The organism is Colwellia sp. F1 (assembly GCF_056238625.1).
The window spans coordinates 1-57671 of sequence record NZ_JBWDLI010000017.1 but is presented as its reverse complement, the minus strand read 5'-3'; the positions used below and the strand labels follow the sequence as shown (position 1 = coordinate 57671).

The window sequence follows — 57671 nt, the reverse complement described above, 5'->3', positions numbered from 1 at the left end:
CCAGTATCAAGCACTGACACTTTAGTTTTTGCCAAGCTATGACGACAAATGACGTCAAAGCTAAAGCTAGCCATGGTAACTTCATGGCTACGAGTTAAGTGTAAAAAATCACCATTGCGCAATAATTGCTGCTGTAATTCTTCTGCTGATAATTGCTCTTGTGGATAAGACATTATAACCTTTATTTTATTCGTGCGTTATTTGCATTGAGTGATTATTAGCATTCCCTCTTATCCTTGAGCGCGTCACCCTACTTTTTATGCTTTAATCTTTACGCTTTAAAGGGACAAATATTACAAGCCCGCTGCTTTAAAGGCAGCACTGACAATATGTTGTGCTTCTTTAATAATTGTTGTTAAGTGGTTTTTGTCTATAAAGCTTTCGGCGTAAATTTTGTAAATTTCTTCTGTGCCAGATGGACGGGCCGCGAACCACCCATTTTCTGTTACGACTTTAATGCCTCCGATGGCAGCATTATTACCTGGCGCATGAGACAAAACTTCGGTTATTTTTTCTCCGGCTAAACTATCTGCCGTGATATCCTTGCTTGATAATGCAGTTAATATTTTTTTCTGCTCAAAAGTAGCAGCCGCTTCAACCCGACCATAACAAGGCTCGCCTAATTCTTTAGCTAATTCAAGGTAGTGTTGGTAAGGATCTTGCCCCGTTACGGCTAGTATTTCTGCCGCTAACAATGCCATAATGAAACCATCTTTGTCGGTCGTCCAAGTACTGCCGTCACGGGCAAGGAATGCCGCGCCTGCACTTTCTTCTCCACCAAAAGCGTAGCTAGCATCATGTAAACCTTCAACAAACCATTTAAAACCAACAGGTACTTCTGATAATGGACGTGCTATTTTGTCGGCAACACGGTTAATTAGTGAACTTGAAACTAAGGTTTTTCCTATTTTACAGTGTGCGGGCCAATGTCGATGAGTCATTAAGTAGTAAATAGCAACTGCTAAATAATGGTTTGGGTTCATTAAACCACCAGATTTAGTCACTATACCGTGGCGATCAAAGTCAGGGTCGTTACCAACACTGATATCAAAATCATCTTTCATAGCAATTAAGCCGGCCATCGCATAAGGCGAAGAGCAATCCATACGAATTTTTCCGTCTTTATCTAAAGGCATAAAGGCAAAGCTTGCATCGACAACAGGGTTTACAATGTTAATGTTAATACCATACTTTTTAGCAATGGCGGGCCAGTACGCAATACCTGAGCCGCCTAGTGGGTCTACCCCTAGGGTAACACCTGCTTTTGCAATGGCTTGCATATCAATAACTTGGTCAAGTTGGCTAACGTATTGCTCAATAAAGTCTTGCTGAGTAAGTAAGCGAGATTTAATCGCTTGTGGGTAAGGGATTTGTTTAACCTCAACTAAATTGGCTTTAATTAGGGCATTCGCTCTTTCTTCTATTTGCTTAGTAATATCCGCTTCTGCAGGACCACCATGAGGAGGGTTGTATTTTATTCCCCCATCGCTTGGCGGGTTGTGTGAAGGTGTAATAATTAAGCCGTCAGCTAAATTAGTTGGTGAAGTACTGTTGTCTTGTGCATTATTATGACTAATAATTAAACGAGAAATCACTGGTGTTGGGGTAAAACCAGCGCCGGTTAACGCATCATGTTGAATAACAACATTAACACCATTGGCAATCAGTACTGAAATTGCACTAGCAAATGCGGGCTCTGATAAAGCATGGGTATCTTTACCTAAAAATAAGGGCCCTGTTATTTTTTGTTCGTTACGGTATTCAACAACCGCTTGGCAAATTGCCATAATATGGTGCTCATTAAAGCTAATTTTAGCTGACGAGCCACGGTGGCCAGAAGTACCAAAACTCACCTGCTGCGCTGCAATAGCGACATCGGGCACTTGTAAAAAGTAATCACTCACTAACTGCCCAATATTAATTCTATCTTCAGGACGAGTTGGTTTACCTGCGTATGGATGTACTGACATATTCTTCCTTCTTTTTATACAAGTATGATTAACTTATTGTACAAGTCTTAGTAAATTTATTATTTAGAGTAATTCTCTGATTTTTTCTACATCAAATTCGTTATACCCCAGTGAGGCAGCTGCTTTTGTTAACATCATTTTTTTGCGGGTAGTATTGGAATTAGTTAATACCCAAAATGGGCTACCTGGAATTTGCTTTGGCTTAGTGCTACTGCCACTTGCTTCTAATTCCGCTTCTGAATTTGCAAAATATAACCGCTCACGCCCACAAATTTCTGTCACCACTTTAAATTGTTGCGGGTGTGCTCGATAAAGTGCCGCTAAAATAAGTAAAAAGCGCCCCACAGCGCCACGTTGCATAGCCAGCTCTTCTTTATTGATAAAGTTAAACACAGTTTCAGAGTTGTTACATAAAATTTCAGGCTCGGTTGGCTCAACGTCGCCTGCTTCATTGTCTGCATCGTCGTCTACTACCATAGCTTCTGTTGCTATTTCTACTGGATTTTCATCTAATGAACTTGTCTCTTCAAGCTTAAGCAAACGACGTAAAATACTTGAAGCATTCTCACCAATAGATTGTGTATTGGCAACAATATGAAGATATAAATCATCGTCTATTTCAATATTTTTCATTTATCTCTAACTTCTATAATGTTTAATTGCGGCAAGATTATACCAATTAAATTAATTAAGGGTACTCTATTCAACGATAAAAAAACCTAATACGAAAAAGCCCAACTTTGCCACTAAAAATAAAATATGACAAAGCGGGTGCAAGGATTAATAACCTAGTGAAAAAAGATTAAGTTAAAACTATTGTGATATTCCATGATAAAATTACTGTAAATTATAAAGTTAATGGTGTAAAAAATAAAATGACTTCACAAAACTTGTCACCTGTACAGGTAAACTCTCCTCAAGCAAAACAGCAACTATTAAATTACCAACAACTTGGACAAGGCGAACACTTAGTATTAATTCATGGCTTATTTGGCAGTTTAGAAAACTTAAATATGGTCGCGAGAAGTTTAAGCCATCACTATTGCGTGACCAGTGTTGATGTAAGAAACCATGGTAATTCATTTCACCAAGCGGGTATGGAGTACCAAGACTTAGCACAAGACGTTATTGCTTTGCTAGATCACTTATCAATTAAATCGTGCCATGTTTTAGGACACTCAATGGGGGGGAAAATTGCCATGCAAATAGCACTGTCACACCCTAACAGAATAAAAAAACTTGTTGTGGCCGATATTGCCCCTGTTAAATACCCAGCACACCACTTAACCATTATTAAAGGTTTACAAGCAATAGACTTATCAAGCGTAAAACAACGCAAAGATGCGGATATTCAATTAGCGAAATATGTCGATAACGCTGGCGTAAGACAATTTTTATTACGTAATATTGTGATGAACGAACAAGGACAATTTCGCTTTAAATGCCATTTAACTAATATTGAGCAAGGTTACCAACATATAATGCAAGGGATTGAAATTACAAAAAATAATCATAAAGCTTTTACTGGAGACACCTTGTTTATTAAAGGCGGTAACTCTGATTATATTTTACCTGAGCATCAAAACAGTATCACCACACTTTTCCCTAAAGCCCAAGCCAAGGTAATTCAAGGTACTGGGCATTGGTTGCATGCTGAAAAAACAACCGCCTTTAATAAAATAGTGACTGACTTTTTAACTGTACAAAACCCGAGTAAGACATTTTGATCAAGATCAACCATTTAATTAACTAAATACGCTAACATTTTGCCGATAATTTGGATGAAAATAAATGAGTTTATGCTGACACTGTGCTATAGTGCCGCCAATTTTTATTTAGGCTAAAACACTAACTCAAATGCTAGCTGAACATTTAGAACTGATAGAAGCTATCGGGCTTAATTTATTTTTTCTTTTCATTTTTGGTTTTATCGGCTTATCTATCCACGATGTGATGAACAAAAATGACGTACCCAAAATGGGCAAACTGGTTGTTTACTTTGTGCTGTTTTTAGGTTGTGCTGGGTTTATTGCTAAAGGCATTATTCAATTTATCTGGGAAAGTCAGGGAGTTGGCTAGTGGCAAAGGAGTTAACCGACTTAACCACCATCGATTTATTTAGTGATGAAAAGCGCCCTGGGCGGCCAAAAACAAGCCCGCACCCACGCCATGTTCAAATACGAATAAATAAACGCAATCAGGTTAAACGAGACAAGAATAACGGTTTAAAACGAGTAGAATTTAAAATTCATCAGACTTTGTTTGAACAACTAGAAGCGTTAGCTAAAAAGAAAGAAATTAGTCGCAGTGAGTTAATAGAAACTCTTTTAATTGAGTCATTGGCTGATAAAGCGCTTAGCGAATAAAAGTAATTAATTAATACTAAATTGAAGTAATAAGGTAATTCTCATGGCAATCGTAGGTTTATTTTTTGGTAGTGATACCGGTAATACCGAAGCAATCGGTAAAATGATCCAGAAGAAACTAGGTAAAAAAATGGTCGATGTAAAAGACATCGCTCAAAGTACAAAAGAAGAAATCGCTGAATTTGATTTACTTATCTTAGGCATTCCAACATGGTATTACGGTGAAAACCAGTGTGACTGGGACGACTTTTTGCCTGACCTAGAAGAAATTGATTTTACCGACAAACTTGTCGCCATTTTTGGTTTAGGTGATCAAGAGGACTATGCTGAATACTTTTGTGATGCAATGGAACCGTTACGTGATATTGTTGAGAGTAAAGGTGCTATTGTTGTGGGTAACTGGCCAACAGAAGGTTACGAGTTTGAAGCATCGAAAGCATTAATTGATGAAAATACCTTTATTGGCTTATGTATTGACGAAGATAGACAGTCTGAACTAACAGAGGAACGCGTTAGCCAATGGGTTGACCAATTGAATGAAGAAATGTGTTTAGCCGAGCTCGCCTAAGCAATAAATAGATTTATCGCAAAGTTTTCCTTTTAAAAGCTCATTTATTGAGCTTTTATCGTTTAAAAGCGATAAAAGCACTAATTAATCAAACTATACCTTTCACCAAACTTGATAACGGCCTATACTTTTACTTTTATCTTTAATTATCTTAATAGAGGAGATAGTAATTTCTATGGCAGAACAAAATGAAGAATTAAAAAGAGCGGGGTTGAAAATTACCTTACCACGTATAAAAATTCTTGCCATTTTACAAAACCCAAACAATCAGCACATTAGTGCTGAAGATGTCTATAAGATTTTACTAGAGCAGCAGGAAGAAATTGGCTTAGCAACGGTATATCGTGTTCTTAATCAGTTTGATGATGCGGGCATTGTCACACGTCATCACTTTGAGGGCGGGAAGTCTGTATTTGAATTAGCTCAAAAAAATCATCATGACCATTTGGTGTGTTTAAAATGTGGTAAAGTTGTTGAGTTTGAAGATGAGGTAATAGAGCAACGACAAGTAGATATTGCTAACACTCACAAAATGATTTTAACAAATCATAGTTTATACCTGTATGGTGAGTGCGAAGATAAAGTTGCCTGTGAAGAATACAGAAAAGCGCTGCTTTAATCATGAAGCTTTAATCACTGTTGCTATGTCTAGCAAACATTATCTCGTTGATTAAGTAATCATATTGAGATTAACACTGAAGAGCTGATGAGTAATATTCATTGGCTCTTTTTTATAAAAATACGCTAATTATTTATTGTGAGTAAAGATATTTCGTAAAGGATAAAACATAGCAAAGGAATAGCGTGATCTTTTAAGTAACGGCTTATGCAAGCAACCGAAAAGTGTGTCAGATTAAGTCGGAACTAATACAAATTATACCGACAGTTTCCCTTGGTAATCACACTAATACAAATAAAGGACAAAAAAAATGCAACTAAAATAGTTGCATTTTTAACTAGCTTATTATGCATCCTGCATCTTTCAGTTTTCTCAATTTGTCCTTAAAAAACCGTCCTTAGTATATCCTTTGAGTTATATCCCACTCATTGTCCTTTGCTTTAAATCCTTTTACATCCATGCAAACAGTAGCCGAAATACTTTCAGCTTAATCCGTAGAACTCAGTTCTATTGGATTAAGTTGCCGCTCGGCGACATACTACTAATATCCATAATCCCTTATTGATCACATTCATGTTCTCTTAATCCTTTAGTGAAGTCCTTTTCACTTGACTTAATCCTTAAGTCTCCTTTACCTTAGAGTGCTCCCTACCATAACGTTATCACACAGGTAATCCTTACCTTAAGTAAATAACCAAAGCGCTCCTGCGCTTCATCTTCCTGACAGGGTTAATAATACGCTTAAAATATAATTAAGCAGCTTACTCATAAAAACTTTTTAACTGTAACTTTTATGTAACATAAGAAAACAATAAATAGTTATTTAAAATCAATGGCATATTGTAAAAATGATAAATTAAAGTAAATAATTACCAATATATCTCACAGCGTTGTAAGAGATCTCGCACAAAGGAATAGGCTAATAACTCTTGGAGTGTTTAAATGTGGATAATGAGGAACGGTTAAGTGTAACTAAGACTTACTGGGTATTACTCTTGGCAATGACAAAATCAAAGGCAGCGGTTATTGCTGCAACTTGGGCAAGTATACAGTTTTCATCGTCTGACTTGGGGCTGTCTGGATAGACCTCGGTTGTTGTAACATACTTGGCGTCTGTTAACCCCATGCAAAGCCCTAGCGCTTTTCCTGCGTAATTTATAACGCCAAATTGGGCTGTATCAACACCAATGAGCTGACCTTGTTCATCTGCTGGTGCGATATGAGTAACCTTTGCCACAGCGTTAATAATCGCTTGCTGGAAGTCTGCTTGTGGATTAAGTGTGTTGCCAACTAAATAAAAGCCGTCTGGAATATTCCAAACTTTCTGCTCGATGGCATCTCGCGCTGAGAGTGCTGGCCTGAAAACGCTATTATCAGTATCAGTTGTTTCATGGAGATCAATATGTACTAAAATATCAGCATCGAGCGACTGTATCAATGCCATTAATGCCGCCGATTCCTCTGCTGGGCTATTAGCATAAAAAGATCGGTTAGGATCAATCGCTTTAGGGTTCCATCGGTTAATCGTTTCATAAGCCCATGGGCTCACACAAGGTGCCACTAATAAATTAAAGTCGTGACTATAGTGAGAACTATTGCTTAAGGTTTGCTTGTCTATACCGGCCGCTTCATTTTCTAGAAAACGAAGCGCTCCTTGCACACCGCTGGTTTCATAACCATGAACACCACCGGTAACAAGGAGCGTTTTCTTATCATGTCGCCATTGTTTACTTTTTAATGCAAACAATGGGTAGCGCTGTTGGTCGATTGACAATGCACCATATTGAACAAGCTCAAAACACGAAGATAATGTTTTTACTTTACTAACAACCTCGTCTTGATAAGAACGCTTAATTATTTGCAATTCAAGCCATTTTTGCTTGTCTGCCGCATCCCATTTTTGTCCTAAGGTACCAATAGGATACTCAAGGCTTTTAGTCATATTTATTTACCTTCGTTTTGCGCTTAACTGATATTAATATTATTTAGCTTCTGAACGCCCCATAAACTTATGCTCACTGGTGTTAACCTTTACTCTATCACCGGTTGAGATATGCTCAGGCACTTGGATAATTAACCCTGTTGAAAGTGTTGCGGGTTTAGTACGGGCACTTGCCGAAGCGCCTTTTATTGAGGGATCAGTATCAGTAATAACCAGATCAACACTCGCGGGTAAATCAACCCCCACTGGTACATCATCAACAATAATTATTGATACGCCTTGAGTGTCTTCGTTAACAAATAATAGCTCTTCACTAATACTGTCTTTATTTAAGTTATAAGGTGTGTAGTCTTCATTATCCATAAAAACACATTCATCACCGTCTATATAAGAAAACATTGCTGGGCGTCGACTTAAGTCTGCAAGCGTTAGCATATCTTCTGCTTTAAAAGTTTCATCTACTTTTACACCGGTAACCACATCATATAAACGCATACGGTATAAACTACCACCAGCCCGACCTTGCGGGACTGAGCGTGTTATATCTCTAACAATTAATACCTTACCATTGTGCTCTATTGCAGCATTTTTCTTTATTTCACTTGCCTTTGGCATGAATAATTCCTTAAGTAATTATATGTAACAGCTAAATACCAAAGAAAATAGCATGAACCCACGGTAATGCAAGTGCTAGATACATAAATCGCTTTTTGGTAGCGATCCTTTCACAATAAAAAACCTATTAGTGAAAACTTTCATAGGGATGATCACCTTAATCTTGCGCAGACAAACAAATACTGGATCAACAACGCACTAACTTAGCAATAATGACAGAAAAACAAAAAGGCTAGTGCAATTACTGCCACTAGCCTTAGTTAATCTACTTGGTTTGTACTGTGGTTTTTTCAACTATATCTTCAAGTATCTCGAATGCCATCACTCAAATGGACGCTCTAACCATGCAAGCTGCAGCTTCAAATCTGCAATCTCATTATTAGCATCAGCTAGTTGCTGCTGGATATTTTTTTGCTCATTTTTAAGGTTTTCAACATTCAACTCAGTATTTGATGACATATTACTTCTATCCTCATGGGCCATATAACCCCCTAAAAACTTGTTGTTAGAGTTGTAATATTACATAGAAAACAACAAAATTAACAGTATCATCAAATTATTGTTAACATTCATACTAATAATGCTGTCAAGTTTTCTTACCATACGGTCTGCAGGCATTTACCACATCAAGTCATCTGGTATTTGATAATCGGCGTATGGATCATCTTCATCAAACTGCTCTTCAACGATCTTATCGTTTTGTACTAAGACGACACTTTTATCAAGCTCTGCAAGCTTTTCGGCAGTTTCACGGGTAACAATATAGGTTGTTTCATCAAAGCCACATAAAGATAAACGGCCATTAACTAATGCTTTATGAGTGATAGGCTCTAATGAAAGTTTTTTTATTGTACTACCAAAGGTATAATTATATTCATTATCGCCATCAACATTTTTAATTTGGTGGTGCGTTAATATTTGCTTAATACGCAGTGCTTGTTCTTTCTGGGCAAGCTGTTGTTTTTTCTTTTCATTTAACGCATTGTCTCTTTCTTTTTTTTCAGCCTTCGCTTGTGCTAAGTCTGCTTTAACTTGCTCTTGTAGTGTTGCATCGTGCTGTACACCACTGCGTTGTTGTTTGTTTTTTTTGCGTTTATCTGCATTAGCTTGACGTGTTTTTTGTTTTGTTGTTAAGCCAGCGTTAAGAAGTTGTTCCTGAAGTGATGCCATGATAACTCTTTACTTTTTACTAAGGTGTATGGGGGCTTTATTCTAACAATAAAAGCCAATGAGACAAGCTTTTGATGCCTGTTAAACCCGTTCAATTTAATTTAGGACCCTGCTAATAGCTAGATAATAATTGCGTTAGTATTCATGGTATAACATGAGCAATCAAAAGGTGTATTGGCAACATGCTCCTTGGTGCCCTCTTGATTGTTTCATTTTAAAATTACCCAAAAGAATTACTTAACTAGATGTATCGGACTATCAATTTTTATAACTTGTGGTGTTTTTTGTTTAGGGGGGGTAACCATGACATCTTTTGTGGTGGATTGACCGCTTTGATACCTATGATAAGAACAGTGTTTCATACCTATTTGGTGACAAAAATCATTAAAGCTTTGAAAATCATCACGGGTAAAGTTTTGTCCTTCTTGCGTTAATAAACCATCAATATACATAGCATCACCATTAATATTGCAATTCGCTATAGCTGAATAAGGCTTACCATACTCATCTACTTTTAACGCTCTAACCATTTTAACTTCGAAAATCCAATCTCCAATTTGTACATGTTTTGTCATTGACTCGGTCACTTAACACTCCGAAAAATAAATATACTCTTTAATGAATCAAGAATTATACAATTTATTAACAATAAAACACAACAACACATTTTTTCAATATAAAACAACAGGTTAACATAGGGCAGAAATAAAAAACCAAATCTATTAACAAAAGCTTCGTTAGTTTGTCGTGATCAGTTATCCTTTATCTTACTATTTTTCACAATTTTTATGCCGGTTTGCCATGATAAAAAGAATCACTATTGCTTTATTACTTATTAGCTCACTTATTATCGCTTATGGTGTAACCTGGATTTACAGTCAATTGGACAGCGCTCTGCCGCTATTAGAGGGAAAAAAAACCGTTTTTGGTTTAACTAACAGTGCAACGATCGAACGTGATGAACAGGGTATTGTTACGGTTAAAGCAAGTAATCGGCTTGATGTCGCAGTAGCAACTGGCTTTGTGCACGCACAAGAGCGTTTTTTTCAAATGGACTTATTGCGGCGTAACTCTGCTGGAGAACTATCAAGCTTGTTTGGCGCTCCAGCACTCAATTATGACAAATCGATACGTATTCACCGTTTCAGAGACAGAGCCTTAGAAATAGTTAAGCATTTACCTGACGAGCAAAAAGATTTATTAAAAGCTTATACCCGAGGCGTAAACCAAGGCTTAAAGTATATAGGCTCTAAACCTTTTGAATACCTGTTGCTTCAACAAGATCCTGCGCCATGGACCGAAGAAGATTCTATTTTAACTGTGTTTAGCATGTACATTGACTTGCAATATACCAAGGGGCAACGAGAGCAAACCTTAGGTTTAATGAAAGCGGTGCTATCTGCCGATGTTTATGCCTTTTTAAATCCTAAAGGTAGTATTTGGGACGCTGCCATTGATAATAGTCAATACCTACCAGCACCTTTACCAAAAGAAGCATGGCCTTCTGCCTCTCATGCAAACTTACCCAATACCCAAAAGGCAATGGATCTTGTTAGCAACACAAGTGCTTTAAAATACCGTGCAGATGAATTTCCTGGCTCTAACAACTGGGGCGTTTCTGGAAAAATAAGCAGTACTGGCAGCGCCATCATTGCTAACGACATGCATTTAGGCATACGAGTGCCTAACACTTGGTTTAGAGCAAGCTTTGAATACCCCCTAGATAATAGACAAATAAAAACCACTGGCGCAACACTGCCGGGCACACCAAACATTGTCATCGGCAGCAACGGTAACATCGCTTGGGGCTTTACCAATAGTTACGGTGATTATAGCGATATCATTAAAATTATACCTCTGAACAAACAGCAATACATGACACCTGATGGCGTTAAAGAGTTTACCTTTCATAAACAGCTTATTGCAGTAAAAGATGAACGCCCCGTTGAAGTTATTATTAAAGAGACTATTTGGGGGCCTATAATTGGTAAAAATCACCTAGGGGAGTTGCTGGTGTATCGCTGGGTGGCTCACGACCATCAAGCAGCAAACCTAGCAATAACGCAATTAGAGCAAGCAACCAGTGTTTCGCAAGCATTTAATGTTGCTGCACGTAGCGGTATACCGGCGCAAAATATGGTGGTGGGTGATAAAGCGGGCAATATTGGCTGGACCATTATGGGCCCTATACCTAAAAAGTTCGGTCAGGTAGGTGAAACCCCCACCTATTGGCACCAAGGTGAAAATGGTTGGGAAGGCTACTTAACTCCTGCACAATACCCTAAAGTTTTAAACCCTAAAGATCACCGACTATGGACCGCTAACGCTCGTGTTGTTGGTGGCGACATGCTAGCAGAAATTGGTAATGGTGGTTATGCTTTAGGAGCGCGTGCACAACAAATACGTGACGGATTATTTGCAAACGACCTATTTAATGAAACCTCATTATTAGCGATTGCCTTAGATGACCGTGCATTATTTTTAAAGCCGTGGCAAGACTTCTTATTAACAGAAGTACTAAATGATGCGTTACTAACAAAAGACATCATGATTAAACATAAAGAGTTTCAGCAGGTAAAATCGATACTGTCTAAAGATAAGGCCTTAAGCGCCAGCACAAACTCAATAAGTTATCGTTTGGTAAGAAATTTTCGTATTAATGTGCGTAATTTAGTGTTTAGTGAGTTTAACAAAACGTTAAGCAATATCACTACGGCCTATGACTTTCGCCAACTTAGTAGCCAAATAGAAGCTCCCTTATGGCAATTAATAAACAAACAACCAGACAATTTTTTAATGCGCCCGTTAAATAGTTGGCAAGCTATTTTTAATCAAGCCTTACAACAAACTATTGACGACATGACCACCTTAGATACAGGTGAAAAGCAAGCACTCACTCAAGCCACTTGGGGACAACAAAATACAACCAAAATTCAGCACCCTTTGAGCCAATCAGTTCCCTTTATTGGGCATTGGTTAGATATGCCTGCAACAGCTATCTCGGGTGACAGCTACATGCCCAAAATACAAGGTATTGACTTTGGTGCCTCACAACGCATGGTCGTTTCACCAGGACATGAAGAAACGGGCATATTTCATATGCCAACAAGTCAAGCTGGCCATCCTTGGAGCCCTTATTATGGGGTTGGCCACAGTGATTGGGAGAAAGGTAAGGCTTCGCCCTTTTTACCCGGAAAGACTAAATACGTGTTAACGTTATTAAGTTATTAACTTTTTAGAGGAACAACTATGACAACCTTAATTTGGTGCTTATTTATTGCTGGATTACTGCCATTACTTGCCAAAGGACCTGTTGCCTTTGCCATGGCTAAATTAGGTGGCTACAATAATAAACACCCTAGATACCAGCAAAGCAAACTAACAGGCTTTGGCGCAAGATCTTTAGCTGCGCATCAAAATGCCTTTGAATCTTTGATCATATTTGCGCCTGCGGTACTCTTAGCCATTAGTACCAACCATAGCGGTAAAAACATAGCGTTATTAGCTATTATTCATGTATGTGCCCGCGTCGCCTATCATATTTTTTATTTAATGAATTTTGACAAGTTACGTAGCTTAGTGTGGTTTATTTCCACCTTTTGTAGCTTTGGGATTATGGCTCAGTGTATCCCATAAAGTTAGATAACCGACAATAATGGTCTAAAGAAACTATTGACACAAATTAGCCAAGCTCGCTACAGTAGTCGGCTTAGCCAAATTCTCATCTAAAAACCTTAATTTTCAAGGTTTTTTTATCAACAGAGCAGCATAAATTAGCAAAATAGGAAATAAAAGTGAGTGAAAAATTAGATTTAAACGAAATACGGAAAGAAATTACCAGCTTAGATAAAGAACTATTAACCCTATTTGCTAAACGTCGTGCGCTCACACTTAATGTTGCTAAAAGCAAGGTGCAACAAATACGCCCTATTCGTGATCAACAACGCGAGCAAGAACTATTAATTAGGCTGATAAAACAAGGAAAAGAATTAGGCTTAGACGCACACTATGTTACCAGTGTGTTTCAAACCATTATTGAAGACTCAGTATTAAATCAACAAGCGTATTTACAAAATTTAACAAACCCTAACATTCAAACCCCAACTGTTAGTGTCGCTTTTTTAGGTGATAAAGGTTCATACAGTTATTTAGCAAGTCATCGATATTTCTCAAGGCGTGCTGAAAAAATTATCGAGTCAGGCTGTCAAAACTTTAGTGATATTTTGCAGCAAGTTGAATCAGGCCAGGTTGACTATGGCATGCTACCAATTGAAAACACTAGCTCTGGTAGTATTAATGAAGTGTATGATTTACTGCAACATACGAGCTTATCTATAGTGGGTGAAATTACCCAGCCTATAGAACACTGCTTATTAACAGCAGTTAACACCAGCTTAGATAAAATAAAAACTATTTATGCGCACGGACAGCCCTTTGCACAGTGTAGTAACTTTTTAGATAAACAAACCAACATTCGTATTGAATACTGTGACAGTACCGCAGATGCTATGGCACGCGTGGCTGAGCTTCAGGATGAAACAATGGCGGTTATTGGTAGTGAAGAAGGTGGCCAATTGTATCAGCTACAAGCGCTAGAAAAATCGATTGCCAACCAAAGTGAAAACCATTCACGCTTTATTTTAGTTGCTAGAAAAGCGGTTGACGTAGCTGAACAAATTCCTGCTAGAACCACCATTATTTTAGCTACTGGGCATAAAGCGGGAGCATTAGTTGAGTGTTTATTAGTGTTAAAAGATAAAGGCATTAATATGTGCAAACTTGAATCTCGTCCTATTCAAGGCCGCCCATGGGAAGAAATGTTTTATATTGATGTAGAAGCTAATTTAAAAAGTTTTGCCTTGCAAGAAGCCATAACTGAAATAACTGAACACACTAATTTTATTAAAGTATTAGGCTGTTACCCTATTGAACATATTAGCCCTACCAGTGTACCAAGTACTGAAATATAGCCAGTAAACCGCTACGGGGTTAATAAAGCCAGCTTACACCCTTGCAATAAAGTTCAAAAAATATCCCTCTCAATATCATAACGCGATTAGCCAAATTCCAAGGCTAATCGCGTTACGTGATTATTCTCCCAGATATCTATTTTCTCTGGTGTTTTTCTTAAACTCTTTATTTAGTCTGTGTTTGCTTCTAGCGCTTTTTGTTTAGCTGCTATTTCATTGGCAATGGCTTGTGGTGAGCCTGTATTTCTACACAACCAGTAATAAGCACCCGGTACGATAAATAAGGTAAAAACACTTGCCAGTGACACCCCAGCAAAAATTACCACACCAATGACCATTCTGCTTTCAGCGCCAGGGCCTGAGGCTAACACTAATGGTATTGCACTTGTCACGGTTGTAAAGGTTGTCATGACAATAGGCCTTAACCGTTGTTGTGCCGCATTAATTAACGCTTGTTCAAATGCTATACCTTTATCTCTTAGTTGGTTGGCAAACTCTACAATTAATATCCCATTTTTTGCAGACAAGCCTATCAGCATCACAATCCCAATTTGGCTGTATATATTTAAGCTCATCCCCATTAGTTCAAGGCCAGTGAGCGCGCCAACTAAGCCTAAGGGTACCGTGAGCAATATAACCAAAGGATGAATAAAGCTTTCAAACTGTGCTGCCAATACTAAAAAGGTGATCAATAGTGCTAATAAAAACACCAATATAATAGAGCCGCCTGATTCTTTTAATAATAATGACTCGCCTTTGTAGTCTATTTGTACTTCTTCAGGTAAGTGTTCATCAGCAACATGCTTTAAAAAGTCTAACGCGTCACCTAAAGCATAACCATCAGCTAAGTTAGCGGTGATGGTAACACTGCGCAAACGGTTATAACGGTTCAATTGTGAAGAGGTAGCATCTTCTGAGACAGTAATTAAATTAGACAGTGGAATTAAATTATTTGAGCTAGATGAGCGTACGTAAATATTGTCAATATCGGCGGGGCTGCGATATTGCCTTTCGTCACCTTCAACAATCACGTCATATTCCTCTCCGCGCTCAACAAAAGTAGTCACGCGACGCTGTCCTAGCATTGTTTCTAAGGTGCGCGCTATGTCAGCAATAGCAACGCCTAAATCAGAGGCTCTACTGCGGTCAATACTAACCATTAACTGCGGATAAGTTTCCTTATAATCACTGTTAATAGAAGAAAGGTTAGGATTTTTTTGTGCTTCTTCAATTAAAATATCACGCCATCTTGCTAGTTCACTGTAGGTATTTCCCTGCAGTACAAAAGCCACAGGCGAACTACCGCCACCACCACCAATGCCTCGACGCATTATCGCAAAGGCTCTGACATCGGTAACACTTTGCAATTCGGTATTTATCTCATTAATAAATTCAAACGTACCAAAGCTGCGCTCTCCCCAGTCAGGCATGCCAACAATAGCTACCCCACCTTTACCGCCAAAACCAGGTACTCGCACTATTACTCGGTCTAGTTCATCACGCTTTTGATAGCTCAATAATTTATCTTCTATTGTTTGCATGTTTTTAACATTGTTTTCATAACTTGCCCCTTCCGCACTTTGCATCACAATAAAGAAATTACCTCGGTCTTCTTTAGGTGTGTACTCTGAAGGTAATTGCTGCAGTAATGCGTAAACCGCAACCAGTGATAAAGCAACAATGCTAATAATAAGGAAAGGCTGATGAATACTTTTAGCTAAAGCTCGACCATAAGAAGCTTCAAAACGCGCAAAGTTTTTATCTAAAAACTGGCCAAATGAAGAGCTGCGCTTACGGTATTTCAACATTTTTGAACACATCATCGGAGTTAAAGACAAAGCCGTTATGCTTGAGAAGATAACCGCTGCCGCAATTGCAATGGCAAACTCTGTAAATAAGCGGCCGACATTACCTGACAAAAAGATCAAGGGTACAAAGACCGAAACCAACACTAAAGTTGTGGCAATAACCGCAAAAGCCACTTCTCTGCCGCCTTCATAAGCAGCAAGTAAAGGTGTTTGCCCCTTTTCAATACGGCGATAAATATTTTCTAAAACAACAATTGCATCGTCAACCACCAAACCTATCGCTAACACCAGTGCTAACAAGGTCAACAAATTGATGGAAAAACCAAACCAAGACAGGGCTATCATTGAGCCTATTAATGCCACAGGCACCGTAATTGCCGGAATAATGGTTGCGGTAACATTGCCTAAAAATAAGAAAATAACCAACACAACCATTAACATCGCAATAAATAAGGTGTTGTAAACTTCATTAATAGAGCCTTCAATGAAGACTGATGAGTCATAACTGTTAATTATTACAGTGCCAACGGGCAGTGAGCTGCGTACCGCCAGCATTTCCTTGCGGGCTGATTTAACCACATCTAGCGTATTGGCTTTTGACTGTTTTATAATGCCCAGCCCCACCATGTTTTTACCATTACCGCGGAACATATTTTCATCGTCTTGCGCGTCAACACTTACCTGTGCAATGTCACCTAAGCGCACCAAAGAGTTATCGTCTGATCGGGCGACAACCATACTTGAAAAGTCTTGTTCTGTTAAATAACTCCGCTGTACTCTAATTGAAAAGTCACGTTCAATAGATTCAACTCGACCTGCGGGTAGTTCAATATTTTCGTTGCGTAAGGTCGACTCTATATCTTGAACGGTTACATTGCGTGCAGCCATGGCAGTACGATCTAAAAGAATTTTCATTGCATAAGTACGCCCACCGCCAACACGAACACGGGCAACACCATCAACCACAGAAAAACGATCGACTATGTATCTATTGGCATAGTCGGTTAATTCTAATGTAGACATGGTTTCACTTTGCAAGGCAAACCAAGCAATCACATCTTCATCGTCATTCGCTTTAGACACCTCCGGCGGATCTGCTTGCTCGGGTATGTTGTTTAAAGCACGTGATATTCGATCACGAACATCGTTGGTCGCCGCATCAATATCACGGTCTAAGTTGAACTCAATTCTAATACTTGAGCGCCCTACCCGAGAGGTAGAAGTAATTGTTTTAACGCCTTCTACACCACTAATTCTGTCTTCGAGCACTTGCGTTATTTTTGTTTCAACAATAGCCGCTGAAGCACCCGGATAATTAGTATTAATGCTGACTACGGGGGGATCAATATCTGGGTATTCACGCAATGGCAAGAGCAAAAAAGCCACAATACCAAAGGTAATTATCAGTAAATTAATGACGGTGGCGAAAACAGGTCTTTTAACCGAAAGATCAGATAAAATCACTTAACTTCTCCTCCTGCTGTTGCTGGATTTCCACTGTTATTTAACACCCTGACTTGAGTGCCATCTGTCAACTTTAACGCACCTTCAATCACGACAAGATCTTCTTGGTCTATTCCACCAACGATTTCAACAACCCCAGGTAAACGACGGCCAATGGTAACTTGCTTACGCACGGCTATTGGTGTTTGTGACTCATCCTCTTCAACAGTAAAAACAAAGTGTTTATCTTCTATCGGTATAATAGAGCTTTCTGACAACTGTAATAGCATTTCAACCTGCCTAACCACTTCAATATTTAGCAGCATACCTGGGCGTAGCGCAAAGTTTTTATTAGGAATGATGGCTCGTACTTTCAAAGACCGAGTAATAGGGTTAATGCGAGTATCAATTGAAATGATTTTACCGGTGAACTTTTGTTTTTTATAAGCTGAGTTAAGCGCTGTAATTGATTGGCCTAATTTAATGGTTGGTAAAAAACGTTCAGGTAAGTCAAAATCTACTTTAATAGAAGATAAATCATCCAGGCTTGTGATAACACTTCCGGCGTTTATGTAGCTGCCTACACTGACATTTCTAAAACCTAAAATACCATTAAACGGAGCCTTAATAACCAAATCGTCTACTTTAACACGGGCGCTTTGTAGTTGTGCAGCAATCGCTTTGGCTTTGGCTTCTTGTTGGTCTACTAATGATTTTGACATAGCCTTTAGTTTTAATAAATCTTGAAAGCGCTTTAGCTGTGCCATAGACTCTGACAAATTCGCTTCTAGTTCATTTACTTTTGCTAACTCTTCTTGATTATTTAAACGAACCAGTACATCGCCTTTTTTTACTAATTGACCATCACTAAAAGAAACGTCCTCTACCAAGTCGGCATATTTACTGGTAATAGATACCTTCTCATTCGCTCTGGTAGTGCCTACCGCTTCAATACTATCTTTAAATTCAGCTAATTGTGCGCTAGTAACTTTTACAGACACTATACGTTGATATTTTTTTTCTTCCTGTTGTGTTTCAGGCCACTGGGTATATATAACAATACTTGCCAGTAAAAATAAAATAAGAAATAAAGGTAAACGGTTTGCTATCGGGTTGCCATTAGCCATAAATGAAAGTCTCAATTTTAGTATAAGAATAAGAAAACTCACTTAGTATAACGTAACGCTGTAAACATGGCATTTACCTAAACAACAATTTACCTTAAAATATCAACCATTAAACGCAAATAGAGATACTATTTTGAACAAATTAGCTATTTTAGCTTTTACTTTACTGTTATTTTTTAGCGCTATGCTGTGGTATTTAGCGAATGGCTCATTGAATGAATATTTAAAAAGCCAAATTGAATTGCAAGGGCAATATTATAGTGGCCAAAATACAACGCTCTCAGTCGCTAATTTTTCTGAAGGCGATATATCTACAGGTACCAGTAGTGTGAGGCTTGATACACTAACCTTAGCAAATTTAGCTGGTTATAAAGCCAAAAACATACTCGCATTCGATACCGTTTTGGTTGAGATACCTGCCAAAGAGCAGGCTTTGGTTACTGACATAAGCAAGGTAACAATTAATCAACTCACCATAAATTTAGAATACAAAAACAATACCAATAATATAGCGCAGTTAATCAACAAGGCTCGTTTAACCCTCGCTACTGATTACCCTCAAAGCTACCCTGCAATCAGTGCTAAGCTATATGCGCAAAACCACCCTGAGCTTAATGCTGAACAATATGCCAAGCAAAACCCACAAGCAGGCCCTATCGTTGAACACACCAAGCAAAGTAAAAGTCGGGGTAAAGCCCAGCAAAAAATTAAAATAGCTGCCATTAACATAAGCCAGTTAACGCTAAACATAACAACAGCGGGCTTAACTGAATCAATACACACCAATAATATTAAACTGGGCACTATTGGTGGTAGTGAAGGCTTAGTTACTAATCAAATCGGCGGTGAGGTTTTACTAACAGTCCTTAAATTAGCCCAGCAAATAGAAAAAAGTAAAACGAAATAAAAAATATATTTACAACATCAGTTTTTACTGCTTGTTTTTTACCTACATAGCAGAGTAAGCTAATAAAAAATAAACAAGTTTTCTACTTTTATAAAGTCATACAGTAAGCATTAAGGCTTTTATAATAACAACAGGATTATTCAATTATGCCCTCATTGATGTTTTTGTCTTTTACCAAAGTTGCCATTTGCACGCTTTGGTATGCGTTAATATGCTCAACGTCCTTACATGCGACTGAGTTTGAATTCACCGCAACAGTAGGAAAAACTTTCGGCCCAGACTTACTAAGTTCGACCGATAACAGCTTATCGACCAGTAACGCGCCTAACTTTGCTCTAGCGTTTGCTTGGCAAGATTCACCAGTAGGACAAGGGCAAGTGCAAGTAAATTATATTGCTCGCGACTTCACCAGCGATGTTGACCAATCACTACATGATTTTGACACGCTTTATACACATTTTAGCGGTATTTCATTCATAAAAGAAAGAAACTATATCACCACGGTGAGTTTAGGTGTTGGGCTCACGTATTTTAACAGTGATTTTGAAAGCGTTATTTATCCTTCATTTTCTGCCGCTATTGGAACACGATACGAGTTTACTGATAGTTTAGCTTTCATTACCGAACTACGCGGTTATGCTACCTTAACAGACAACGACGATATGTTATTTTGTCAAGGCGATACTTGCGCCGCTAGCTTTGACGGCGCAGTATGGTTTGATACACAAGCTTCTGTTGGTCTTGCATACCGTTTTTAATAGGCGCTTAAATTTAATATCATTAAAAATCGTCAATTGTTTATTTAGATCAAGATTTAAGCAAATAATACTGATATCTTAACTCAATTAAACCTTAACTTTAATGAGGGTATATGACAGCCACGAACCAGCAATTAATATCTGTTACTGATCTTAAAGGTAAATTTACTTACGTAAATGAGCATTATTGCCATGCCACAGGTTATAACAACTCTGAGTTACTCGAAAAAAATATTAAAGATTTAACACATACTAAGATGCCAGATAGTGTAATTGATGAGTTATCGAGCACGCTATCAAAAGGTTATTCTTGGCATGGGGTTATGCATATGAAAGTTAAACAAGACAAAGACATTTGGCTTGATACTTTCACTACCCCACAATATGAAAATGGTAATATTACAGGCTACCAATCGGTAAGCAAGTTGGCTGAGCCCGCCTTACAAAAAAATGCGAGCCATATCTACAGCGCGCTGAATAGACAAAGTCAATGGGCAACCTTTGAACTAACCAAAAACCATAAATTTTTATTTCTTGTGTTGTTATCAGTCGTCACGCAAGCTTATATATTTTCCACTTTAGGGCTAGCCTCTTCAATTATTGCCGCGCTCAGCGCAACTGCCCCTATTTTAGTTTTTTGGTCTGATATTATTCCTACAGCGCAGCGAGCGCAAAAAATGCAAAACACCTTCGACTCAATTTCCAGAAAGGTATACTTTGGTAAAGGAACTGCCAGTATTTTTGATTTTAATTTTTCAATGCTAAAGACTAAAATAAAGGCTATTTTAGAACGAACCCTCGATGCCGCCACTCCGATAAAGTCCGTTATGGCAGAAGTATCACAGGGGCTTAATGAAAGTAGAGAAACGTTAGCAGAGCAAAAAATAGGGATTGAGGATCTCAATATTTCTATGGCTCAAATGCAATTATCAACCACAGATATTGCGCAAAATACAACCCTTGCTGCTGGCGATTTAGAGAGTACTTTTGCCCAGTGTGAACAAGCTCAGCAAGCTATTTACCAAACAACAGATAAAATAAAAAAATTAGCGAAATCAGTTGAAAATGCTTCAAGTTCAGCTGACAGCCTAACACGTTCGGCTAATAGTGTGGGTGAGTTAATGGATGATATACAGTCGATTGCCGATCAAACCAATTTACTCGCGCTCAACGCTGCCATAGAAGCTGCTCGTGCTGGTGAACATGGTCGTGGGTTTGCCGTAGTTGCCGATGAAGTGAGGAACCTGTCATCTCGCACACAAGACTCTGCCAAAGAAATCCATCAACGTTTAACGGTTATGCTTAACACCATAGAGCAATGGGTTGAGTTAATGAATAAAAATAAAGATGAGGCAAATTTTTGCGTTGACAGTGCAAACGACTCACATAGTACAATAGACTCAGTAGTTGATAGAATGCAAAGTATTAGCCATGCTGCTACACAAATAGCAACGGCAGCAGAAGAGCAAAGCATGGTATCTACGCAAATAAAAAGTCATCTTGATGATATTAGTAAAACCACAGAAAAAACAGCCTCAGAAACAGACAATGTTGCTAAGCAAATGCAGGTATTGGCCAACAGTGTTGACGATATTAGCGATCTAGCTAATACTTTTATCCCGCAAGGCAGTAAATAGTTGCAAGCAATATGAAACAAAAAACGCAACTAAATTAATTACTGCCTACAAATAATGCCCTCCGATGTCGATAAACAAGGCTAATATTTTTTTAATTCATTAGCCTTTAATAGCATGGTTTTACTTTCAGCTAAAAAGTCGTCGGCATAATCACCAAACCAGTGCGAAACCTGTTTAAACATGCTAACAAAAGAGGTTTTATCGCCTGTTTCTACATCTTCTAATAAAGCTAAAAACCGGTAAGCAAATCGCTTCATCATAGTAATATTGTCGGGGTTAGAAAAAATAATATCAGAGTATAATATAGGGTCTTGTGCAAACAACCGACCCACCATAATTAATTCTAACCGATAAATAGGCGAGCTCATATTAACCAGGTTTTCAATATCTGCGCCTTCTGACATTAAATGGTAACCATAAGCGATAGTAGAGAAGTGTCGCATTACTTGCACCATTGACATCGCTTGGTCATGTTCGTGCGCTGAAACCTGGTAGGTTTTCGCTCCCCATACTTGAAATTGTTTTAATAACCATTGGTACTTTTCTTTTTCGCGCCCATGACAAACAATAATGGTTTGTTTAATTAACCCAGTGACATCAGGACCAAACATCGGGTGTAAACCTACAACCGGCCCTTTGTGGGCTTTCATCATCTCGTGTAGGGGTGATTCTTTTATGCTGGTGAAATCAGCTAAAATACAGTCATCTGGTAAGTTATTTAAGTTTTGAATAACCTGTGGTGTTAAACGAATAGGTACCGCTACAATCACTAAACAAGCATCTGCTATAATCGCATCAGTATTAGGCCAGTCGTCTTGTTCAATAATGGCAACTTGATAACTAGAGCGCTGAAATAGATCAACAAAAATGCTACCCAGTTGCCCTTTACCACCCACAATCACAACTTTTTTACAGTCAGGATTAATGCATTGATAACCACTCGCGTCTTGGCTAATGTACGAGTCGCGCATTAACCGGCGTAAAACATCTTCGATTAAGTCACCACTTAAGCCACTTTGCTCAGCTTGGGCTCGGCGTTGTTGAATGAGGGCAGCTTCTCTGTCTGGCGCAAAAATAGGCTTTCCTGCGCGACTTTTTAACGCACCAACTTTCGCTGTTATAGCAAGGCGTTCGGCCAACAAAGTAACTAACTGACTATCAATGGTATCAATTTCATCGCGTAGCATTTTAAGATTGTCGTCAAAATCACTCATGGCTTCTCTTATTCTTAATGAAATAGGGTTAACTTAAAAAATAGTATTATAAACGCCAATGAAAAAATCAACAGCGTTTATTTTTCGTAAGCATTACCTTTTAGCAAACCAATATTGCTTATACATCAATGACCAACAAATTATTTGATACGTCGCTTAAGCGGTAAAGTCAGCATAGTATTAGCTTCTGCTAATAACGTTTTTGTGCTGTCTAGGTCAATACAAGCATCTGTAACCGAAACACCGTATTCCATTTCTGCAAAGGATAAATCACTACTTTGATTGCCCGCTTTTAGATTACTCTCAAGCATGATGCCAATAATGGACTTGTTACCTTCAACAATTTGATTAAACACATTGGTTGCTACTAGCGGTTGGCGTCGGTAATCTTTATTAGAGTTACCGTGACTACAATCCACCACAATGCCTGACTTTAAGCCATGCTTTGCTAAGTTTTCTTCGCAGTCACTGATATTAACGCTGTCATAATTAGGTTGTTTACCACCACGTAAAATAACATGACCATCAGGGTTGCCCGATGTTTTAATTAAAGCAACCTGCCCTTGAGGGTTTATGCCCATAAAACGGTGCGACGAAGCTGCCGACTGTAGGGCATTGATAGCTACATCTAAGCTACCATTTGTGCCATTTTTAAAGCCTATTGGCATTGATAAACCACTTGCCATTTCTCTGTGTGTTTGTGACTCTGTTGTTCTCGCTCCAATTGCTGACCAACTAAACAGCTCAGCCAAGTATTGTGGGCTTATAGGGTCAAGCGCTTCAGTGGCAAGTGGTAAGCCTAACTCGGTTAAATAAAGCAATAACTCTCTTGCTTTTCTCAGACCAGTTTCCACATCAAAAGAGCCATCCATATGTGGATCATTGATTAACCCTTTCCAACCAACAGTTGTTCTTGGCTTCTCAAAGTAAACACGCATCACTATATACAATGAGTCTTGGTACTGGTCATGAAGTTTTTTCAGCTCGCGCGCATACTCTTTGGCTGCATCAATATCATGAACCGAACATGGCCCACTTATTACAAGTAAACGCGGGTCACGTTTGTGTGTAATGTCGGCAATAATTTTACGCGCTGACTTCACAAACGCTCTACCTGGATCCTTTAATGGTAGCTCTTCTCTAAGCTGCTCTGGCGTTATTAATACCAGCTCTTCGTTAACATGAATATCGTTTAAGGTGCTTTTGTGGGCAGTGTTCTCAGCGGCTAAAGTTGCCATAGTTCATTCCTAAAAATTAATAAATTAGACATACGTAGAGATAAAACAAGATTTACAGAAAATATTGAAAAGATAAAAGCGTAAATTAAATTGCTTACAGCTTACTAACAAATAAAAACATAAAATCGTAAAGTATTATTTACGTCGTTTGTAATGATATTTTTACACATTATTCTAATAGAGTACAGTATAAATTGACATATTAAGCATATATCTCCTTTTTCATATAACCGTCACATTTGTGTCATGTAACTGTCACATTCAATTTCTACACTAACCTGCAATTAGTACTACTGATTTAACAACTTTTATAGCTTTCAACACTTAGCGCTTAATGCTTAACAAAGTGATAAATAGTATCAACAAGGTAAGAAATAATATGAACAAGATGATGAAAACTAGATTACTCAAAACACGCTTAACTTTGCCTTTAATCGCTGCCATTTTTATCATTGGCACCAGCAGCTCCTACGCAAGTAGTCGCGACACAATAACCGCTGTGGGCTCTTCAACTGTGTATCCTTTTTCAACGGTAGTGGCTGAGCGCTTCGGTAAAACAACCGACTTTAACACCCCTAAAATAGAGTCTACAGGCACTGGAGGGGGTATGAAGTTATTTTGCAGCAGTAATGCCATTAACACCCCTGATCTTTCAAATGCTTCTCGTCGGATCAAAAAAACAGAATTAGCGCTATGCGCTAAAAATGGTGTTAATAACATTACTGAAGTGCTGATTGGTTACGATGGCATTGTTATGGCTAACTCAAACACAGTGGACTTAATGCATATTTCGGTTAAAGAAATTTTTTTAGCGTTAGCCAAAAAAGTACCTGCAACAAATGGTAGCCAGCAACTTGTGGCTAATCCTTATAAGTTTTGGAACGAGATCAACCCTTCTTTACCTGCTAATAAAATTGAAGTATTAGGCCCACCACCAACATCAGGGACGCGTGATGCCTTTGTTGAATTAGTTTTAGAAGGCGGTTGCACTGAGTTTCCATGGATTAAAGCAATAAAAAAACAAGATAAAGCCAAATTTAAAGAAATTTGTCATAGCGTTCGTGAAGACCACACTTATATTGAAGCAGGTGAAAACGACAACCTAATAGTGCAAAAACTTACCGCTAACCCTAAAGCTTTTGGTGTTTTTGGTTTTAGTTTTTTAGATCAAAATAGCGACACTCTGCAAGGGTCTGTGATCAACGGCCAAGGCCCTTCTTTTGAAAGTATTACTGATGGCTCATACAAAGTCGCTCGACCATTATATTTTTATGTGAAGAATGCTCATGTGGGCAAAGTTCCCGGAATAATGGAGTTTTTAACGGAATATACTAGTGATGCTGCCATGGGTGATGAGGGCTACTTAACAGATAAAGGCTTAATACCATTAGGCGAAGAAAAGCTAAAAAGTGTACGCGAAAATGTCTTATCACTAACCCCTTTAGTATTAGCGCAATAACCCGCTTAACGACTGAGTTAACTAGCCTCTTTGCTACCCTAGGCGAGAATTTATTTCTCGCCTATGCGTTATTCGCTTACTCACTTTGTTATTTTATTTGAAGAAATTGGTTCTTAACATATGAATTCACCCTTACTTTTCCTTGTTCTTCTTGGCTTTACTCTTTTTAGCTATTGGTTTGGCGTACAACGCTCTTTAAAGGTTGCAGGTGGAACAAAACACAAAAACAACCTTACTTGCCTCCCTGAGCAATTTGGCCTACTCACCGCTATGGTTTGTGGTATACCTGCACTCATTACCTTATTAATTTTTAATAGTGCTGAGCAATTTGTGGTAGAGCAACTACTCACCACAACACTCCCATCACACATACAAGCGTTGTCAACAGTTGAGCTAGGTTTATATTTTAATAATATTCGTTCCATTGCCGCGACAGAAACCGCTCAATCACTCTTAAGAAATATCGAATTACACAGTATAAATAACCATAATAATGCCGCGTTATTTGAACAGTTTACCGCCGCACTAACCTTGCAAGAGCTAAACCAAAAAGCAACTTGGTTAAAGAGTGGTTTAGTATTGGTTATTGCTGGGACTAGCGTGGTTTTACTTGTGAGAAAGTTTACGCTTACCTACAAGGCGCGACAAAAGTCTGAAGCCATAATACACGTATTATTGGTTGCTGCTTCTGGCATTGCTATTCTAACTACAGTTGGCATTGTTATTTCTGTATTGTTCGAATCTATTCGCTTTTTTAACAGTGTCCCTGCTATGGAGTTTATGTTTGGTACCCAATGGAGCCCACAAACTGCCATGCGTGTTGACCAAGTTGCGGGCTCTGGGAGTTTTGGCGCAGTGCCATTATTTGCTGGCACCATGTTAATTACTCTAATAGCCATGTTATTAGCCGTCCCAGTAGGCTTAATGATTGCAATTTATTTATCTCAATATGCTAGCCCTAGATTACGTGGCTTTGCCAAACCAATGTTGGAAGTACTCGCCGGCATTCCAACGGTTGTGTATGGTTTTTTTGCCGCTTTAACGGTTGCGCCTGTAATCAGGAATTTAGGCGAATCACTTGGCTTAAGCGTTGCTTCTGAAAGTGCACTAGCTGCCGGTTTAGTAATGGGCACTATGATCATTCCTTTTGTTTCTTCATTGTCAGAAGATGCAATAAGTGCTGTGCCTAATGCCTTAAAAGAAGCTTCTTTAGGGATGGGCGCCACCAAAAGCGAAACTGTTGTTAACGTATTAATACCCGCTGCACTGCCAGGGATCGTTGGTGCAATTTTATTAGCCGTGTCTCGAGCAATAGGTGAAACCATGATTGTAGTCATGGCTGCAGGAATGGCTGCTAAGTTAACCGCAAACCCCCTTGATTCAGTGACGACAGTAACGGTACAAATTGTTACTTTACTGACTGGCGACCAAGAATTTGATAGCCCGAAAACCTTAGCTGCATTTGCGCTGGGTTTAATGCTATTTATCACTACCCTTGGCTTAAACATGATCGCACTCAAAGTCGTTAGAAAATACAGAGAGCAATATGACTAATTTAATAAAAAGTTCAACGAACAGTCCTACAAAGGTGAGCACAATGAATAACCATACTACGGCTTCACCCACGCCCGCTATTGCTTCTCTTTCTACGACAGAAAAGGTGGCATTGAGCCTTCAAGGCCGACATAAAAAAGAAAGACGTTTTAAAGCCATTGGTTTATCGGCTGTACTTTTTGGTTTTATGTTAGTGCTTATTTTACTTAGTGATATCACATTTAAAGCATTACCTGCTTTTCATCAACATTGGGTTAAACTCGATATTCACTATAAAAGTAGCTGGTTAAACATAGACAACAGCCATAGCCCAAGTACGCTGGCTAAACAATTACAAACAGCAAACTACCGTAAAGTATTACGAGACTCCAGTTACCAAATGTTTTTGCCCCACAAAGATGCAAAGCTAAGTCGGCAAGAAAAGCGTCTGCTTTCTGGCTTATTCTCAAGTAATGCCGAATTTACGCTAAAAAAAGCCTTGATTGCTGCGCCTGAACAGCTCAATAAACAGGTAAGCGTCTGGGTAAGGCTTGATGATGACGTAGACAGTTATCTCAAAGCAAATTTTGCCTTAGGCGAGCCTGGTTTGCGCATTAACGACCAAGAAGCGTTATGGATAGCAAAATTAGCAAGCGAACAACGAATTCAAAGCCGCTTTAACATAAGCTTTTTTACCGCCAGCGACTCACGTGAACCAGAACTTGCTGGGATAAGAGGCGCGTTAACCGGCACCCTATTAACCATGTTTATTACCTTGCTACTGTCATTCCCTTTAGGTGTTGCCGGCGCCATTTATTTAGAAGAATTTGCCCCTAAAAACCGCTGGACCGACCTAATAGAAATTAACATAAATAATCTAGCTGCTGTACCCTCCATTGTCTTCGGCTTACTCGGTTTAGCCGTTATCATTAATATATTTGAACTGCCGCGTTCAGCCCCTTTAGTTGGGGGTATTGTATTAACTTTAATGACCTTACCAACAGTTATTATAGCCAGTCGTGCTGCAATAAAAGCCGTACCGCCATCTCTAAGAGAGGCTGCTTTAGGTTTAGGTGCTTCTAAAATGCAAGTTACTTTCTCTCATGTATTACCTCAAGCCATGCCCGGTATTATTACCGGTGGGATTATAGGTATTGCCCAAGCACTGGGTGAAACTGCACCATTATTAATGATTGGTATGGTTGCTTTTATTGTAGATGTACCAACCAGCTTTGTTGATTCAGCCACTGTATTACCAGTACAAATATTTTTATGGGCAGACAGCCCCGAAAGAGCATTTTTAGCAAAAACCTCGGCGGCTATTTTAGTGTTACTTGCACTATTATTGGCAGTGAATATAACAGCAACATTGTTGCGGTCTAAGTTTGAGAAAAAATAAATGAATAAAAGTAATTTAAAAGAAAATACATTGGCGCAAATGGCGCCAACTGACACCGTTGGCAATATTTATGCAGACAATGCCAAAATGTCTATTCGTAATGCTAATGTCTATTACAAAAATAAAGAACATGGGGATAAACAAGCCATCCATAATGTCAGTTTAGACTTAGCCAAAAACCAAGTTACCTCACTTATTGGCCCGTCTGGTTGTGGAAAGTCTACGTTTTTACGCTGCTTAAACCGAATGAATGATACCATTGATATTTGCCAAGTAACGGGACAGTTTACGCTAGATCATGACGACATTTATGCCAAAGATTTAGATCCCGTATTGTTACGAGCGCGCGTGGGTATGGTCTTTCAAAAGCCTAACCCTTTTCCAAAGTCAATTTATGACAATGTCGCCTATGGTGCTCGCATACATGGTCTAACCAACAGCAAAGCACAACTAGATGAAATCGTTGAAAGCAGCTTGCAAAGAGCAGGTTTATTCAATGAAGTTAAAGACAGGCTAAAAGACCCTGGTACTGGCCTTTCTGGTGGTCAGCAGCAACGCTTGTGTATTGCAAGAACTATTGCGGTTAGCCCTGAAGTGATATTAATGGACGAACCTGCTTCTGCACTTGACCCTATTGCTACCGCTATTATTGAAGAATTAATTGATGAGCTAAAAGAAAAATATACCATCGCCATTGTGACCCATTCAATGCAGCAAGCCGCCCGTGTTTCACAACATACTGCGTATTTCCACCTTGGAAAACTAGTTGAAATGGGCAAAACTGAAGATATTTTCACCCGCCCAAAACATAAGCTAACTGAAAACTATATTACAGGCCGTTTCGGTTAATGGAGAGCAATATGACCAAGCAAGATAGTATAAATAAATTAACAGGCTTCACTACCAAGTTACAGTTAAATAAACATATTTCACGTCGTTTTAATGAAGAGCTAGAACAAGTGAGAACTTTAGTGGTGAACATGGGGACATTAGTTGAACAACAAGTGAACGATGGTCTCAGTGCACTAATCAATGCGGATGAAGAGTTAGCTGCCGAGGTAATACAGCGTGATAAAAAAATCAATGCAATGGAGTTAGAGATTGATGAATACTGTACACAAATTTTAGCCCGAAGACAGCCAGCAGCAAGCGACTTACGCTTGCTTGTTAGTGTAATTAAAAGTATTACTGACTTGGAGCGCATTGGCGATGAGGCAGTAAAGCTTGGTAAAAATGCGATAAAACTCGCCAAGGGAAGTTTTGCTGAAACTGAAGGCGCTAGACCTCCGGTTGAATTAAAGCATTTAGGTAAGCACGTGAGCGAAACCTTAAATACAGCATTAATTGCTTATGCTCAAATGGACGTGACAGCCGCCTTAGAAATTATCAAAAATGATAATGTGGTTGATGAAGAGTTTGATAATATTTCTCGTTTGTTAGTCACCAAAATGATGGAAAATCCACGTGAAATAAAAAATGCTTTACGGGTTACTTGGTGTGCTAGAGCTTTAGAGCGCATTAGCGATCACACCACTAACTTATCTGAATACATTATTTACCTGGTTGAGGGAAAGGATGTTCGCCATGCGACTATTGAACAAATTAAGTCGTCCATGAATAACTAACGTATCGACATCAATAATATAAAGGCGTAGCAGACATTATACAAACTACAGAATAAAGCTCCCCATTAGTTTGGCTCTTTACGCCTACTTTATGCTCTCCCCTTGAACTAACACTCTTATTACTGAGCAAGCCACTTCACGCTGATATAAAAATTTTGTAAACTCACTTATTAACCTAAGCTCAAGCTAAGGTTTAAGCCCAAATTTAACCTGGGATGTAATTGCCCTTTATGTGAGCATTATGCCAAAAAACAATATTATTGCCGCCGAGTCATGTCCCTTTTGTCAGAGATTAAACCGTTGCAAAGCGAGTACTAACAAACCTTGCTGGTGCAACGATACGATAATACCCGCTGCCCTTATTGCGCTTGTACCAACACCATTTCAGAACAAAACATGCATTTGCTTTGCTTGTATTGAGTTATTTAATAAAAACCCCGCTTTCTTTACAACACAGCCAGTGGCTACTAACCTTTAACTATACACATCAAAAACCAGAGAAATAATGACAAGCTTACTCGCACAAGTGAAACAATGTAGGTTATGTGAATCTATTCTTCCCTTTGAGCCCAACCCTATACTGCAACTAAGTAGCACAAGTAAAATTCTTATTGTGGGCCAAGCCCCAGGTATTAGAGCGCACCAAGCGTCTACTCCTTTTGAGGATAAAAGTGGTGATAGGTTAAGATCTTGGCTAGGTGTTAGTAAAGATCAATTTTACGATGCCAGCTTATTCGCCATTCTACCGATGAGTTTTTGTTACCCAGGCAAAGGTAAATCTGGCGATCTCCCACCAATACCACTATGTGCACAAACATGGCGTAATCAATTATTAACGCAGCTCTGTGAGGTAACACTCACGGTTATCTTAGGAAAATATGCCATTGCTTGGCACTTACAGTCAAAATCACCTATCACCACGCTTGCACGCCAGTGGCAAACACTGTTAATGTCAAATAAAATAGTACTTCCCCACCCAAGCCCTAGGAATAATATTTGGTTAAAGAAAAATCCTTGGTTTGAGAACGATGTTATCTCTACTCTGCAAAAGCGGATACAAGCAATCATTGCTCCCTAACGATAAACTACTGGGGTGTGCCAATAAAAATACTATGTTTTATCAACAAGCTTAGATTGAAATGAAGTAGAAACCATCGTATGTTATCTTATTGTGATTTATAATTCCCCCCATAGACCTGACTGGACCCATTGCAATAATGAATATACTCAAAAAACCAGCGCTTTTATTACTCTTTTTATCAAGTATTTTATGGGGTTGTAATACGGATATAGCGCCTGAAATGACAGAAAGGCAAGTAGCCACCGCTTTTTTTAATGCACTTTATAATGATAAAAATATCGACAAAGCAATTTTGTTTAGCTCGGCGAATTTTCAAGAAGAAATTGAAAAATACCATACCGCCAGTAACGTGGCTCGCCACTTTTTCAATATGACTTTTGACTCTACTTTATTACATGTGAGCATTAAGAAAAAGGAGATTATTGAAGACACTAAAATTCAAGCTATTGTTATTATACAATTTACAGGTAAACGTGATGGCAATACCTATAAAGACTATAAGAGAATGCGGCTAGTTAAAAGCGACAATCAATGGTTAGTAGATAAATTACTAAAAGATTAACCTGTTTAAATAAAAAGATTGTCGCCTAATAACTATTAACTTGCTCATATTCAGGAAGTGAGCAATTTGCACACTTTTGACCCTACACCGGTTTATTAACGAATAACTATGTTTATCGCTAGTAAAAATTAGTATGTTTGATAAAACTTACTGGCTATAAAGTGCCCCAAAATGAGTTTGACCAAGCGCCTGTTTTTCGCTCATAGAAGAACTCATTAACTCTACTATTTGGTCAAACCCATAATGTAAAAATGTCGGATTAGATAGGCTCTACTACACCACAACAGCACGTAACTAAAACTCGTAATAACTTTCGGACAAGTCAAACTCTCTTTTTTCACGTTGTTGCTCTTTATAAGCCTCTATTTCTCGCCATTTTCGCTTACTTTGCTTTTTATTTTTCTTTCTCACAAATTGTTCATCTTCATCAAATTCACTAAAGTCTAGTGCTTGCCATGATTCATCTTGCATAATAAATACTCTTGTAGCTATAGTTTCTTATTAATATAAATCGTTAATATTGCAATTAGGTTACAAAAATATTAAAGGTACTGCTAGGTGTAAGTCCCCATTGCAGTATGAGCCAGAGTACATTGCAAACAATGTTATTTTCAGCAATTAATTGCGTTGATTTTCTGTTTTACAATGGTGTTAGCTAAATCGGTAAATATGACCGAAATTACCATAGGGAAGCTCACTAAAAAGATATATTTACTATAGAGTAAAGGTAAAACAGTAGAAGCTGCAATTAACAACGCAAACCATGCAAGCTTAGCCTTATGTTTTTTAGCAAACATAAAAGCGGCCACAAAATTTTTTACCACACCGTTATTGTTTATGCGAGCAATTAGGCACGGCATTACTCCTAACACTAAAGAGAGCAAAGAAAACAACCAAGCTAAGAACAAGTTAAAAACAAAAAACTCCTGACTTAAGTCAGCGCTGTTCGCACGGCTAACATTAAAGACCTTGGCGAGTAGTGAGTTTTGGTCCACATAAATACTATAAACTGCAATAGCATCCGTCATCCAAATTAAAAAGAACAAGCTTTGTATTAAAATCACTAAGGCCGCATTTTTCATTAATATTGAAAAATGAGAGTAGGTCTCATTATTTTTTTTAATAAAAATGAGGGGGTGTAAAACTAACACAATTAATGGAGTGAAAAGAATAAAGCCTGCGCAAAAAGAGACATACATAGAACTTAACTCATAATGACTCAGATAAAGTGCAATAGTTTGAGCAATAGCGAAGATAAATAATGTAAACAAAATAAGTAAACCATAACAGCAGCATTTCACTAGACATGATTGCTGTTTTTTATTACCAATGGTGTTATTAATCATAAAATATTTACCTTTGTTAAACAGACAGCCACCGAAATAATTGCGTAAATAGCAAAGCAGTTACTGCAATAGGTTATCACCCTTATACACATTGTTATTTGATTTATAATAACAAAAAACCCGTGTTACCTAAGAGGTAACACGGGTTTTATTTTTAAAAGTACTTCAGTTTGTAATCAAAAGCTGACTACCAACCTGTTTTCTCTTTAAGTGCATTGCCGATTTCAGCTAAAGAACGAACTGTTTTAACACCAGCTGCTTCTAGTGCGGCGAATTTCTCATCAGCTGTACCTTTACCGCCAGCGATAATCGCACCAGCGTGACCCATACGCTTACCTTCTGGTGCAGTAACACCAGCAATGTAAGAAACAACAGGCTTAGTAACGTTAGCTTTGATGTATTCAGCCGCTTCTTCTTCAGCAGTACCACCAATTTCACCAATCATTACGATGGCTTCAGTTTGAGGGTCGTTTTGGAACATTTCTAAAACGTCGATGAAGTTAGTCCCTGGGATAGGGTCACCACCAATACCTACACAAGTAGATTGGCCAAAACCTGCGTCAGTAGTTTGTTTAACGGCTTCGTACGTTAGTGTACCAGAGCGTGAAACAATACCTACTTTACCAGGCTTGTGAATGTGACCAGGCATGATACCAATTTTAGTTTCGCCAGGAGTAATAACACCTGGACAGTTAGGGCCGATCATGCGAACACCAGATTGATCAAGTTTCTCTTTAACATCAACCATATCTAACGTTGGAATACCTTCTGTAATCGTCACGATAAGTTCGATACCAGCATCAATGGCTTCTAAAATAGCATCTTTACAAAATGGTGCAGGAACATAAATAACTGTTGCTGTTGCGCCAGTTGCTTCTACCGCATCACGTACTGTGTTAAATACTGGAAGGCCTAAATGTGTTTGACCGCCTTTACCTGGGCTTACGCCACCAACCATTTGTGTACCGTATTCAAGTGCTTGCTCTGAGTGGAAAGTACCTTGACCACCAGTGAAACCTTGACAGATAACTTTCGTATCTTTATTAATTAATACAGACATTATTTGCCCTCCGCAGCGGCTACAACTTTTGTTGCTGCATCAGTTAATGATTCCGCAGCAATGATGTCTAAACCAGAGTTTTTAAGAACTTCACGACCTAACTCAGCATTAGTACCTTCTAAACGTACAACAACAGGCACTTTAACACCGACTTCTTTAACCGCGCCAATAATACCTTCAGCGATCATGTCACAACGAACAATGCCACCAAAAATGTTAACTAATACCGCTTTAACGTTGTCGTCTGAAAGGATGATTTTAAATGCTTCAGAAACACGCTCTTTCGTCGCACCACCGCCAACATCTAGGAAGTTAGCTGGCTTGCCGCCGTGTAAATTAACGATATCCATAGTACCCATGGCAAGGCCTGCACCGTTAACCATACACCCTACGTCACCGTCTAACGCAACATAGTTTAATTCGTATCTTGCCGCATGTGCTTCACGTTCATCTTCTTGAGAAGGATCATGGAATGCACGCATTTTAGGTTGACGGTATAACGCATTACCATCAATGCCAATTTTTCCGTCTAAACAGTGAAGGTTACCTTCGTCAGTGATCACTAACGGGTTGATTTCTAGTAAGGCAAAATCAAAATCTTCAAACATTTGTGCAAGACCTAAAAAGATCTTAACAAACTGCTTCATTTGCGTTGGATTTAAGCCTAGTTTAAAGCCTAGTTCACGAGCTTGGTAAGGTTGAGCGCCAACAAGCGGATCAATTTCAGCTTGGTGAATTAATTCAGGCGTTTCTTCAGCAATTTTTTCAATGTCCACACCGCCTTCGGTAGAAGCCATGAACACTACTTTACGACTTGCGCGGTCAACTACTGCACCAAGGTATAATTCGTTAGCAATATCGGTACAGCTTTCTACTAATATTTTAGCTACTGGCTGGCCATTTTCATCCGTTTGGTAAGTAACTAAGTTTTTACCTAACCAGTTGTGTGCAAAATCTTTAATTTCTTCTTTAGATTTAACTAACTTTACACCGCCAGCCTTACCGCGACCACCTGCGTGCACTTGAGTTTTAACAACCCACATATTGCCGCCAATTTTGTCCGCAGCTTCCGCAGCTTCTTGAGGGGTATCGCAAGCGAAACCTTCAGAAACCGGTAAACCATATTCAGCGAATAATTGTTTCGCTTGATACTCATGTAAATTCATGATGTTTCCCAATTGCTTTTTAAAATGAAATTAATGCGTGAACCTAAGAAAAGATTGGAACAATTGCACTAACTAGTGAGGATTTTGCGATGATTATATAGATAAAGGCTGTATATTTAAAGCCCCCTTTTTAAAGTTTCATAACGAATAATAATAATGATTGTTAAATGCTGATATAAGAGTGTATTTTCAAGGCCAACACTATTATTAGACATTAGTCGTACAGCCATGAGTTTACTTATCATCACAGGCAGCAGTTAAGTTATGTGTTGCTAAGTTACTAGACTGATTTCCTAATAAAGATAAATCGACTAATTGCCGTTTTCTAACCACTTCACCAACAATAATAGTGGCAGGCCCTAGTAGGTTTACTTTTGCTTTTTCCTGCTTAATCGTCGCTAACGTTGCACAAACAACTTGTTGCTCACTCAAGGTTCCTTGATCAATAATAGCCATAGGCATATTACTACGCATACCATATGTAATTAGGCGCTGTGCAATTTGTTCAACCTTATTTAGTCCCATATAAAAAACTAATGTTTCTTCTTCATGAGCCATGGTTGACCATTTAGCTTCGCTTGCTGTCTGTTGTAACGATGCAGTGATAAACCTTACTGATTGTGCGCAATCTCGATGTGTCAGTGGGATACCAGAGTATGCTGCACAGCCAGTAGCAGCGGTAATGCCAGGTACAATAGCAAATGTAACGCCGTGCTTTGTTAATATATCGGTTTCTTCTCCTAAGCGTCCAAAAATACTGGGGTCTCCGCCTTTTAAGCGTACGACAGTATTGCCTTGTAAGGCTTTTTTCAGCATCAACTCACTTATTTCTGCTTGACTCATGCTGTGTTGGCCACATTTTTTTCCTACAAACAATACCTGGCTGTGCTGTCCAAAATAGCGATAAATGTCTTTGTTAACTAACCAATCAACCATAATCACATCAGCTGTTTGTAATAACCTGTGTGCTTTGAGCGTTAAGAGTTCAATATCGCCTGCCCCTGCCCCCATTAAATAAACTTGCCCTTTTTTCGTTCTTTTTTGGTGTTTATTTAGCACTTGAGTTTGTTTATTGTTAATTGGCTCATGTTTCATATTGCCCATGCTCTGGTGAGTTAATAATTTTCTCATCAATATAAGCTTTGCAAATGCTCTAACGCGCTTTATTAAAGTGTTGAATGGGCCAAAACGCTGTTCTTCTTTAAATAAAGTAGCTAATGTCATTAACAAGTCTCCATTTTTATAATGTTTTTTTCGGGTATATAAGCCGGTTTGTTTTTCGATACGGCCTCGCTCGTCTGTTGAAGAGTTAATGAGTACGCATTTATCATGCGTGTTAATTCTGGCTTACAACTGCCGCAACCGCTGCCACATTTAATAGACTGTCCGAGTAAGTCAATACTGTCGTTACCGTCTAAAATAGCTTGCTCTATAGTTTGTTGGTGTACTTTGAAACAACTACACACTTGTTTACCAAGTAGAAATTCAGGGGCAATTTCTGCTTTAAGAATAGCAACTTTGTCGCTTACAGCTAAAGCTGGTTGTGTAAATAAGTGATCTAACCATTGACCATTAGTTTCTCTAGGAGGAGAGTTAATCGTCAAGTCAAAGCCTTCAATAATCGCAACTAAACTTCCTTCAACTTCACCAATGAGGCGCGACACGCCATCAGCCACTGACAATAAGCTTAACCATTGTATATCTCTACCAAGCATTTTTTTAAGCAGGTTTAACTTTTCCTGCAATCCGTTAACACGACTTTCTGTTCGCTTGATATTTTCAACTACGACAAAACTATGGCAATTAGCATGTAAAGTTTTTCTATAAACACCAAGGTGTGTAGTGTTAAGCTTATTTACGCTATCTGTGCGTAGATGTATTTTAGTTAAGGTAGTAAACGTGACTTTTTCAATCGCCACGGCAACCTGTTTTAGTTGGGGTTGTTGCGCTATTGGGTCAACCAGCGCAACAAATACATTACTTACGTTGGCATGTGATGCAAATTGCTGATTCCAGTGAATGGGCATAAAACACTGCCCTTGCTGCATATCGTCAGTGAGCTCTACCTCGATAATAACCTCCCCAACAGCAGATTTAACCTTAACCCAATCGTTATCCTTGATATTTTTTTGTTTAGCATCAATCGGGTTTATACTTAACTTAGGAACGTTAATATGTTGGTTTAACGGCGCTGCCTTCGTTGTGCGTGTCATGGTGTGCCATTGATCTCGAATTCGGCCACTATTTAATACCAAGGGAAATGCGGATGGGTTAATAAGCGTTGGCCTTATCGGTGTAATAGCAATAAACCGAGCTTTTTGATCAGGTGTTGAAAACTGTAAGTCAGCAAAAGGTCGGTTATTATCTTCTTTATGGGTGAGCGGCCATTGTGTTGGTAGCAATGCGTCGTATGCTTGTTTATTTTCAGGTTTTAGCGCAGAAATATTAAATAACCGTTTACCTGATTTAGCTTGATCTTGGTTGACTACACCTGTTAACTCACAAAACTCAGCAAATATTTGCTCGGGACCTGAAAAGTTAAAACCTGAAAAGCCCATTTTTTGAGCAACGTCACAAATAATTGCCCAATCGTGCTTTGCTTGGCCTGGAGGAATAATCATTCCTCGTTGTCGTGAAATAACCCGTTCAGAGTTTGTTACCGTGCCGTCTTTTTCAAGCCAAGTGCTGGCAGGAAATTTAACGTGAGCAAAGCCCAAGGTGTCATTTTTTTCAACACAGTCTGAGACGATCACAAGCTCACACTTGTTTAATGCGGCAATAACACGATTTCTATCAGGTAAGCTAACCACAGGATTCGTAGCCATGATCCAAATCGCTTTGATTTTACCCTGCTCTATTTGTTCAATGATTTCCAAAGCACTAGCGCCCGGCTGGGTGACTATAGTAGGAGAGTGCCAGAAACTTTGTAGTAGCTGTTGATGAACTGCATTATCAATATCTAAATGTGCGCATAACTGATTACTTAGCCCACCTACTTCACGCCCGCCCATAGCATTAGGCTGTCCGGTAATAGAAAATGGTCCATTCCCTTTTTTACCCAGTTTACCGGTAGCTAAATGGCAGTTAATAATGGCATTGCATTTATCAACCCCTGAGGTCGATTGGTTAATACCCATTGAATAAAAGCTGACCACGTTGGTATTAAACGCAAATAATTTATAGGCTTTTTCCAACAGGGCGCTATCAATACCACAGCACTTACTTACCGCTGATAACGTCCAAACTTTTGCTTGGTAAAGTGCTTGTTCAAAGCCATTAGTGGCTTGTTTGATGTAAGCTTTATCTATGGCATTATTGTCAACAAGGTATTGTAATAAGCCGTTATAAAAAGCAGCATCACTGCCAGGGGTTAGCGCTAAGTGCAAATCTGACATTTCTGTGGTTGCGGTTTTTCGGGGGTCAAGCGCGACAAAAGTAAGGTGAGGGTTATTTTTTTTGGCTGCTTGCATTCGTTGAAATAATACTGGATGTGTCCATGCGGCATTAGAGCCAATAAAGAAGATAACATCCGCATGATCTAAGTCTTCATAATTGCAAGGCACAACATCTTCACCAAAAGCTCGTTTATAACCGGCAACGGCCGAGGACATACAAAGTCGCGAGTTAGTATCAATATTAGCGCTACCAATATAGCCTTTCATTAATTTATTCGCGACATAATAGTCTTCCGTCAACAATTGCCCTGAAAGATAAAATGCAATAGCATCTTTACCATGATCTGCGATAAGTTGTTGAAATTTATTACTAACAAAGTCTGTTGCTTGTTGCCAGCTTACTTGCTTTGCATTGATTTCTGGACATAATAACCGCCCATCATTGCTAATAGTATCTAGCAGATGAGTCCCTTTAACGCATAACTTCCCTTGGTTGGCAGGATGTGATTTAGCCCCTGATAATTTTACGGGTACGCTATTATGCAACTCAATATCTACGCCACAGCCTACGCCACAATATGGACAACTGCTCTGTTTTTTTTCTGCTTTAAATACAATATTGGTAACTGACATAAAAACCCTAAACTACTACTGATAACGAATACCTAGAAACACGTAAAAATGACCTTAATACTAAACAAACACCTGAACAAAGCCGTTTTCTAAGCGTATTGGGTATGTTTTTAATAAGGCATCTTCTTGTTGAAAACACTGACCACTTGCCAATGAAAACTGCTGTTTATATAAAGGCGATGCAATAACGGGTTCATTCGCTACAGAGCCGACAATGCCACGATAAATGACATTTGCTTTGCCAATGGGGTCAAAGTTAGAAACCGCAAACAACTGTCGCTCGCCTTGATTGAGGTTGCTTGTGCCAAGATCGAAAATAGCAATTTGTTCTTCATTTAATAAAGCACACACGCCTGCCCCTTTTATTAACAAAGACTGATCACACACTTCAACCCATTTTTTATCTGCGATTAACGCTGATTTTTCATTTGAAACCACCGTTAAACATTGCGCTAATGTATTGGCGTTATGATGGTTTAGATCTTCGTTTAGCGCATTTTCAAGTCTGTTTACATTGTTCATAAATAATTCCTTACATTAGAGTGAAATAGCGCCATTAATTACCTCGATGGACAGAGCACCGCAGCAAATAATTAATGACCCTGTATAGCAATAATTCGTGTTTTATGGCGCTAACATTACGGCAATTTTTTCTTCGTCGCGCGCAGGTCTAATTTGCTCACGCGCTTGAACAAAAACAATGCTGTCGTCACTTTTGTCGGTATTAACAAAGCTTTTAAAGCGTTGCATAGCGATAGGGTCTGCCAATGTTGTTTTCCACTCACATTGGTATGTATCAACAAGATCTAACATTTGAGCTTCCAGCTCTTGGCAAATGCCTAATGAATCTTCAATGACGACTTGTTTTAAGTAATCTAGACCACCTTCTAAGCTTTCCATCCAAACAGAAGTACGCTGTAATCTGTCTGCTGTTTTAATGTAAAAAATAAGGATGCGGTCGATATACTCAATTAATGTTTTTGTGTCTAAGTCAGTAGCAAATAAGTCACCATGGCGTGGGCGCATACCACCATTGCCACAAACATATAAGTTCCAACCATTTTCGGTGGCAATAACCCCTATATCTTTGCTTTGGGCTTCGGCACATTCTCGAGTACATCCTGAAACAGCAAATTTAAGCTTATGAGGAGAGCGCAACCCTTTGTAGCGATTTTCGATATTTAGCGCCATGTTTAATGAGTCTTGCACACCAAAACGACACCAGGTTGAACCAACGCACGACTTCACCGTTCGAACTGACTTGCCATAGGCATGACCGGTTTCAAAACCTGCATCAATTAATTCTTGCCAAATATTAGGTAATTGCTCTACTCGTGCGCCAAACATATCAATGCGCTGCCCACCGGTTATTTTGGTGTATAGCTGATATTTTTTGGCTACTTGACCAATAACTATCAATTTATCTGGTGTAATTTCTCCGCCAGCAATACGCGGCACCACAGAATAAGTGCCATCCTTTTGTAGGTTGGCTAAAAAGTTATCGTTTGAGTCTTGCAGGGGTAAATGCAGCTTTTCTAGGATGTAGTCGTTATAAATTGAGGCTAAAATATTTGCCGTGGTTGGCTTACATACTTCACAGCCTAAACCATGACCATGTTTACTGATTAACTCATCAAAGGTCTTAATTTTTTCTACTTTGATCAGATCAAAAAGCTCACGTCTTGAGTAAGCAAAATGTTCACAAATATCTTTTTTAACGTCAATACCCCGTGATTTCAGCTCAACCTCAAATACATCTTTTAAAAGTGCTGAGCAGCCACCACAACCTGTGCTCGCTTTAGTACAGCTCTTTATTTGTCCCATATCACAGCAGCCACTATCAACCGCACTAATAATGTCGCCTTTAGTGACGTTATGGCATGAACAAATGGTTGCCGTCTCAGGTAAAGAGCTAGCACCGAGTACGGGGGCGCCATCAATACTGGGTAAAATTAAGCTCTCTGGTGCATCTGGCAAGGCAATATTATTAAGCATGTATTGCAACAAGCTATCGTAGTTACTGGTATCACCTACCAAAACCGCCCCTAATAATGTTTTTTTATCTGCGCTGATAACTATTTTTTTATAAACGCCTTCAGGTTGATCTTCATAGGTGTATGATAAACTGCCCGTAGTTTTGCCATGAGCGTCACCAATGGAACCCACTTCAACCCCCATTAACTTTAACTTGGTACTCATGTCAGCACCCGTAAAGCTGTCTTGCTCGTGATTTAAATGCTTGGCTACCACCTTAGCCATAGCATAACCTGGAGCAACTAAGCCAAAAATAAAGTTGTTCCACAGCGCACATTCGCCAATAGCATAAATATTTTCATCTGACGTTTGACATTGATTATTAACAATAATGCCGCCACGCTCACCAACTTGTAAGTCACTTTGTTTAGCAAGTGCATCATGAGGCCTTATGCCTGCTGAAAAGAGTACTAAATCTGTTTCTAATACCGAATCATCAGCAAACGTTAATTGATAACGGAGTTCATCACCTTGGGTAATAATCGACGTTGCTTTTGAGGTATGAACCTTAACGCCAAGGGTTTCAATTTTACTTTTAAGTAATCGACCGCCAGCCTCATCTAGTTGCACGCCCATAAGCTGTGGTGCAAATTCAACAACGTGAGTTTCAATCCCTAATTGTCTGAGCGCATTGGCGGCTTCTAAACCAAGCAAACCACCACCAATAACGACCCCGACTTTACTTTGCTTAGCGCTGCTTTCAATGGCATGTAAATCTTCAATAGTTCGATACACTAAACAATGTGCTTGATCATTACCTGGAATAGGTGGCACAAAAGGATATGAGCCAGTGGCCATGACTAACTTGTCGTAGGAAAATTGTTCACCTGCATGTGTGGTAATAACTTTATCTTGGCGGTTAATAGCAACAACTTTGGCATTGACGCGAAAGTTGACCTGCCATTGTTGATATTCTTCCATGGTAGTCATTGCTAAATCTTCTGCGGTTTTCCCACCGAAAAATTCAGATAAATGCACGCGGTCGTAAGCAAGTCTTGGCTCTGCAGATAACACAGTCACTTCAAATGACGGTGATTGTGCTGCATTGATGCTTTCTTTATCTGAATAGGATTTTAGTTGCTCAACTAAATGATGTCCCACCATGCCATTACCAATAATGACTATTTTTTGTTTATCCAACATGTCAATTCCTAACTATTCGTTGTTAATTTCACTAAGTAGCGCTTGAACAAAACTACTTAACAGGCTGTAGTTTACTGTTTACAATGAGTCGAAAAGTGTGCTCAAGCGACTTCAGTTTTTACCGATTTTTTATCAGTGTGTTTATTGTTGCCTGTCGCTTTGGAGCTCATGATTTCAACCTTGCGTTGCTTTTCATAGAGAAAGGTTAATACCGCTGAGCGGAGTCGGTTATACTCAGGATCTTTAGCTAATACGATACGGTCACGGGGGCGAGCTAGCTTGACCTCTAAAACTTCACCTACAGTAGCGGATGGGCCGTTTGTCATCATCACTATTCTATCGCTCAGCAAGACGGCTTCGTCGACATCATGCGTGATCATAATAACCGTGTTATTTAATGTATCTTGAATCTCCATTAACGAATCTTGCATATGGGCACGCGTTAATGCATCTAAGGCACCAAATGGCTCGTCCATTAACAGCACTTGCGGTTGCATTGCTAAGGCTCGCGCAATACCAACGCGTTGCTTCATGCCACCAGATATTTCATCTGGACGCTTATGCATTGCGTGCTCCATGTGAACAAGTTTTAAATTATGTTCAATCCATTCTTTCATTTCACTTTTATTCATGGTGCTGTTAAATACTTGTTTAACCGCTAATTCAACATTCTCAAATGCCGTTAACCACGGCAATAACGAATGATTTTGAAAGACAACTGCACGCTCAGGGCCAGGTTCGGTAACATAACGATTATTCAGCAGCACCCCTCCTTTGGTGGCTTGATATAAACCAGCAACTACATTTAATACAGTAGATTTACCACAGCCAGAATGGCCTATTAACGAAACGAACTCGCCTTGTTTTATCTTCAAATCTACGTCTTTTAAGGCAGTAAAGTCTCCTTTGGGTGTTGGAAACACCATATCTATTTTACTAATATCTAAAAATGTACTCATAATTTTATCCTTAACATTGCGCTGGTTTTAAACTGTTAGCAGTTAATAGTGTGTTTACCCGCTCCTCTAGCGACTCGCGCTTGCTTTATCCCAAGATACAGTGCGTTGTAACATCAACATGCTTTTATCCAAGAGAAAACCGATTAAGCCAATAACGATGATCGCGGTCATAATGCGGCTCATTGATTGTGAACTACCATTTTGAAACTCATCCCAAACAAACTTGCCTAAGCCTGGATTTTGAGCCAACATTTCTGCGGCAATTAATACCATCCAAGCGATACCCAAAGAGGTTCGCATTCCCGTAAAAATAGCGGGGATGGTTGCTGGTAAGACTATTTTTTTGATGTGCGTAAACGTTGATAAGCGCAGCACTCTTGATACGTCCACCCAATCAGTATTTAGTGACCCAACCCCGACTGCTGTTTGAATAACCATTGGCCATATACAACATAAGGTGACCGTAATTACTGAGGTAATAAAAGATTTTGAAAATATTGGGTCATCTGAAACATAAACAGCACTCACCACCATAGTCACAAGTGGCAACCAAGCGAGTGGCGAAACGGGTTTAAATATTTGAATGATGGGGTTCATTGCTTGGTTGAGTGATTTACTCAAACCAATACCAATCCCCATTGGGATAGCGATAGCCGCAGCTAAAGAAAAACCGGCCAGCACCGTTATCAAACTGGTAAAGATTTGATCCAAAAATGTTGCTTTGCCCGTGTAGCGTCGAATTTTGACTTCATAACTTGGGTCACTGGCTAGTCTTTCGTTGTTGCGCTGTACTTGCCGTGCCATAAACGCTTGCTCTTTAGCCCTTACATCAACATGCTCTTGATATAAGTTAACCATTTGCGTAACTACCGCTTGAGGCCCTGGAAACTTTCCTAATGAAGTATCAATGCTGCTAGCTGACAGTGACCAAATAAAAATAAAACAAGCGATACCAATAATAGGCATAAAGAGCGCTGAGAAGTTAGCACCCATAATTGTGAACCAATCAAGAACACTGACCTTATTACCAGCTAATTTACGAATTAATGTTGCCATTGTTTTCTCTCCCGATGTTAATCAAAGTGCGTGTTAAATTTTATTGTTAGCTTTTAAGCCAATAACAAACTTATTAATATACTCATTAGGTTTATTACCGTCATAAAGGATCCCATCGATAAAATGCGCTTGGGGATCTTTAAAACCGTCTTCATTAATAAAGTTAGGAAAGTCACTGGCGCTCATTAATTTTTCCTCAATTAACGACTCAGCTGCGGCTCGATAAATGTCAGGACGATAAACATTTTTGGCAACTTCTTTATACCAGTCGTCTGTTTTATCCTCACTAATTTGCCCCCAACGACGCATTTGCGTTAAAGCCCAAATAGCGTCGGAGTAATATGGGTAAGTCGCGTGATAACGGAAAAAGACATTAAAATCAGGCATCGAGCGTTTGTCGCCTTTTTCATATTCAAACGTACCAGTCATTGAGTTAGCGATCACACTATGGTCAGCACCAACATAATGAGACTTAGCTAAAATTTTCACGGCTTCGGGGCGGTTAGCGTCATTATTATCATCTAACCATTTGGCTGCCCTGATCAATGCACGAGTTAGGCGAATAGTTGTGTTGGGGTATTTTTCTGAAAATGTTTTTGTAACGCCAAAGACTTTTTCTGGATTGTTTCGCCAAATTTCATGGTCGGTAACGACAGGTACACCAATACCTTTAAATACGGCTTGTTGATTCCAAGGTTCCCCTACGGAATAACCATAGATAGTACCTGCTTCCATCGTTGCCGGCATTTGTGGCGGTGGTGTAACTGACAGTAGAACATCTGCATTTAATTGACCTGATGTGTCTCCTTTAGCTGGTGCATAGAAACCAGGATGAATCCCCCCAGCAGCTAACCAATAACGTAACTCATAGTTATGAGTAGAAACAGGAAATACCATGGCCATATTGAAAGGTTTCCCAGCATCTAAATACTTTTCAACCACTGGTTTTAGCGCATCGGCTTTAATAGGGTGCACTGGCTTGCCATCTGCTTGTTTAGGAATATTAACTTTCATTTCTTCCCAAACGTTATTAGAAACAGTTATCGCATTACCATTTAAGTCCATAGAGAATGGCGTAATAATTTCAGCTTTAGTACCATAACCTATATGAGCAGCAATCGGCTGACCTGAGAGCATATGAGCACCATCAAGACGGCCATCAATAACACCATCGAGCAGTACCTTCCAGTTTGCTTGCGCCTCAACCCTGACATACAAGCCTTCATCTTCAAAAAAGCCTTTTTCATATGCTATGGCAATAGGGGCCATGTCGGTTAATTTAATAAAGCCGAATGTTAATTCTTCTTTTTCTGGATAACCTATGCCTGCGCCGTGAACTGAATGGCTTATGCTAGTAATGGATAAAGCAATAGTTATTGCTAAAACAGTCTGATTTAATTGCTTTTTTACTTTGTGTACTGAACTTTTCATTTGTTATCCTTATTACTGCTTTTAGATATTTTTTAAAATAAAAAAGCCTGGCACTCCGCGCCAAATAATTGGGGAGTGTCAGGCTTCGGTGCCAAACTAATTTAAACTACGCCGTTGCAGTTTTTTAGTTTTCATATATTGTGTTTGCCAAATACATGGCTATTTGACACAGGTTTTCAATTGTCGCTTAAGAAGTTAACATCATTAACTTCACTGACTATAGATAAAGCAGGTTTCGTGCCACTTAAAAAAATCCTTAAATACCTTTAAAATCAAGGTTCTTTTCTTAATACACGTAATTCATTTAATATCAAATGCTACAAAATAATCACTTCTCCCCTTTTTAGTGCATTACTGCATTAAAGTTGATTTACGATTTCTCAAACATTTTTGCTATGGCAAGCAAGTTTGTCGCGACATCTTCAACCTTTTGGCTATTATCCATCGCGGTTTTACGAATAAAGTGATACGCATCATGTTCAGATAAATTGCGACTTGTCATTAACCATAACTTCGCCTTTTCAATAACATTGTGCGAGGCTAATTTTTGTTTTGTTAAGCTAAGCTCGTCTTTTAAACGTTGATATTCTTTAAACCGCGCAACGGCGATATCAATAATAGAGCTTACTCGCGTATTATCGATAGTCCCGATTATATAGGCACTCACGCCTGACTTTACTAATTGGGTTATTGTTACTTGCGCTTCTTTTTCGCAGAACAGTACTATCGGTTTTGGTGCTGAGCGGCTAAGATGATTTAAGCTCTCTAGCATAGGTATATCAGGTGATTTTATAGTGATAACAAGAATATCAGGCTTTGATAACTCAACCTGTTTAAGTAACGGTATATGAGAGTTGCTAATGCACTCAACGCTATAGTTGGCTTGATTAAGCACACGTGTTAGCGCTGGGTCCTGTTCAATTTTTTGATTAACAAGTAATATTTTTACGCTGGGTACTGATTTATTTGATTTCATAAAATGCTAACAACTGAAATGTTAACACGATAATTCAACTTCTATGCCAGCAGCGTTAACTTCTACTCCAAAAATATTAATTGCTTTTATTACAGTAAGTTATATAAAACATGTGTCTAGCCACTTTATAAAAGTGCTAAAGAACACCAAAAATGGAATAATTTTGTATCATTATGATGCAACTAAGCATTAATAATGTGCATGCATATCATAGACATGCAAAAATACAAATTTTAAGATCAAAAAAGCCGTGCTAATTCATTATTAGCACGGCTTTTTAAATTTGACAGTATAGAGCGAGCTTAAACGTCTAAAAGTAAACGTGCAGGATCTTCTAATAATTCTTTAATGGTTACTAAGAAGCCAACCGATTCTTTACCATCAATTAAACGATGATCATAAGAAAGTGCTAAGTACATCATCGGCAGTATTTCTACTTTACCATCAACCGCCATCGGTCTGTCTTGAATCTTATGCATACCTAAAATAGCGGCTTGCGGTAAGTTTAAGATTGGCGTTGACAGTAATGAGCCAAATACACCGCCATTAGTGATGGTAAAGTTACCGCCCGTCATGTCTGCCATGGAAAGCTTACCATCACGACCTTTAATTGCTAAATCACGTATGCCATTTTCAATACCTGCCATGCTTAATTGATCTGTATCACGCAATACAGGTGTAACTAGGCCACGCGGTGTAGAAACAGCAATAGAGATATCAAAGAAGTTATGATAAACAATATCATCGCCATCAATTGAGGCATTCACAGCTGGGAAGCGTTTAAGTGCTTCAGTGACCGCTTTAACATAAAAAGACATAAAACCTAAACGTGTATCATGTGCTTTTTCGAACAAGTCTTTATATTGTTTACGTAAATCCATAATTGGCTTCATGTTAACTTCGTTAAAGGTTGTTAACATCGCCGTTGAATTTTTCGCTTCCAATAAACGTGTGGCAATTGTTTTACGTAAGCGCGTCATCGGTACGCGTTTTTGGTTGCGCTCACCTAAATCAGCTGTAGGTGCAGCAACCGCTTTCGCAGGTGCTACTGTTGTATTCTTAGCTGCCACTGCCGCTTCAACGTCTGCTTTAGAGATACGTCCGCCCTTACCTGAGCCGGTAACATCGCCTGCAGACAAACCTTTTTCGGTCATTAAACGGCGAACCGATGGGCTGGCTAACTCGTCTGAGCTAAGCGCTTCATCGGGTGTCGCTGTTGCGGTTGTACTAGCGGCTGCACCCGCATTCAGCTCACCAATTTTTTGGTCGCCTAGTACGGTATCGCCTTGTGCATGGATAATTTTACCTATTACGCCATTTTCTTGCGCAACTACTTCTAGCACAACTTTGTCTGTTTCAATATCAACAAGGTTTTGATCAACTGATACGCTGTCGCCTTCCGCTACATGCCAGGTCGCAATGGTTGCGTCTGCTACTGACTCAGGGAGTACAGGTACAACAATATCAATCACTTTGCTAGCACTGCTGGCCTCACTTGAAGCTGCAACGGCTTTCGGTGCATCGGACGCTGATGCATCATCTGTGGCTGCACCTGAAGAGAATGAACCAATTACTTGGTCACCTAATACAGTGGCGCCTTCAACTTGCGTAATCTCACTAAGTACGCCATCAGCCGTTGCTGGTACTTCTAAAACGACTTTATCTGTTTCAATATCTACAAGTATTTGATCACGGCTAAACTTTTCACCTACTTGTACATGCCAAGTAGCAACGGTTGCATCTGCAACTGATTCTGGTAATACCGGAACTTTGATTTCGGTTGTCATTATAATTTATTCCTTAAAACTTTAAGCACTTTGCTTGTTGCTTGTCTTGTTATAGAGAGTAAGCCCAAGCTAGTGCACTCAATAGTTAATCTTATTTTATCTAACATTTGCGCTTGCGTAACAAGCGCACATTAATCACCAATGTTAGTCCAATGTTAACGCTTGAGTGACAAGCGCTTGTTGCTCTTTAACATGCATAGACATATACCCGACCGCAGGTGCGGCAGATGCATTGCGACCAGCATACGTTAAGTAGGTACCATCAGGGATAGCAGCTCTGAAATGATGCTGAGAACAATACCAAGCACCTTGGTTTTGCGGCTCTTCCTGACACCAAACAAATTGCTTCACATGCTGATAATCTTTTATCGCATCTTGAAGTTCTTTCTCTGGAAATGGATACAATTGCTCGATACGGATAATAGCAATATTGTTTTGCTCATTTTTACGGCGTTGCTCTAGTAGTTCGTAATAAACCTTACCACTACAGAACACAACCCGCTCAACTGCTTTAGCATCTAAATCATCTATTTCACCAATAACGTTTTTATATTCACCCGTCGCTAGCTCTTCTAACGAAGACACTGCTAACGGATGACGTAATAATGACTTAGGTGACATAACCACAAGTGGGCGACGCATAGGACGTACAACTTGACGGCGCAGCATATTAAAAACTTGCGCAGGTGTTGACGGGACACACACTTGCATATTGTGATCAGCACACAGCTGTAAAAAACGCTCTAAACGTGCAGATGAATGTTCAGGACCTTGGCCTTCATAACCATGAGGTAATAACATGGTTAAGCCACATAAACGCCCCCACTTTTGCTCACCTGAACTAATAAATTGGTCAAAAACTACCTGGGCACAGTTGGCAAAGTCACCAAATTGTGCTTCCCAAATAGTTAAGCCAGCAGGCTCTGCTGTAGTGTAACCATATTCAAACGCCAACACTGACACTTCTGATAACACTGAGTCAAAAACATCAAAAGGCCCTTGCCCTTCACGAATATTTTGTAGTGGTAAGTAAGTACTTGCATCTTCTTGGTTATGTAAAACAGCATGACGATGGAAAAAAGTACCACGGCCTGAATCTTGCCCTGTGATACGCACTCTTTTACCCGCATCAACAATAGAAGCGTAAGCAATATTTTCTGCCATACCCCAGTCAAGAAGTTTTTCACCCGTTGCCATTTTCATGCGATCATCATAGATCTTTTTAACACGTGAGTGTACTGTGTGTTCTTCAGGGTAAGATGAAACCTTAACGGCTAATTCTTTTAGTCTCTCAACACTTACTGTCGTATCGTAATCATCATCCCACTCATGTCCAAGGTAAGGGGTCCAGTCAACAGAATGCTCTGTCATTGGTCGCCATTGCTCTACAGTACATTGACCTTCATCGAGTAACTTACGATAAAATGCGGTTAATTCATCAACACTATTTTTAGTTAAGCTCCCCTCGCTGATCAATTGATCTGCGTATAATTGACGAGGAGTGGCATGTTTTTTAATGATTTTATACATTAATGGCTGTGTAGCGCTAGGCTCATCAGCTTCATTATGCCCATGACGGCGATAACATACTAAGTCTATCACGACATCACGTTTAAATTCATTGCGAAAATCTAAAGCGATTTGTGTCGCTAAAATTACCGCCTCGGGATCATCACCATTAACATGCAGTATAGGGGCCTGAACCATTTTTGCTATTTCAGTACAATACTCACCACTGCGGGTGTCTTTATTGTTTGAAGTTGTAAAACCCACCTGGTTATTAACCACAATACGTACAGTACCACCGACGGTAAACGCACGTGCTTGCGACATATTAAAGGTTTCTTGTACAACACCTTGGCCTGCAATTGCAGAGTCACCATGAATGGTGATAGGAAGTACTAAATCACCTTGGCTGCTTTCACGTCTATCTAAACGTGCGCGTACACTCCCCATAACAACAGGGTTTACAATTTCAAGATGAGAGGGGTTAAAAGCTAGCGCCAAGTGAACATTACCGCCTGGTGTTACAAAGTCAGATGAATAACCTTGATGATACTTAACATCACCTGAACCTAAAACTTCATCGTGTTTCCCACCAAATTCATCAAATAATTTTACTGGGTTTTTCCCCATAACGTTGACTAAAACGTTCAAGCGACCACGATGGGCCATGCCAATTACCACTTCTTTCGTGCCAGCTGCACCAGCACGCGTAATTAGCTCTTTAAGCATAGGAACAAGTGAGTCACCGCCTTCTAATGAGAAGCGTTTAGCACCGGGAAATTTTGCACCTAAATACTTTTCTAGGCCATCAGCCGCAATTAAGCCTTTTAGAATTTCAGTTTTCTCATCAACCGACAATGTCGGCACCGACTGTACAGACTCTAAACGATCTTGTATCCACCGTTTTTCATCGGTTGAAGTAATGTGCATATATTCCGCGCCAATTGAACCACAATAGGTTTTTTTCAGCGACTTATATAATTCACCTAACTTCATTGAGTCTTGACCCACCGCTAATGAGCCGACATTGTATTCATTGTCAAAGTCATTTTCCGATAGGTCATGATGTGAAAGCTGTAAATCTCGAACTTTATCACGCTGCCAAAATCCTAGGGGATCTAAGTTGGCATTTTGATGACCACGAACTCTAAAAGCATTTATTAATTGTAAAACTTTAACTTGTTTGGCATCACTGCCACTGGTAACAACTTGTTTTTTTTGTTGTTTAGCTAAAGTTTTAAATTCTTCACGTATAGCGCTGTGGCGGTATTCCACATCACTACCTGCAACTTTAGGAAGCTCTGAAAAGATTTCTCGCCATTCTGCAGACACAGAGGCAGAGTTATCTAGGTATGATTCGTACAATTCTTCAATATAAGCGATGTTGCCACCGTTTAAATGGGAAGACTCTAGCCAAGCCTTCATTACACCTTCTGGCATTGCCTTTTCCTTGCTGGGGTAAAGCAAAAAGTAAATAACCCCATTATTAAAATGCGGTTACGGTTAAATTGTAAAAACGCGTGTTTATTAAAGAAAATACGCAAAACTTTTATACGTTTGATAATAGCCAGCAAAAGGCTAGCTATTATCAATATAAGTTAATGCAAGTAGTTACACTGCACGACTTACTAACATCGACTTGATGTGGCCAATGGCTTTTGTTGGGTTTAATCCTTTTGGACAAACATCAACACAGTTCATTATGCCATGACAGCGAAAGACACTGTAAGCATCTTGCAAATCATCTAAACGATCCTCTGTTGCAGTATCACGACTATCAATTAAGAAGCGATATGCATTTAACAGCCCCGCTGGGCCGATAAATTTCTCAGGGTTCCACCAAAAAGACGGACAAGACGTTGAACAACAGGCACATAAAATACATTCGTAAAGACCGTCTAACTTTTCACGGTCTTCAATCGACTGTAAATTTTCACGCGCTTCTTCTTGAGCGTCGTTAATTAAGTATGGCTTAATTTTTTCATATTGTGCATAAAATTGGCTCATATCTATAATTAAATCACGTATTACTGGCAAGCCCGGTAAAGGACGTAGAATAATCTTATTCGCTTTTAATTCTGATAATGGCGTAATACACGCTAAGCCATTTTTGCCGTTCATGTTCAAACCGTCACTACCACAAACACCTTCACGACATGAACGACGAAATGATAAACTTGAATCTTGTTCTTTTAAAAGAATAAGTGCGTCAAGTACCATTAAATCAGAGCCCTCAGGCACTTCTAATTCATACTCTTTCATGTAAGGTTGAGCATCTACATCAGGATTATAACGGTAAATCGAAAATAACTGTTTCATACCAATTACTCCTTAGTAAACACGGGCTTTCGGTGGGAAAGCTTCGCGGTGAATAGGTTTCATGTTAACGTCACGTTTACTCATTTCTTCGCTCTCTGGCGTATAGATTGAGTGACATAACCAATTTTCGTCATCACGCTCTGTAAAATCTTGTCTTGCGTGTGCACCACGAGATTCAGTACGGAAGTTAGCGGCTTTAGCGCTACAAAATGCTGTTTCCATTAAGTTGTCTAATTCCAAACATTCAATACGTTGAGTGTTAAATTCTGATGATTTATCGTCTAGCTTAGCATTTTTCAGGCGTTCACGAATTTCAGTTAATTCTTTCATGCCTTGAGCCATTGCTTCGCCTTCACGAAATACTGAGAAGTTCATTTGCATACACTGTTGTAAATCTTTACGAATTTGCACTGGATCTTCACCAGTGGTCGAAGACTCCCAACGGTTTGTGCGTGCTAATGCTGCTTCTAGGTCAGATGCTGACGCTTCCTTACCATTATCAGTATCATTTAAATAATTACCTAAGAAGTTTCCTGCTGCACGACCAAATACTACTAGATCAAGCAATGAGTTACCACCTAAGCGGTTAGCACCATGTACAGATACACAAGCTATTTCGCCTACGGCAAACAAACCTTCTACGATGGTTTCTTTACCATCCGCACCAACATTAATAGCTTGACCATTAACATTGGTTGGTACACCACCCATTTGATAATGACAAGTCGGTATAACAGGAATTGGCGCTTCAGCTGGATCAATGTGGGCAAAGGTTTTAGATAAATCACAAACGCCTGGTAAACGTTTGTATAACGTTTCACGGCCAAGGTGATCAAGTTTAAGTTTAATGTGCGGACCATACTGAGGATGTTCGCAGCCACGGCCTTCACGTATTTCTGTCATCATTGAGCGAGCCACAACATCACGCCCAGCTAAATCTTTAGCGTTAGGTGCGTAACGTTCCATAAAACGTTCACCATCCTTATTAAGTAGGTAACCACCTTCTCCACGACAGCCTTCTGTTACCAGTACACCCGCTCCAGCGATACCAGTTGGATGGAACTGCCACATTTCCATGTCTTGCATTTGAATGCCAGCACGAAGTGACATACCAACACCGTCACCCGTGTTAATGTGTGCATTAGTCGTTGACGCGAAGATACGGCCAGCTCCACCCGTAGCAAGTACGGTAGCACGTGCTTTAAAATAAACGATTTCACCCGTTTCAATACAAATTGCGGTAGTACCAACAACCGCGCCGTCACTGTTTTTAACTAAATCTAATGCGTACCATTCAGAATAAACATTCGTTTTATTCTTAACGTTTTGTTGATATAAACAGTGAAGTAATGCGTGGCCTGTACGGTCAGCCGCTGCTGCTGTACGAGCGGCTTGCTCGCCACCAAAATTTTTAGATTGACCACCAAAAGGACGTTGATAAATTTTGCCTTTTTCAGTGCGAGAAAAAGGCAGCCCCATTCTCTCTAATTCAATAACTGACTCAGGGCCAGTTTTACACATGTATTCGATTGCGTCTTGATCACCGATGTAATCAGACCCTTTAACCGTGTCGTACATGTGTTGTTCCCAGTGATCTTCATGGGCATTACCTAATGCAACGGTAATACCACCCTGAGCAGATACAGTATGAGAACGTGTTGGAAAAACTTTAGAAATCAAGGCACATGATTTGCCTGATTCTGAGATTGCTAATGCAGCGCGCATGCCTGCGCCGCCTGCGCCAATAACGATGGCGTCGAATTCACGAATTGGAACGCTCACTTACACACCCCACACAATTGAAAAGCCAAACAAAACGTAGGCTAATAACAAAATAGAAAAGAAAAATTGCAGTACACCGCGGAAAAATGCCGACTTGATATAATCTGACAATACTTGCCAAATACCAATTTTAGCATGCACAAGTAATGCAAGTAACGCTAGCATAGTCGCAATTTTTACGCTGATGCAAGCAAAGAACCCTTGCCAAATATCGTAAGTAACACTGGGTGTTACAACAAAAAAGCCAGCAAGTAGTAAGGTGTATAGTACAAGAATAACTGCACTAGCTCTTAGAAGAATAAAATCATGTACGCCATTACGGCCTACTGAAGCGACGACACCTACCATAACCAAACTCCTATAACTGCTGATACAGCCAACCAAATGATGATAATTAATTTAGCCGTTGTATTACCTGAAGCTAACTCTTCAAAGTGGCCTAAATCCATAAACAAGTGACGAACACCTGCTAATAAATGGTAGGTCAGCCCAGAAAGGCAGCCGAAAATAATAAACTTAAAGAAAGCGCCGTCAAGACAAGCTTGAATGCTGGCAAATCCTTCAGCAGAAGAAAGAGAGGTTGAGAGGGTCAACAATAAGATACCGATAGCAAATACCGTAATTACACCTGAAATACGGTGAAGAATTGAAGCATGAGCTGACGGATGCATCTTGATTGTCGTTAGATCTAGATTTACAGGACGTTGTTTTTTCACAATTATTGCCTAAAGAGCTTGAAAGTCTTCAACTTTTATTATTGTTACTCATGAACTACCTTTTTAGAATTTAGTATTCATTTTGCTTTAGTATAAAATAAACATACAAACAACAAAAAATACTAAAGAGATTACTAAATAAGTAATTCCCGAAATGAACGGTAACTGCCTTTAGAGAAGAAAAATAACCTATTATTATTTTTCAGTTAACCGAGTCGCCTAAATAATAGCGAACTTAGTCTACTTTGGCTAAGTAATTCAATTAATACTTTCGTATAAGAAGCACTTTTTACTGCAAAGAAAACTTCTCTTTTAATAAAGTGTTTACTATTTATTTTTGTCGAAATTTCTTATTAAAATAACGAAGTTTAAAAAAGCAATTACAGAACGGTCTGATTATATAGTTGATGGCAAGTAAATTCAATTTTCCTTTGACGTTAATACGCACGAGTTATTAGAACAAGTACAACTTATGGTTAATTATCAACCAATATAGAGCTATGATAAAACTTTAGTCGAATGGCTATTACAATTTAAATTAAAATTAAGGTAGAATGTCGCCAGTTCGATTTACCCAAGTTAAGTCAAAATACTGATTATTTTTTCCATTTACCTTTTAAATAAGATGAAACTTAGTTAAAAGTGCTAACCAAATAATCAGAACACAAACTGTACATTTTAAAATAATAGGGGATAAAACATATGGCTGAATCTAAAGCCTCGCTAAGTATTGACGGTAAAAACATTACCGATCTGCCAATTCTTAAAGGAACTGCAGGTACCGATGTAATAGATATTAGAACCCTAGGCAGTCACGGTTACTTTACCTATGACCCTGGTTTTTTAGCAACAGCATCTTGTGAATCAGCAATTACATTTATTGACGGTGGCAAGGGTATTTTACAACATCGTGGATATGCAATTGATAGCTTAGCTAAAGAAGCTGATTACCTTGAAGTTTGTTATATTCTGCTTAATGGTGAAGCACCAACAAAAGAAGAATATAATGAGTTTAAAACAACCATTACAAACCATACAATGGTGCATGAAAAGCTAGCACATTTTTTCCATGGTTTTTTACCTGACGCACACCCAATGGCTATGCTTTGCGGTGTAGTAGGTGCTTTATCTTCTTTTTACCACAGTGATTTAGATATTAACGATCCTGCGCAACGTAAACGCAGTGCACATCGTTTAATTGCAAAACTACCTACCATTTCTGCAATGGCTTACAAATACAGTGTTGGACAGCCTTTTGTCTACCCACGTAATGATTTAACTTACGCTGAAAACTTCCTACACATGATGTTTTCTGTCCCTGCAGAAGAGTATAAAGTAAACCCTATCATTGCTAAAGCCATGGATAGAATCTTTACATTACACGCTGATCACGAGCAAAATGCCTCAACGTCTACTGTACGTTTGGCCGGTTCTTCAGGTGCAAATCCGTACGCATGTATTGCTGCTGGTGTTGCCTCTTTATGGGGGCCTGCTCACGGCGGTGCTAATGAAGCTTGTTTAACTATGCTTGAAGAGATTGGTGATATCTCTCGTGTTGATGAATATGTATTAAAAGCGAAAGACAAAGATGACTCGTTCCGTCTTATGGGCTTTGGTCATCGAGTTTATAAAAACTTTGACCCCCGTGCCACTGTAATGCGTGAAACTTGCCATGAAGTCCTTGCTGAACTTGGTATTAATGACCCACTGTTAGACGTTGCTATGGCGCTTGAAAAAGTCGCTTTAGAAGATGCTTATTTTGTTGAAAGAAAGCTTTACCCTAACGTAGACTTCTACTCAGGTATTATTCTTAAAGCTATTGGTATTCCAACAAGCATGTTCACTGTTATTTTTGCAATGTCTAGAACCGTTGGTTGGATTGCGCACTGGGATGAAATGTTATCTCAACCAGGTCAAAAAATTGGTCGCCCTCGCCAAAAATATACTGGCGAAATTGACCGTGATTTTGTGTCATTGGACAAAAGATAGGCTTTCCTACCCTATTTTAGTAAGCCTCTTTACATAAATCATCCTATTAAGGCAGCGAAAGCTGCCTTTTTTATCGCCAACCCCCAACGAAAACAGCATAAAAAGCCACCAAAAAACATAAGATAAAATGATACTTACTATCCGACATTCCGCACCAGTTTTAGGAATAAATTTTCTGATAAATGCTGCCCATGCAATTTATGATAATGCTGTTCCTCTCCTCCACATTGAGGATTAATTGCTGCCCACCACTAATCGTTAATACATGAATACCTTGAAAACAAAAGAACACCCAACGAGCGGTTGGGTTTTGACTCGGCTTGTATTTTAAGTTGGGGAAATACACTGATTGAGCCTTTAAC

The 57671-nt window shown here is 39.1% G+C and carries 50 protein-coding genes and 1 pseudogene (1 of these 51 running past the window's edge); 20 read left to right on the top strand and 31 right to left on the bottom strand.

What is annotated here, in order from left to right; translation table 11 throughout:
- The 3 genes from astE to seqA form a co-directional block, all read right to left on the bottom strand.
- Positions 1-173 carry the 5' portion of a succinylglutamate desuccinylase gene (astE, locus tag AC0UA9_RS14905; RefSeq protein ID WP_475661137.1) on the bottom strand. It extends 976 nt beyond the left edge of the window, so 173 of the gene's 1149 nt are visible here — the first part of the coding sequence; it begins with the start codon at positions 171-173; its stop codon lies off the left edge, out of view.
- 120 nt (positions 174-293) lie between these two features.
- Positions 294-1970, bottom strand: coding sequence for a phosphoglucomutase (alpha-D-glucose-1,6-bisphosphate-dependent) (gene pgm / locus AC0UA9_RS14900; RefSeq protein WP_475661135.1), 1677 nt, complete (start codon positions 1968-1970; stop codon positions 294-296).
- A gap of 63 nt (positions 1971-2033) precedes the next feature.
- A complete protein-coding gene (seqA, locus tag AC0UA9_RS14895; RefSeq protein WP_475661134.1) occupies positions 2034-2603 on the bottom strand; it encodes a replication initiation negative regulator SeqA in 570 nt (189 codons plus the stop codon).
- A 242-nt stretch (positions 2604-2845) separates the two neighbouring features.
- Here seqA and AC0UA9_RS14890 point away from each other — a divergent pair, with 242 nt between their 5' ends.
- The 5 genes from AC0UA9_RS14890 to fur all read left to right on the top strand — a co-directional run bounded on the left by AC0UA9_RS14890 (position 2846) and on the right by fur (position 5523).
- Positions 2846-3697, top strand: a complete 852-nt coding sequence (locus AC0UA9_RS14890) for an alpha/beta fold hydrolase (protein WP_475661132.1) — start codon at positions 2846-2848, stop codon at positions 3695-3697.
- A 130-nt stretch (positions 3698-3827) separates the two neighbouring features.
- Positions 3828-4049 (top strand): DUF2788 domain-containing protein, encoded by a 222-nt coding sequence (locus tag AC0UA9_RS14885; protein WP_475661129.1) that lies wholly within the window; start codon positions 3828-3830, stop codon positions 4047-4049.
- Positions 4049-4336: a LexA regulated protein gene (gene ybfE / locus AC0UA9_RS14880; RefSeq protein ID WP_475661127.1), complete on the top strand. Its 288-nt coding sequence runs from the start codon at positions 4049-4051 to the stop codon at positions 4334-4336. The genes AC0UA9_RS14885 and ybfE overlap by 1 nt, the downstream gene beginning before the upstream one ends.
- 43 nt (positions 4337-4379) lie before the next feature.
- Complete coding sequence (gene fldA, locus AC0UA9_RS14875) at positions 4380-4904, top strand: flavodoxin FldA (protein ID WP_475661124.1); 525 nt, start codon at positions 4380-4382, stop codon at positions 4902-4904.
- Positions 4905-5079: 175 nt separating this feature from the next.
- A complete protein-coding gene (fur, locus tag AC0UA9_RS14870; RefSeq protein WP_475661121.1) occupies positions 5080-5523 on the top strand; it encodes a ferric iron uptake transcriptional regulator in 444 nt (147 codons plus the stop codon).
- A 979-nt stretch (positions 5524-6502) separates the two neighbouring features.
- Here fur and AC0UA9_RS14865 read toward each other — a convergent pair.
- From AC0UA9_RS14865 to AC0UA9_RS14845, 5 genes are all read right to left on the bottom strand, one after another.
- Complete coding sequence (locus AC0UA9_RS14865; protein ID WP_475661119.1) at positions 6503-7465, bottom strand: M14 family metallopeptidase; 963 nt, start codon at positions 7463-7465, stop codon at positions 6503-6505.
- 39 nt (positions 7466-7504) lie between these two features.
- The gene (efpL, locus tag AC0UA9_RS14860) at positions 7505-8080 is read right to left on the bottom strand and encodes an elongation factor P-like protein EfpL (protein WP_475661117.1); all 576 of its coding nucleotides are present in this window, start codon (positions 8078-8080) and stop codon (positions 7505-7507) included.
- Positions 8081-8401: 321 nt separating this feature from the next.
- Positions 8402-8539, bottom strand: coding sequence for a hypothetical protein (locus tag AC0UA9_RS14855; protein WP_475661113.1), 138 nt, complete (start codon positions 8537-8539; stop codon positions 8402-8404).
- Positions 8540-8698: 159 nt separating this feature from the next.
- Positions 8699-9250, bottom strand: coding sequence for a DUF2058 domain-containing protein (locus tag AC0UA9_RS14850; protein ID WP_475661112.1), 552 nt, complete (start codon positions 9248-9250; stop codon positions 8699-8701).
- A gap of 233 nt (positions 9251-9483) precedes the next feature.
- The gene (locus tag AC0UA9_RS14845) at positions 9484-9825 is read right to left on the bottom strand and encodes a hypothetical protein (RefSeq protein ID WP_475661110.1); all 342 of its coding nucleotides are present in this window, start codon (positions 9823-9825) and stop codon (positions 9484-9486) included.
- Between the two features lie 226 nt (positions 9826-10051).
- Here AC0UA9_RS14845 and AC0UA9_RS14840 point away from each other — a divergent pair, with 226 nt between their 5' ends.
- From AC0UA9_RS14840 to pheA, 3 genes are all read left to right on the top strand, one after another.
- On the top strand, positions 10052-12481 hold the full coding sequence (locus AC0UA9_RS14840; protein WP_475661109.1) for a penicillin acylase family protein: 2430 nt from the start codon (positions 10052-10054) through the stop codon (positions 12479-12481).
- A gap of 18 nt (positions 12482-12499) precedes the next feature.
- On the top strand, positions 12500-12886 hold the full coding sequence (locus tag AC0UA9_RS14835; protein ID WP_475661106.1) for an MAPEG family protein: 387 nt from the start codon (positions 12500-12502) through the stop codon (positions 12884-12886).
- 158 nt (positions 12887-13044) lie between these two features.
- Positions 13045-14220: a prephenate dehydratase gene (gene pheA / locus AC0UA9_RS14830; protein ID WP_475661104.1), complete on the top strand. Its 1176-nt coding sequence runs from the start codon at positions 13045-13047 to the stop codon at positions 14218-14220.
- A 170-nt stretch (positions 14221-14390) separates the two neighbouring features.
- Here the strand turns inward: pheA and AC0UA9_RS14825 are convergent, their stop codons facing one another.
- Both AC0UA9_RS14825 and AC0UA9_RS14820 read right to left on the bottom strand, forming a co-directional pair.
- Positions 14391-17492, bottom strand: a complete 3102-nt coding sequence (locus tag AC0UA9_RS14825; protein WP_475661102.1) for an efflux RND transporter permease subunit — start codon at positions 17490-17492, stop codon at positions 14391-14393.
- Positions 17489-18598 (bottom strand): efflux RND transporter periplasmic adaptor subunit, encoded by a 1110-nt coding sequence (locus tag AC0UA9_RS14820; protein WP_475661099.1) that lies wholly within the window; start codon positions 18596-18598, stop codon positions 17489-17491. Before AC0UA9_RS14820 ends, AC0UA9_RS14825 begins: the two co-directional genes overlap by 4 nt.
- Positions 18599-18731: 133 nt before the next feature.
- Here AC0UA9_RS14820 and AC0UA9_RS14815 point away from each other — a divergent pair, with 133 nt between their 5' ends.
- The 3 genes from AC0UA9_RS14815 to AC0UA9_RS14805 all read left to right on the top strand — a co-directional run bounded on the left by AC0UA9_RS14815 (position 18732) and on the right by AC0UA9_RS14805 (position 21900).
- Positions 18732-19505, top strand: coding sequence for a hypothetical protein (locus AC0UA9_RS14815; RefSeq protein WP_475661098.1), 774 nt, complete (start codon positions 18732-18734; stop codon positions 19503-19505).
- A gap of 146 nt (positions 19506-19651) precedes the next feature.
- The gene (locus AC0UA9_RS14810; RefSeq protein ID WP_475661095.1) at positions 19652-20263 is read left to right on the top strand and encodes a hypothetical protein; all 612 of its coding nucleotides are present in this window, start codon (positions 19652-19654) and stop codon (positions 20261-20263) included.
- Positions 20264-20376: 113 nt separating this feature from the next.
- Positions 20377-21900, top strand: coding sequence for a methyl-accepting chemotaxis protein (locus AC0UA9_RS14805; protein ID WP_475661093.1), 1524 nt, complete (start codon positions 20377-20379; stop codon positions 21898-21900).
- An 80-nt stretch (positions 21901-21980) separates the two neighbouring features.
- Here the strand turns inward: AC0UA9_RS14805 and tyrA are convergent, their stop codons facing one another.
- The gene (gene tyrA, locus AC0UA9_RS14800) at positions 21981-23114 is read right to left on the bottom strand and encodes a bifunctional chorismate mutase/prephenate dehydrogenase (protein ID WP_475661090.1); all 1134 of its coding nucleotides are present in this window, start codon (positions 23112-23114) and stop codon (positions 21981-21983) included.
- 140 nt (positions 23115-23254) lie between these two features.
- Complete coding sequence (locus tag AC0UA9_RS14795; protein WP_475661089.1) at positions 23255-24352, bottom strand: 3-deoxy-7-phosphoheptulonate synthase; 1098 nt, start codon at positions 24350-24352, stop codon at positions 23255-23257.
- Positions 24353-24731: 379 nt separating this feature from the next.
- Here AC0UA9_RS14795 and AC0UA9_RS14790 point away from each other — a divergent pair, with 379 nt between their 5' ends.
- The 8 genes from AC0UA9_RS14790 to AC0UA9_RS14755 all read left to right on the top strand — a co-directional run bounded on the left by AC0UA9_RS14790 (position 24732) and on the right by AC0UA9_RS14755 (position 32011).
- On the top strand, positions 24732-25811 hold the full coding sequence (locus AC0UA9_RS14790; RefSeq protein WP_475661086.1) for a substrate-binding domain-containing protein: 1080 nt from the start codon (positions 24732-24734) through the stop codon (positions 25809-25811).
- Between the two features lie 120 nt (positions 25812-25931).
- Positions 25932-27365: a phosphate ABC transporter permease subunit PstC gene (gene pstC, locus AC0UA9_RS14785; protein WP_475661084.1), complete on the top strand. Its 1434-nt coding sequence runs from the start codon at positions 25932-25934 to the stop codon at positions 27363-27365.
- Positions 27366-27408: 43 nt separating this feature from the next.
- On the top strand, positions 27409-28743 hold the full coding sequence (gene pstA / locus AC0UA9_RS14780; protein ID WP_475661082.1) for a phosphate ABC transporter permease PstA: 1335 nt from the start codon (positions 27409-27411) through the stop codon (positions 28741-28743).
- Positions 28744-29592, top strand: coding sequence for a phosphate ABC transporter ATP-binding protein PstB (gene pstB / locus AC0UA9_RS14775; protein ID WP_475661080.1), 849 nt, complete (start codon positions 28744-28746; stop codon positions 29590-29592).
- 11 nt (positions 29593-29603) lie between these two features.
- A complete protein-coding gene (phoU, locus tag AC0UA9_RS14770) occupies positions 29604-30368 on the top strand; it encodes a phosphate signaling complex protein PhoU (RefSeq protein ID WP_475661078.1) in 765 nt (254 codons plus the stop codon).
- 241 nt (positions 30369-30609) lie between these two features.
- Positions 30610-30846 carry a cysteine-rich CWC family protein gene (locus AC0UA9_RS14765; RefSeq protein WP_475661077.1) on the top strand — a complete coding sequence of 79 codons (237 nt, stop codon included), beginning with the start codon at positions 30610-30612 and terminating at the stop codon, positions 30844-30846.
- Positions 30847-30873: 27 nt separating this feature from the next.
- Positions 30874-31446, top strand: a complete 573-nt coding sequence (locus tag AC0UA9_RS14760; protein ID WP_475661076.1) for a uracil-DNA glycosylase family protein — start codon at positions 30874-30876, stop codon at positions 31444-31446.
- A gap of 139 nt (positions 31447-31585) precedes the next feature.
- A complete protein-coding gene (locus AC0UA9_RS14755) occupies positions 31586-32011 on the top strand; it encodes a hypothetical protein (RefSeq protein ID WP_475661074.1) in 426 nt (141 codons plus the stop codon).
- A gap of 294 nt (positions 32012-32305) precedes the next feature.
- On the opposite strand, the gene AC0UA9_RS14750 is transcribed toward AC0UA9_RS14755, so the two are convergent.
- From AC0UA9_RS14750 to sdhC, 18 genes are all read right to left on the bottom strand, one after another.
- Positions 32306-32482, bottom strand: a complete 177-nt coding sequence (locus AC0UA9_RS14750) for a DUF3545 family protein (protein WP_475661072.1) — start codon at positions 32480-32482, stop codon at positions 32306-32308.
- Between the two features lie 140 nt (positions 32483-32622).
- On the bottom strand, positions 32623-33357 hold the full coding sequence (locus AC0UA9_RS14745) for a hypothetical protein (protein ID WP_475661070.1): 735 nt from the start codon (positions 33355-33357) through the stop codon (positions 32623-32625).
- Between the two features lie 187 nt (positions 33358-33544).
- The gene (sucD, locus tag AC0UA9_RS14740) at positions 33545-34417 is read right to left on the bottom strand and encodes a succinate--CoA ligase subunit alpha (protein ID WP_475661067.1); all 873 of its coding nucleotides are present in this window, start codon (positions 34415-34417) and stop codon (positions 33545-33547) included.
- Complete coding sequence (gene sucC, locus AC0UA9_RS14735; protein WP_475661065.1) at positions 34417-35583, bottom strand: ADP-forming succinate--CoA ligase subunit beta; 1167 nt, start codon at positions 35581-35583, stop codon at positions 34417-34419. Before sucC ends, sucD begins: the two co-directional genes overlap by 1 nt.
- A gap of 234 nt (positions 35584-35817) precedes the next feature.
- Positions 35818-36807: a uroporphyrinogen-III C-methyltransferase gene (gene cobA / locus AC0UA9_RS14730; protein ID WP_475661063.1), complete on the bottom strand. Its 990-nt coding sequence runs from the start codon at positions 36805-36807 to the stop codon at positions 35818-35820.
- Entirely contained in the window at positions 36807-39611 is a 2805-nt protein-coding gene (locus AC0UA9_RS14725; RefSeq protein ID WP_475661061.1) for a nitrate reductase, read from the bottom strand. Before AC0UA9_RS14725 ends, cobA begins: the two co-directional genes overlap by 1 nt.
- Before the next feature lie 60 nt (positions 39612-39671).
- Positions 39672-40133: a nitrite reductase small subunit NirD gene (gene nirD, locus AC0UA9_RS14720; RefSeq protein ID WP_475661058.1), complete on the bottom strand. Its 462-nt coding sequence runs from the start codon at positions 40131-40133 to the stop codon at positions 39672-39674.
- Between the two features lie 102 nt (positions 40134-40235).
- Entirely contained in the window at positions 40236-42788 is a 2553-nt protein-coding gene (gene nirB / locus AC0UA9_RS14715; RefSeq protein WP_475661056.1) for a nitrite reductase large subunit NirB, read from the bottom strand.
- 101 nt (positions 42789-42889) lie between these two features.
- Positions 42890-43747, bottom strand: coding sequence for an ABC transporter ATP-binding protein (locus AC0UA9_RS14710; protein WP_475661053.1), 858 nt, complete (start codon positions 43745-43747; stop codon positions 42890-42892).
- Between the two features lie 66 nt (positions 43748-43813).
- Positions 43814-44740, bottom strand: coding sequence for an ABC transporter permease (locus tag AC0UA9_RS14705; RefSeq protein ID WP_475661173.1), 927 nt, complete (start codon positions 44738-44740; stop codon positions 43814-43816).
- Positions 44741-44836: 96 nt separating this feature from the next.
- Complete coding sequence (locus AC0UA9_RS14700; protein WP_475661050.1) at positions 44837-46234, bottom strand: CmpA/NrtA family ABC transporter substrate-binding protein; 1398 nt, start codon at positions 46232-46234, stop codon at positions 44837-44839.
- A gap of 370 nt (positions 46235-46604) precedes the next feature.
- Complete coding sequence (locus AC0UA9_RS14695) at positions 46605-47210, bottom strand: ANTAR domain-containing response regulator (RefSeq protein ID WP_475661047.1); 606 nt, start codon at positions 47208-47210, stop codon at positions 46605-46607.
- A gap of 302 nt (positions 47211-47512) precedes the next feature.
- Positions 47513-48997, bottom strand: a complete 1485-nt coding sequence (gene odhB, locus AC0UA9_RS14690; protein WP_475661045.1) for a 2-oxoglutarate dehydrogenase complex dihydrolipoyllysine-residue succinyltransferase — start codon at positions 48995-48997, stop codon at positions 47513-47515.
- A 144-nt stretch (positions 48998-49141) separates the two neighbouring features.
- Complete coding sequence (locus AC0UA9_RS14685) at positions 49142-51943, bottom strand: 2-oxoglutarate dehydrogenase E1 component (protein ID WP_475661044.1); 2802 nt, start codon at positions 51941-51943, stop codon at positions 49142-49144.
- 171 nt (positions 51944-52114) lie between these two features.
- Positions 52115-52822, bottom strand: a complete 708-nt coding sequence (locus tag AC0UA9_RS14680) for a succinate dehydrogenase iron-sulfur subunit (RefSeq protein WP_475661040.1) — start codon at positions 52820-52822, stop codon at positions 52115-52117.
- Positions 52823-52834: 12 nt separating this feature from the next.
- On the bottom strand, positions 52835-54604 hold the full coding sequence (gene sdhA / locus AC0UA9_RS14675; protein ID WP_475661038.1) for a succinate dehydrogenase flavoprotein subunit: 1770 nt from the start codon (positions 54602-54604) through the stop codon (positions 52835-52837).
- Positions 54605-54952: a succinate dehydrogenase, hydrophobic membrane anchor protein gene (sdhD, locus tag AC0UA9_RS14670; protein WP_475661034.1), complete on the bottom strand. Its 348-nt coding sequence runs from the start codon at positions 54950-54952 to the stop codon at positions 54605-54607.
- Entirely contained in the window at positions 54946-55320 is a 375-nt protein-coding gene (gene sdhC / locus AC0UA9_RS14665; RefSeq protein ID WP_475661033.1) for a succinate dehydrogenase, cytochrome b556 subunit, read from the bottom strand. Before sdhC ends, sdhD begins: the two co-directional genes overlap by 7 nt.
- Positions 55321-56022: 702 nt before the next feature.
- Here sdhC and AC0UA9_RS14660 point away from each other — a divergent pair.
- The gene (locus AC0UA9_RS14660; RefSeq protein WP_475661031.1) at positions 56023-57309 is read left to right on the top strand and encodes a citrate synthase; all 1287 of its coding nucleotides are present in this window, start codon (positions 56023-56025) and stop codon (positions 57307-57309) included.
- 160 nt (positions 57310-57469) lie between these two features.
- Here AC0UA9_RS14660 and AC0UA9_RS14655 read toward each other — a convergent pair.
- Positions 57470-57671, bottom strand: a pseudogene (locus tag AC0UA9_RS14655) (IS1634 family transposase); the annotation flags it as partial.

Coding starts and splice junctions, on each gene's coding strand:
- pgm (WP_475661135.1), bottom strand. CDS start 1,970: ATGTCAGTACATCCATACGCAGGTAAACCAACTCGTCCTGAAGATAGA.
- seqA (WP_475661134.1), bottom strand. CDS start 2,603: ATGAAAAATATTGAAATAGACGATGATTTATATCTTCATATTGTTGCC.
- AC0UA9_RS14890 (WP_475661132.1), top strand. CDS start 2,846: ATGACTTCACAAAACTTGTCACCTGTACAGGTAAACTCTCCTCAAGCA.
- AC0UA9_RS14885 (WP_475661129.1), top strand. CDS start 3,828: ATGCTAGCTGAACATTTAGAACTGATAGAAGCTATCGGGCTTAATTTA.
- fldA (WP_475661124.1), top strand. CDS start 4,380: ATGGCAATCGTAGGTTTATTTTTTGGTAGTGATACCGGTAATACCGAA.
- fur (WP_475661121.1), top strand. CDS start 5,080: ATGGCAGAACAAAATGAAGAATTAAAAAGAGCGGGGTTGAAAATTACC.
- AC0UA9_RS14865 (WP_475661119.1), bottom strand. CDS start 7,465: ATGACTAAAAGCCTTGAGTATCCTATTGGTACCTTAGGACAAAAATGG.
- efpL (WP_475661117.1), bottom strand. CDS start 8,080: ATGCCAAAGGCAAGTGAAATAAAGAAAAATGCTGCAATAGAGCACAAT.
- AC0UA9_RS14855 (WP_475661113.1), bottom strand. CDS start 8,539: ATGTCATCAAATACTGAGTTGAATGTTGAAAACCTTAAAAATGAGCAA.
- AC0UA9_RS14850 (WP_475661112.1), bottom strand. CDS start 9,250: ATGGCATCACTTCAGGAACAACTTCTTAACGCTGGCTTAACAACAAAA.
- AC0UA9_RS14845 (WP_475661110.1), bottom strand. CDS start 9,825: ATGACAAAACATGTACAAATTGGAGATTGGATTTTCGAAGTTAAAATG.
- AC0UA9_RS14840 (WP_475661109.1), top strand. CDS start 10,052: ATGATAAAAAGAATCACTATTGCTTTATTACTTATTAGCTCACTTATT.
- AC0UA9_RS14835 (WP_475661106.1), top strand. CDS start 12,500: ATGACAACCTTAATTTGGTGCTTATTTATTGCTGGATTACTGCCATTA.
- AC0UA9_RS14820 (WP_475661099.1), bottom strand. CDS start 18,598: ATGGCTAATGGCAACCCGATAGCAAACCGTTTACCTTTATTTCTTATT.
- AC0UA9_RS14810 (WP_475661095.1), top strand. CDS start 19,652: ATGCCCTCATTGATGTTTTTGTCTTTTACCAAAGTTGCCATTTGCACG.
- AC0UA9_RS14805 (WP_475661093.1), top strand. CDS start 20,377: ATGACAGCCACGAACCAGCAATTAATATCTGTTACTGATCTTAAAGGT.
- tyrA (WP_475661090.1), bottom strand. CDS start 23,114: ATGAGTGATTTTGACGACAATCTTAAAATGCTACGCGATGAAATTGAT.
- AC0UA9_RS14795 (WP_475661089.1), bottom strand. CDS start 24,352: ATGGCAACTTTAGCCGCTGAGAACACTGCCCACAAAAGCACCTTAAAC.
- AC0UA9_RS14790 (WP_475661086.1), top strand. CDS start 24,732: ATGAACAAGATGATGAAAACTAGATTACTCAAAACACGCTTAACTTTG.
- pstC (WP_475661084.1), top strand. CDS start 25,932: ATGAATTCACCCTTACTTTTCCTTGTTCTTCTTGGCTTTACTCTTTTT.
- pstA (WP_475661082.1), top strand. CDS start 27,409: ATGAATAACCATACTACGGCTTCACCCACGCCCGCTATTGCTTCTCTT.
- pstB (WP_475661080.1), top strand. CDS start 28,744: ATGAATAAAAGTAATTTAAAAGAAAATACATTGGCGCAAATGGCGCCA.
- phoU (WP_475661078.1), top strand. CDS start 29,604: ATGACCAAGCAAGATAGTATAAATAAATTAACAGGCTTCACTACCAAG.
- AC0UA9_RS14765 (WP_475661077.1), top strand. CDS start 30,610: ATGCCAAAAAACAATATTATTGCCGCCGAGTCATGTCCCTTTTGTCAG.
- AC0UA9_RS14760 (WP_475661076.1), top strand. CDS start 30,874: ATGACAAGCTTACTCGCACAAGTGAAACAATGTAGGTTATGTGAATCT.
- AC0UA9_RS14755 (WP_475661074.1), top strand. CDS start 31,586: ATGAATATACTCAAAAAACCAGCGCTTTTATTACTCTTTTTATCAAGT.
- AC0UA9_RS14750 (WP_475661072.1), bottom strand. CDS start 32,482: ATGCAAGATGAATCATGGCAAGCACTAGACTTTAGTGAATTTGATGAA.
- AC0UA9_RS14745 (WP_475661070.1), bottom strand. CDS start 33,357: ATGATTAATAACACCATTGGTAATAAAAAACAGCAATCATGTCTAGTG.
- sucD (WP_475661067.1), bottom strand. CDS start 34,417: ATGTCTGTATTAATTAATAAAGATACGAAAGTTATCTGTCAAGGTTTC.
- sucC (WP_475661065.1), bottom strand. CDS start 35,583: ATGAATTTACATGAGTATCAAGCGAAACAATTATTCGCTGAATATGGT.
- cobA (WP_475661063.1), bottom strand. CDS start 36,807: ATGACATTAGCTACTTTATTTAAAGAAGAACAGCGTTTTGGCCCATTC.
- AC0UA9_RS14725 (WP_475661061.1), bottom strand. CDS start 39,611: ATGTCAGTTACCAATATTGTATTTAAAGCAGAAAAAAAACAGAGCAGT.
- nirD (WP_475661058.1), bottom strand. CDS start 40,133: ATGAACAATGTAAACAGACTTGAAAATGCGCTAAACGAAGATCTAAAC.
- nirB (WP_475661056.1), bottom strand. CDS start 42,788: ATGTTGGATAAACAAAAAATAGTCATTATTGGTAATGGCATGGTGGGA.
- AC0UA9_RS14710 (WP_475661053.1), bottom strand. CDS start 43,747: ATGAGTACATTTTTAGATATTAGTAAAATAGATATGGTGTTTCCAACA.
- AC0UA9_RS14705 (WP_475661173.1), bottom strand. CDS start 44,740: ATGGGTGCTAACTTCTCAGCGCTCTTTATGCCTATTATTGGTATCGCT.
- AC0UA9_RS14700 (WP_475661050.1), bottom strand. CDS start 46,234: ATGAAAAGTTCAGTACACAAAGTAAAAAAGCAATTAAATCAGACTGTT.
- AC0UA9_RS14695 (WP_475661047.1), bottom strand. CDS start 47,210: ATGAAATCAAATAAATCAGTACCCAGCGTAAAAATATTACTTGTTAAT.
- odhB (WP_475661045.1), bottom strand. CDS start 48,997: ATGACAACCGAAATCAAAGTTCCGGTATTACCAGAATCAGTTGCAGAT.
- AC0UA9_RS14685 (WP_475661044.1), bottom strand. CDS start 51,943: ATGCCAGAAGGTGTAATGAAGGCTTGGCTAGAGTCTTCCCATTTAAAC.
- AC0UA9_RS14680 (WP_475661040.1), bottom strand. CDS start 52,822: ATGAAACAGTTATTTTCGATTTACCGTTATAATCCTGATGTAGATGCT.
- sdhD (WP_475661034.1), bottom strand. CDS start 54,952: ATGGTAGGTGTCGTCGCTTCAGTAGGCCGTAATGGCGTACATGATTTT.
- AC0UA9_RS14660 (WP_475661031.1), top strand. CDS start 56,023: ATGGCTGAATCTAAAGCCTCGCTAAGTATTGACGGTAAAAACATTACC.